Genomic DNA, 57,671 nt, shown 5'->3' on the forward strand with positions numbered 1-57,671 from the left:
GATAACGCCTTGTCAACAACAATAACTGGTTCGTTCTCTCGTGACATAACGATATTTTCGTTCGGCAACGGCACATTAAACAACGTCATGCCGCTATTTTTCTGTTTTTCTACGTTTTCGGCAGCCGCTGCATTGCTTAACGACGAAGCAAAGCTTTTACTGAAAACGGATGGAGATGAAGGCAAAAACCGATTTTGCAACATCCGCTTTTCTGTTTTATTACTGTTGCTAGAAATTTCTGTGCTTTTTTCTTGTTCATTCAATCTCGCCAACGTTTCTCGCAAAATCGTTTGGATATCAATCTGTTCTTTGCTTTCTTTCATTATACCTTTTTGCAATAAAGGATGTATATCAGCATCAAGAAAAGAATATAAACGAGATGATGCATTGTTTATTTGTTCTATGAGCACGTCTTTGTCTATTTGCGTGATAAACTGGATAAACGCGTCGTTAGCAAAAAGGGAAAGCAAGCGTGACGACGATTCGCCGTTGATTGCATTGCTTATTTGTTCTATGAACATATCTTTGTCTATTTGCTTGATGAACCGTGCAATCGCTTCATTATTTGCAACAGCTTTCCCTATTGAATGGTTAGGAAAAATAGAAGAATCATCCATCTGATTCGCATCTTTCACGTTGTTCCATATGAAAAAGAGAAAAGGAAGCCATTCCTCTATCGCTATTTGACCGGTCGCATCTTTCTGCTGTTTCGCTGGCGCGGAAGAACTCTCATGAGAAACGAGAACGTTTCCTTCTTCATTTTTTGTATTCGTTCCTATGATTGCTAGCAGCTGTTGGAACGGGCTTGTTTCTCCGTTTCCCGCCGCTGATTTCGCGGCCGCTTCCTTTGGCGGCCCTACTATTTGTGGAACAAACGGTTGATAGCTAGTCCCTATTTTCACCTTGCCGCCTCCTCAACGGATGAATTTTCTCTAGCGCGTTGTGCGAGCATCGATGTGTATTTTGCCGCATCATCAGGTGACATATTTTCTAAAATCGCCGCCGCTTTATCGCTGTTTAATGAAGATAAGATCGCCAACACTTCATCTTCAGGCATTTTGGCCAAAATCATTGCGGCGTTTTTCTCCGACATCGTTTCATACATGCGCGCAACGTCTTCCATCGTTGGCGTTTGTGCTTGCGCATTTGCTTCTCCTGCCGTTTCAGCAGCTGATAATTCCTCGCGTAAGCTGTTGACTTCTGTTTGTAGATCATTGACTTCCTGCTGCTTTGTGGCTAGTTCGTTTTCTAGTTTTTTGATTTCTTTCTGTTGCTTCTTAATAATTTCATTTTTCTTTTCGATCGTTTTTTCTAATTCTTTTTTCAATTCGTTTTTCGCTTCCTGCACGTCTATATATTGCGAGACAATCGGAATGTCTTTGCTATGCTTTTCCACCGCGTCAAAAACGTTGATCCCGGCAATTGCCATAATGACAAGGGCTAACGTTGCCGCAAACAACGTTGGAATGACGATAATAAACAAAAACCATTGGAGTCTGCTTCCTTTCTCTTCTCTCTCCATTTCTTGATTTTCTGCCATCTTTCTAATCTCCCCGATGCACAAAACGTTGAATCGAAATTTCGTCCATCCATTTGTTTTCCGCCATTCTTTCCGCTTCGACAACAGCTTGCATATATTTTTCTTTTATTTTTTCAAATTTTTTCACTTCTATATTAAGTTCGGTTAATTTTATTTGCTTGCGCTGCATTTGTTCCCTTGCTTGCATCACTAGAAGCTGATAATGGTGGATCGTCCGTTCGAGATTGGAAATAAACTGCTGGAAATGGCGAATTTCTTGAATCGGCAATCCTGCTTGAAGCTTTTGTTTATGCATTTCTTCATATTGTTCCTTTTGCTTAAGAAAGTGGTATAATTTTTCCGCCACTTCCTGAAAACGCTGCACAGCTTCGTTATATTCTCCCACTGCTTGCTTTTTCTCGTTTTCTTTCATTGTTAAAACTTTTTGCAGCTTAAACACGTATCCCATCGTTTTTCACCCTGTATGCATTAAATGAAGTAACATCTCAATGCTTTCGTCTTTTGTCACTTTCTCATCAATATCTTGTTTGCAAAAAGAAATGATTTCTGGATAATAGCGGATCGCTTCATCAATTTCTTTTGACGATCCTCGCTTGTACGCCCCGATATTGATTAAGTCTTCCGAATTGATGTAAGTGGATAGAAGCTGGCGCAGCTTATCCGCCGCTTGCCGGTGCTCTGGAGAAATAATGTGATTCATCACGCGGCTGACGCTTTTTAATACGTTAATCGCCGGATACTGCCCTCTATTGGCTAAGCTGCGTTCAAGGACGAAATGCCCGTCCAAAATGCCGCGCACCGTATCGGCGATCGGCTCGTTCATGTCGTCGCCGTCGACAAGCACCGTATAAAACGCGGTGATCGTACCGTAAGCGTTCGTTCCTGTGCGTTCCAGCAATTTTGGCAGTATTGCGAATACGGACGGTGTATATCCTTTTGTTGTCGGCGGCTCGCCGATCGCCAGCCCAATTTCCCGCTGTGCCATCGCGACGCGTGTGACAGAGTCCATCATAAACATGACATCCATTCCTTGATCGCGGAAATACTCAGCAATCGCCGTAGCAGTGTACGCTCCTTTTACCCGCATGAGCGCTGGCTGATCGGAAGTCGCAACGACAACGACGGAACGCGCCAAACCTTCCGGACCGAGGTCTCGTTCGATAAATTCACGGACTTCGCGCCCGCGCTCGCCGATCAATGCGATAACGTTGATATCCGCGTTCGTATGGCGGGCGATCATTCCCATCAATGTGCTTTTTCCGACACCCGAGCCGGCAAAAATTCCGACACGTTGCCCTTTGCCAACCGTCAACAAGCTATCAATGACGCGAACGCCAACTTCGATCGGCTCGCTGATCGGCGGTCTTGCGAGCGGATTGGGCGGATTGCGCTCAATCGAAATTGGCCGTAATCCTTTCGGCAACGGGCTGCCATCGAGAGGATAGCCGAGCGAATCAAGCACTTTTCCGATCAATGGAGAACCAACGCGAATTTGTAACGGTTTTCCGGTCGCTTCAACGATGCAGCCCGGTGAAATGTGCTGAACGGTAGAAAACGGCATTAACAATACGTGCTGCTCTTTAAATCCAACGACTTCCGCCGCAATCATTTGCTTTTGTTTGCCGCTTCCGGTATGAATATAGCAAATATCGCCGACCGAGCTTTCCGGTCCCTTCGCTTCAATCATTAAGCCAATGACCCGCGAAACTTTGCCAAACCGTTTATATGAATCAATCATGTCAATTTCGTCCAGAAGAGTTTGCCAATTCAGCGGACATCCCCTCCTTCATCCGTTCGAACAGCTTCTCTTTTATTTGCTCTAGCTGCGTATCAACACTTGCGTCGATGCGACCGAACGGAGTTTCAATGATGCAGCCATTTTCTTCCAGCTGTTCATCAGGATGAATAAACACATCCGCTTCATGATGAAATAACGCTTTTAACTCTTCTTTTCTCCGCGCGATCGTTTCATAAGAAAGCGGATGGACGTAAACCGTCACTTCCGTTTGCTCGCGAACTTCTTTTATCGCCCGTTTTACTAGTGATAAAAAATTATCATGATTTTCTCCTAATTTTTCCCCAATAATACGTTCCGCAACTTTTATTCCAATGCGGAGAATCGTCTCAGCTGATGCGTTGATTTGTTCGTAAAATTGAACATTCGCGGTCTCCGTAATTTTCCGGGCCTGTTCAATCAACTCGCGGTAACGATGTAGCGCTTCTTCTTTTCCTTGCTGAAATCCGTCTTTATATCCTTCTTCGCGCGCAGATTGAATGAGCTGCTCCTTTTCGATTTGCCACGCTTCCTGTTCTTTTGAGAGTTGCCGTCGAATCGATTCATAATATTGTTCCGCTTCCCGCTTGATTTGTTCTGCCTCATGTTTGGCACGTTCAAGCGCCGCTTCGTGGTTTTCTTGCTGCTCGTCCGATGCGGTTGGCTGCTCCAAAACAAAGCGTTTAATTTCGATTATTTTTTTGTCAGCGCGATTGGTTTTCGTAAATGGCGCTTTAATAACGTTAGACAATAATATCATCTCCCCCGCCGCGAGCAATCACAATTTCTCCCGCTTCTTCTAAGCGGCGAATCACTGAGACGATCCGCGACTGCGCTTCTTCCACATCACGCAGCCGAACAGGTCCGGTAAATTCCATCTCTTCTTTCAACGTCTCTGCCATGCGTGTTGACATGTTGCGGAACACAACTTCTTTTACTTCGTCGCTTGCTACTTTGAGCGCCAATACTAAATCGTTGTTGTTGACTTCGCGAATCACGCGCTGAATCGCGCGATTATCAAGAGTGACAATATCTTCGAAAACAAACATCCGTTTTTTGATTTCTTCCGCAAGCTCAGGATCTTGAATTTCAAGGGCATCGAGAATCGTACGTTCTGTGCTGCGGTCAACTTGGTTTAACACTTCCACAACGGTTTCAATTCCGCCAGTTTGCGTATAATCTTGCACAACCGTCGCCGACAGTTTACGCTCTAAAACCTGCTCGACTTCATTGATAATGTCAGGGGATGTGCTATCCATTAACGCAATGCGTCTGGCGATATCCGCCTGCATTTCTTGCGGCAAAGCCGATAAAATTTGCCCCGCTTGCGCCGGTTCAAGATACGAAAGAATAAGGGCGATCGTCTGCGGATGTTCGTTTTGAATAAAGTTTAATATTTGCGCAGGATCCGCTTTACGGGCGAAATCAAACGGTCGCACCATCAAGGCGGACGTTAACCGGTTGATAATATTCATCGCTTTCTCCGGACCGAGCGCTTTTTCAAGCACTTCCTTTGCGTAGGCGATTCCACCTTGTTCGATATAATCTTGCGCCAGTGCGATTTGATGAAATTCTTCCATCACTTCTTCTTTTTCATCTGCTCCCACTTGACGCATTCGCGAAATTTCTAAAGTTAGCTTTTCAATTTCCTCTTCCGATAAATGTTTATAAACGGAGGCGGATACGTCTGGGCCAAGGGAAATAAGAAGGATCGCCGCTTTCTGTCTTCCCGTTAGCCCACCTTGTTTTCCTTGTCTTTCCATTTTCCGTTCCTCCTAATCTTCCGATAACCATGTTCGCAACAGCTTTGCAAATTCATCCGGTTTTTCTCTCGCTAATTTTTCTAGCTGTTTGCGACGCATAGTCGATTCTGTTTCTTGCTCTTCGTGAATATCCGGAATTTCTTGAACGATTGGCTGTTCGAAAATTTCTTCCTCTTCTTCCTCATCATCCTTACGTCCGCGCCACCATAAGATAAACAGCGTGATAAGAAGAGCGAGACCGATTCCGCCAACGATGTATACCCACATTGGAATCGCTGGTTTTGGCTCTTCAAATGTTGCTTTTCCGTTAAACTTCTGCACAGAAACGACGACGCGATTTTGAATATCCTGATCAGTTAATGTTTGACCATATTGTTTGTCAATCGACGTTCTGACGATCGTTCCTAATATTCTTTGAATATCGTCGATCGTTTGCTGCGGCAGCGAGTTAGGATCTTTCGGATCCGGTGGCTCAACCATCACTTGAATGCCTAAATCACGAATTTTATATGGGCTTTCAACGATATGTTTTTTAATCCGGTTCACTTCGTTATTGATCGTTTCTTCGGTTCGCTCATAATTTCCATTTGTCCCGTTCGCACCAGCCTGATAGCTTGGTACTTGGTTTGTCCCCGTTCCGGGTATGCCGCCTGGCTGCGCGCCGTTGCCGGAGTAAGTTTCTCTAATGCGCTGCACGCTGATGGCGATGCCTTCGTTATTTTTCTCATCAACTGGAGCAACAAGATTTTCTTCTCGTTTTTCTTGCGTAAAGTCAATGTCAGCTGTCACCGAAACAGCCACTTTATCTTGTCCCATCATCGTTCCCAACATTCGCTGCACTTGCTGTTGGATGTCGCGTTCAATTTGTTTTTTCATTTCCTGCTGTGCAGCAAACGTTGTACCTGTCGAATTTTTTTCGTCATTTTTTAGGTCAAAATACTCAAAAAACTGGTTCATAATGACGATATTATCTGTAGGAAGGTTAGGAACACTTTTGGAAACGAGATGATATAACGCTTTAATTTGCTCGTCGCTAAATTGGTATCCCGGTTTCGTTTTCAGCACGATCGATGCTGAAGCTTCTCCTTGATTATCAGAGGCAAACACGCTTGGCTGCGGAAGATTAATCATTACTTTGGCGTCTTCCACGCCGTCAATGCTTTTCATTAAATTTGCCAGTTCGTTTTGCATCGCCTCGAGTTTGACGACGTTAAACTCATTATCTGTCATTCCGAAGCTTGCGTTTTTTCCAAAGAAAGAATAGTCGATCATGCCGCTGTTTGGGATTCCTTCCGCCGCCAACTCAACTTTTAATGAATCTGCTAACTCTTTCGGTACTTTAATCGTCGTGCCGTTATCGGCAACTTCCGATTTAACTCCCCGCTGATCAAGCGTTGCTTTAATTTGCCCCGCTTCCTGCGGCGTTAAGTTGCTATATAGCGGCACCATTTCCGTTCTTGTCGCAAAAAATACAATAGCGCCGACCCCTAACAAGAGAAGCGCGAGGCTAGCGATAGCAATCCATTTTTGTTTTTTCGTTCGTTCTTTCCAAAATGAAGTCAATCGATTCAGCCATTCTTTCAGTTTGTCGTTCATACTATTCCCCCGATTATTTCACAGTCGATATGCTATATTTGCATTCGCATCATTTCTTGATACGCTTCAATCACTTTGTTGCGCACTTCTATTGCAAGCTGCAAAGAAATGCTCGCTTTTTGTGCTGCGATCATCACTTGGTGCAAATCGACATTTTCACCTTTCACCAATTTTTCTGTCAGCTGGTCAGCCTGTACTTGTTGCTCGTTTACTTTATTTAACGCGTCTTTTAAAAAGTCGGAGAACGCCCTTTGCACGTCAGCCGGTTTTGCCGCTTGTGAAGCAGCATTTGTCGTTCCCGAAAACAATGAACGATCAATTCCTTGTACCATTGTTCAATATCTCCTTTATTTTCCAATTTCTAATGCTTTCATTAACATTCCTTTTGTCGCGTTAAAAACGGTGACATTTGCTTCATATGACCGCGTAGCGCTCATTAAATCGACCATTTCCTTCAACGGATCGACGTTAGGAAGGCGAACATATCCGTTAGGGTCCGCGTCAGGATGAGAAGGATCGTAAACAAGTTTAAACGGAGTTGGATCCTCTACAATTTCTGTCACTTTGACTCCATCGCCAACGGAAGCGCGACCGTTCATCGCCGCCTGCAAATATGTAGAAAACCCTTCTTGCCGTGGCTCCATCACGACCAATTTGCGCCGGTACGGCTCCCATTGCCCATTGACGAACCGTGCGCGCGTCGTATCAACGTTCGCCATATTGGAGGAAACCACATCCATGCGCAACCGCTGCGCTGTAAGCGCAGATGCCGTTATATTTAAACTTTGAAAAATAGACATACGTTATTTTCCTCCCTTAATGACCGTCTTTAATGTTGTGAATTTTCCGTTAAGTCGTTCGATTAAAGCGTTATAATAAATTTGATTTTCTGCTAAATCTGCCATTTCCTTATCAATATCGACATTATTTCCATTATGATTGTATACTACATTCTCCTTTGTCGTCACGAGAAATTTATTTGGCATTTGATGGCGAAACGGCAAATGCTTTGGATGCGTTCGCTTTGCTTCCAACGGTTGAAGCGCGCGCTCCAATTCCGTCTTAAACTGAACGTCTTTCGCCTTGTAATTAGGTGTATCTACGTTGGCGATATTGTCGGCGATCACTTTTTCTCTTAATGACGCATAATCAAGACCTTGCTCAAGCATCGCAATCGTACGTGAGAACAATGACAAAGGTATCCCCTCTTTTATCCCATTTTTCGACAATATATTGCTATTACCATTTTACGAGAATGAAAAAATGTTGTATAGACGGAAGATTGTACTATTTTTTATTACTAAATAGAGAAAAAAGGCGGAACTTGTTTATATTTGTCACTTTTACGCGCATGCCGTCAAACGATCATACAAAAACCGGCCTAAAAGCGAGTCTGCTTTTAGGCCGGTTTCTTTTATGAATGATAATTAGCTGGATTTTAATTTTTCTAATTCCGTCAAAAACTTATCATTTAACACTTTAATATACGTTCCTTTCATACCGAGAGAGCGAGATTCAATCACGCCAGCGCTCTCTAGCTTACGAAGAGCGTTTACGATAACGGAACGAGTAATGCCGACACGGTCGGCAATTTTGCTTGCGACAAGCAACCCTTCTGTGCCGTCGAGCTCTTCAAAAATATGTTCAATCGCTTCTAGTTCGCTATAAGAAAGAGAGCTAATCGCCATTTGCACGACCGCTTTGTTGCGCGCTTCCTCTTCAATTTCCTCCGCTTTTTCGCGCAAAATTTCCATCCCAACAACGGTCGCACCATATTCCGCTAAAATAAGATCATCATCGTTAAACTCGCGGTCTAAGCGCGACAAAATCAGCGTACCAAGCCGTTCGCCGCCGCCGTTGATCGGCACGATCGTCGTCAAGCCAGTTTTAAACAAGTCACGATTTTCCACTGGAAATGCAGTATATTCGCTATTAATATCAATATTAGGGGACGTTTCTGTAATGTTAAACAAATTTTTCGTATACTCTTCAGGAAATTGTCTCTCTTCCAACATTTTTTTCATTCGCTCATTTTCAATCGATTGCTTAATCGCAAAACCGAGCAATTTGCCGCGGCGACTCAAGACGAATACATTCGCCTCGATCACTTCACAAAGCGTCTCCGCCATTTCTTTAAAGTTTACCGGTTTTCCTGCTGCTTTTTGCAGCATTGCGTTAATCGTTCTAGTCTTTTGTAATAAATTCATATGTTCATTCTCCTCCTCGTTTAATTTGTTACAAAATGAATTCGCTCAAGTTTTTGTTTTTGACAATGTCGCCCAATTTTTGTTCGACATACTGCGGTGTAATGACGACTTTGTCTAACGTAATATCGGGAGCTTCAAACAGTAAATCTTCCAAGAGTTTTTCCATGATCGTATGAAGCCGTCTTGCCCCGATATTATCAGTCGTCTGATTGACTTCAAAAGCGACTTCGGCAATCTTACGAATAGCATCGTCAGAAAATTCAAGATTTATACCTTCCGTCGCCAAAAGTGCCTGATATTGTTTAATCAGCGCATTATTAGGCTCTACTAATATTTTTACGAAATCGTCGACCGAAAGTTTCGTTAATTCGACGCGAATCGGAAAACGTCCTTGAAGTTCTGGAATTAAGTCAGACGGCTTCGCCATATGAAATGCGCCAGCGGCGATAAACAATATATGATCTGTCTTCACAGGACCGTATTTCGTCATCACCGTCGATCCCTCGACAATTGGCAAAATATCGCGCTGCACCCCTTCTCGCGATACGTCTGCCGAAGAAGCGACTTGCCCGCTGCGCGCGATTTTATCGATTTCATCGATAAAAATGATGCCGGATTGTTCAGCAAGACGAATTGCTTCTTGCGTTACCTCGTCCATGTCAATCAACTTTTGCGCTTCCTCATTCGTCAGCACTTTGCGCGCTTCGCTTACTTTCAATTTGCGCTTTTTGCGGCGCTTCGGAATGAGGCTGCTTAACGCGTCTTGCACGTTCATCCCCATTTGCTCAATGCCGGCGCCTTGTAAAAAATCAAAAAACATCGGCTGTTGTTCTTCCACTTCGATCGTGACAATTTCATCTTCGAGCTGGCCGTTGGCGAGCTGCCAAGCAACTTGTCTTCGTTTTTGTTCAATGTGCTCGTCCTCGTATGCTTGATTTGCGTCTTGCTGCGACGTTTGCATTCCGCCAAATAATAGTTCAAGAGGGTTTTTCATTGTTTGTTTTTGCTTTCCCGGCACTAACAGTTCGACAAGCCGTTTATTTGCCTGCTGTTCAGCGCGATCTCTTACTTCATTCATCTTCCGCTCTTTTACCATTCGAACGGACGTCTCAACAAGATCGCGCACCATCGATTCGACATCGCGGCCAACATATCCGACTTCCGTAAACTTTGTCGCCTCCACTTTTACAAACGGAGCGCCGACCAATTTTGCCAACCGTCTGGCAATTTCCGTTTTCCCAACCCCTGTTGGGCCGATCATCAAAATGTTTTTCGGAACTACTTCATCCCGCAGTTTTTCATCAAGCAAACTGCGGCGATAACGGTTTCTTAACGCAATCGCAACCGCTTTCTTCGCTTCCTTTTGCCCGACGATAAATTGGTCAAGCTTTTCAACGATTTGCCGAGGTGTTAAAGCATCAGACACCGCTGTCCCCTCCTCTCTTTTACAATTCTTCCACAATAATATGGCCATTCGTATACACACAAATGTTCGCGGCTATTTCTAACGCCGCTTTCGCGATTTCTTTCGCCGATAGCCGGTCTCCCGCGTACTGTTTTAACGCACGCCCTGCCGCCAGCGCGTAATTCCCGCCGGAACCGATCGCTAACATCCCGTCATCCGGCTCAATCACTTCTCCCGTCCCTGAAATGAGAAGCAAATGACGTTCATCCATCACGATCAGCATCGCCTCTAGGCGGCGCAACACTTTATCGCTGCGCCATTCCTTTGCCAATTCGACAGCAGCGCGCGGCAAGTTTCCGTTAAATTCTTCGAGTTTGCCTTCAAACATTTCAAACAATGTAAACGCATCTGCGACCGACCCAGCAAAGCCCGCTAGCACTTTTCCTTGAAACAATCTCCGCACTTTTTTTGCCGTATGTTTCATCACAACGGCATTTCCAAATGTCACTTGACCGTCCCCTGCCATCGCCGCTTTTCCATTATGATGAATCGCAAAAATCGTCGTCGCATGGAACTGTTCCATCGCTACCTGCCCTCCTTTCGACTCGCGCGACTTACGCTCGCGGATGCGTATGCAAATAAATATGGCGCAATCGGTCTTTCGTTACATGCGTATACACTTGCGTAGACGAAAGATGCGCATGCCCGAGCAGTTCTTGGACTGCGCGCATATCGGCTCCTTCATTTAGCAAATGTGTCGCAAATGTGTGTCTTAGCACGTGCGGGCTAACATGTTGCGTAAGCGCCGCTTTTTTTACTATTTCATCCAAAATATAACGCATCCCTCGAGGCGTTAACGGATTGCCGCGGGCGTTGACAAACAAATAAGCATGGGCGACTTTTGCGTTTTGCAAAAGCTCGCGCCGCCCATGATGAATATAGCGCTCCAACGCTTCTTTGGCAAAGCGGCCAAACGGAACATAGCGTTGTTTATTTCCTTTGCCATGAATTAAAATGGTGGAACTTGAAAAATCAATGTCGGAAAGTTGAATGTGACAACATTCACTAACACGGACACCCGTCGCGTAAAGAAGCTCGAGAATCGCTTGGTTGCGCTGTCCGATCGCTGTATTCACATCATTGACATGAAAAAGGCTTTCTAATTCCTGTTCATATAAAAAATTAGGAATTTTTTGTTCTTTTTTCGGAAGCGCCGCAAGCGCAAACGGATTTTCCGATACTTTCTTTTCCCGCAGCAAAAACTTATAGAAGCTTCGCAAACTGGAAATTTTTCGTGAAACGGAACGGCTTGACTGTTTTTGCTCATACAGCTTCGTCAAATAAAGGCGAACATCGCTATACGTTACTTCATCCAAATCGTGAATCCCTTGTTCGTTCAAAAACTCAAAAAATTGTTCGATATCTCGTTGGTAACACACAATAGTATATTGTGAATAATTTTTTTCGATTTGTAAATATTCTATGAACGATTGTAACGCAATTTTCGAATTTTCCATTTTTCACACCTCACAAGGGCTACTAAATAGTAACATATAATTAGCAGCCCTTGCAATCACTTTTTATAAAATTCTGAATTGTATCCAACGCGCGCTGAGCGTAACGTTCATTACGCCGTTGTTTATCTTTAATTTTTTCCTCAAGCGGCGCAAACAAACCGAAATTGGCGTTCATCGGCTGAAAATGATTCGGATTTGCCGACGTAATATAATGCGCCATGCTGCCAATCGCCGTTTCACGAGGAAAAACAACGAGGTCTTGCCCCAATACGAGCCGCGCCGCATTGATGCCGGCGACAAGCCCCGATGCCGCCGATTCGACATAACCTTCAACCCCGGTCATTTGTCCAGCGAAAAATAAATCGTCGCGTTCTTTATATTGATACGTCGGACGTAATAATTTTGGGGAGTTGATAAACGTATTGCGATGCATCACCCCGTAGCGGACAATTTCCGCGTTTTCGAGCCCCGGAATCAAGCGAATTACTTCCTTTTGCGGCCCCCATTTCAAATGGGTTTGGAATCCGACAATGTTGTAAAGCGTGCCTGCTGCGTTGTCCTGACGAAGCTGGACGACCGCGTATGGCCGTTTTCCTGTGCGCGGGTCTTCCAAACCGACCGGCTTCATCGGCCCAAAAAGAAGCGTCTGTTTTCCGCGCCGCGCCATTACTTCAATCGGCATGCAACCTTCAAAATAAATTTCCTTTTCAAATTCTTTTAACGGCACTGTTTCCGCCGAAATAAGCGCTTCGTAAAAACGGTCGAATTCTTCTTCAGTCATCGGGCAGTTGATATAGGCGGCTTCCCCTTTATCATAGCGCGATTTCACATACACTTTTTCCATATTAATGCTGTCTTTTTCAACAATCGGAGCGGCGGCGTCGTAAAAGTACAAATATTCTTCTCCTGTCAGTTCCTTGAGCCGCTCCGACAGTGACGGCGACGTCAGCGGTCCTGTCGCGATAATGGTCGGGCCGTCAGGGATGTCGGTAACCTCTTCGCGAATGACGGTTACGTTCGGGTGGTTTTGCACCAAATTAGTGACGCGTGCGGCAAACTCATGCCGATCTACAGCAAGCGCGCTCCCTGCCGGAACCGAGCATTCATCTGCCGCTTTCATAATGACGGAATTCAAGCGCCGCATTTCTTCTTTTAATACCCCAACTGCGTTCGTCAACGAATTCGCGCGCAGCGAGTTGCTGCAAACAAGCTCAGCAAATTTATCGGTATGGTGGGCAGGCGTTTGCTTTATCGGTCGCATTTCATAAAGACGAACATGGATGCCGCGGTTTGCAAGCTGCCATGCCGCCTCGCTGCCTGCTAAGCCAGCGCCAACAACATTTACCGTTCGTTCATTCACCATATATTCCTCCTTGTATTCATTAAGATTGTGGTTCTTCTTCATAGTCGCATGATATGCATTGCACTTGTACGCCTTTTTTCAATTTCTTTTCCACTAACACCCCTTCGCATTTCGGGCAGCGACGGGCAAGCGGCTTATCCCATGAGACGAAATCACATTGCGGGAAACGGTCGCATCCGTAAAAGATCCGCTTTTTCTTGCTGCTGCGTTCGACAATATTGCCTTCATGGCATTTCGGACATTTGACACCGATTTCCTTGACGATCGGCTTTGTGTTGCGGCATTCTGGAAAATTCGAGCAAGCGACAAATTTGCCGAAGCGTCCCATTTTATACACCATTGGGCTGCCGCATATCTCGCAATCGATTCCTGCCGGCTCGTCTTTAATCTCGACTTCTTTCATTTCTTTTTCCGCAAGTTGCAACCGTTTTTCAAATTCGCGGTAAAATTCGTCGACTACTTTGACCCATTGCACTTTTCCTTCTTCAATTTCGTCTAAATTCTTTTCCATTTTTGCCGTAAATTCCACATCAATTATTTCCGGGAAAAACTCTAAAATAAGTTCCACTACGATTTCTCCAAGTTCTGTCGGAACAAAGCGTTTATTTTCTAGCACGACATAGTTTCGCTTTTGAATCGTATCAATCGTCGGCGCGTATGTAGACGGTCTGCCGATGCCAAGTTCTTCTAGCGTTTTCACAAGCCGCGCTTCCGTGTAGCGAGGAGGCGGCTGAGTGAAATGCTGTTTCGGTTCAATATCTTTGCTAACGACGGTTTCTCCTTCCTGCAAATCTGGAAGAAGGCGGTCCTGTTCATCCGTTTGATCATCCGTTCCTTCCACATATACTTTCATAAAGCCAGGAAATTTTACTTTCGAACCGCTTGCCCGAAAGATCACCCCTTCGTTTTCCAGCTCCACGCTCATCGTATCGAGCAGCGCCGCCGCCATTTGGCTTGCGATAAAACGTTCCCAAATTAGCTTGTACAAACGAAACTGGTCGCGGGTTAAATACGGCTTTACCTTCTCTGGATCGCGAAACACAGACGTCGGACGAATCGCTTCATGCGCGTCTTGCGCATTCGCGCTTTTCTTTTCTTTTCGCTTTTCTTGCGCGACAAACTCTTTTCCAAACGTCGCTTCTATATAAGAGAACGCCTCTTGTTGCGCGCTTTCCGATACTCTTGTCGAGTCGGTGCGCATATAAGTAATCAACCCAACCGTTCCTTCGCTACCAAGATCAATTCCTTCGTATAGCTGCTGGGCGATCATCATCGTTTTTTTCGTGCGAAAATTGAGTTTGCGCGCTGCTTCTTGCTGCAAGGATGAAGTCGTAAACGGCGGCACCGGGTTTCGTTTCCGTTCCTTTTTTGTCACCGATTTCACCGTAAACTGACTGCCGCTTATGCGCTGTAAAACCGCGGAAACGTCCGCTTCGTTTTTTAAGTCAAGCTTTTGCCCGTCCACTCCATAGAAAGATGCGGTAAACGTTTCGCTTCCTTTCACAAATTCCGCTTGAATCGTCCAATACTCTTCCGGCTGAAATTGTTTAATCTCTTTTTCACGGTCGATGATCAAACGCAGCGCTACGGACTGAACGCGCCCTGCGCTTAAGCCTTTCTTCACCTTTTTCCAAAGCAGCGGGCTAATGTTGTAGCCGACGAGACGATCCAACACGCGGCGCGCTTGCTGTGCGTCCACTAAATTCATATCGATCGCACGCGGATGTTGAAATGACTCTTTAATCGCGTCTTTCGTAATTTCGTTAAAGACAACACGACAGTTGGAGTGAATATCAAGGTCAAGCATGTTAGCTAAATGCCAAGCAATCGCTTCCCCTTCGCGGTCCGGGTCTGCGGCAAGAAACACTTTTTTTGCTTTTTTCGCTGCTGTTTTCAACTCTTTAATGATCTGTCCTTTTCCACGAATCGTGATATACTTTGGCTCATAGCCGTTATTTATATCAACGCCCATTTGGCTTTTTGGCAGATCGCGAACGTGTCCCATCGAAGCTTTTACTTTATATTTTTTTCCTAAATATCGTTCGATCGTTTTCGCTTTCGCCGGCGATTCCACGATGACAAGATAGTCAGACATCAAACTTCCTCCCTTAAGAGGTAAATTTAAAATCTTCATTATATGTTTTTATCATACTTTGAATATGAAGGGAATGTAAATCTTGGAAGAAGAGTGTATATTGTTGTGAGGAGAATGGAAGATATGTTTGCAATACAGAAGGCGAAAGGGTAAAGATAGAGGAAAAGGTAGGGTCGATTTGAAACAACCGATGAATCGTTTTCCAGCTTGCTCCGCGACAATGATGAAGATGAATGAGACGCTCGCGAACCGATGAGTACATCGTATCTCCCTTTCCGTTTTTATTTTAAAAAATTTTTTACGAAAACATTCGCGGCACGGCTGAATCAGCAGACGGATTCGGCGGAAAAACAGAAAAGAAAATCGCCCCGCATGAAAAACGGTGCGGGACGACGTCTATTAATGCGTTTTGCATTTTTCGTATAGTCCTCGTTCTTTCAGAACAGAAATTAACGTTTCGCCGATGACCGCCGGCGTTTCGGCAACTTTAATGCCGCATTCGTTCATTTTCTTAATTTTTTCCGCTGCCGTTCCTTTGCCGCCGGAAATAATCGCGCCAGCATGTCCCATCCGTTTTCCTGGAGGTGCCGTTTGGCCGCCGATAAAGCCGACAACCGGTTTTTTCATGTTGGCTTTTACCCATTCCGCCGCTTCTTCTTCCGCCGTGCCGCCAATCTCGCCAATCATAATGACGGCATACGTTTCTTCGTCTTCGTTAAACGCCTTCAATACATCAATGAAATTCGTGCCATTTACAGGGTCGCCGCCGATTCCGACCGCCGTCGACTGGCCGATGCCCGCTTGCGTCAATTGATGAACGGCTTCATACGTTAACGTGCCGGAGCGGGAAACGATGCCAACGTGACCTTTTTTATGAATGTAGCCTGGCATAATGCCGATTTTACATTCTTCCGGCGTAATGACACCAGGGCAGTTCGGCCCGATGAGGCGAGTTTTCTTACCTTCCATGTAGCGTTTCACTTTCACCATATCCAAAACCGGGATGCCTTCTGTAATGCAAACGACAAGGTCCAATTGTGCATCGACCGCTTCCATAATCGCGTCAGCGGCAAACGCCGGCGGAACATAAATGACAGAAGCGTTCGCTCCCGTTTTTTCCACCGCTTCGGAAACGGTGTTAAACACCGGCACTCCTTCGACTTCCGTACCGCCTTTTCCCGGCGTTACACCGCCGACAATTTTCGTGCCGTACTCGATCATTTGTTTTGTATGGAATAATCCTTGTGAACCTGTAATCCCTTGGACGATCACTTTTGTATCTTTATTAATAAAAACGCTCACGTTTCTCCCTCACCTTCTTAACGTACTAATTCGACGATTTTTTGCGCGCCGTCTGCCATCGATTCAGCGGCAATAATATTTAAGCCAGATTCTTGCAAAATCTTTTTCCCTAATTCTACGTTCGTTCCTTCGAGGCGAACGACAAGCGGAAGGTTTAAGCCGACTTGCTTCGTCGCTTCGACGATTCCGTTGGCGATGACGTCGCATTTCATAATGCCGCCGAAAATGTTGACGAAAATTCCTTTTACTTTCGGATCGGAAAGAATGATTTTAAACGCTTCCGTCACTTTTTCCGTCGTCGCGCCGCCGCCGACATCCAAGAAGTTGGCCGGTTCGCCGCCGTAATATTTGATGATGTCCATCGTCGCCATCGCAAGGCCGGCGCCGTTTACCATGCAGCCGATGTTTCCGTCAAGCGCGATATAGTTTAAATCATATTTCGACGCTTCCACTTCCTTCGGATCTTCTTCATCTAAATCGCGATATTCTAAAATGTCTTTATGACGGTACAGCGCATTCGAATCAAAGTTTAATTTCGCGTCCAACGCCATTACTTTGCCGGCGCCCGTCACGACAAGCGGATTGATTTCCGCGATCGAGCAGTCTTTTTCGACAAACACTTGATAAAGCCCCATCATAAATTTGGCGGCCTGATTGACAAGCTCTTTCGGAATGTTGATGTTAAACGCTAAACGGCGCGCTTGGAACGCTTGCAAACCTACCGCCGGATCAATATACTCTTTAAAAATTTTCTCCGGCGTTTTCGCCGCCACTTCTTCGATTTCGGTACCACCTTCTTCCGATCCCATCAATACGACGCGCGAAGTAGCGCGATCAACAACAAAGCCGATGTAATATTCTTTTTTAATGTCGCAACCTTCTTCAATGAGCAAGCGTTTTACTTCTTTTCCTTCCGGGCCCGTTTGATGCGTAACAAGCACTTTCCCTAACAGTTCGCTCGCATATGTACGAACTTCATCCAAACTTTTCGCTACCTTTACCCCTCCGGCTTTTCCGCGCCCGCCGGCGTGGATTTGCGCTTTCACAACACAAACAGGGCTTCCTAATTCTTTTGCCGCCTCCACCGCTTCCTCAACGGTAAACGCTACGCGGCCATTCGGCACGCTAACGCCGTAGTTTCTGAGGATTTCTTTTGCTTGATATTCATGAATATTCATGCGCCAACCTCCTAGTACAAAACTAAAAAAGTTCTAGCGTTTTCATTTTATAATGATAATTTCCACATTGTCCACCATTTCGACATAAAATTGAAAAATTTCAAAAGGGAAAACCTTTTCAGTTACCGTCATTCATTTTTACATGTTTGTCCAAACGATAAATAAATGCAAACACCTCGGCGACGAGACGATACAAATCTTCAGGGATGGCTTCGTTTATTTCCAATTCGCTCAATAATTGGACGAGCGACGGATCTTCTTGTATCGGAATCCCATGTTGTTTAGCGGCATCGATGATCGCCTCCGCCACATACCCTTTACCTTTGGCGACTACCACTGGGGCTTCATGAATGTTCGCATCATAGGAAAGCGCGACCGCTTGTTTTTTGTCGTTTTTCATATGCGGTAATCCACCCCGCTATAACGTTGTGCAAACACGAAATCGACAGGCTTCTTTTTTTGTTTAGGCGCTTCGATTTTCAACGCGGATAACGTATACCCGTGCTCTTCAAGCCGTTCTTTCAGCATCGGTTGAAAAGCGTTGGCGATATCGGACAAATGCGGAGTGTCGTTGATGACGGAAACATGGACAATGCGTTGTTGTACACGCACGTCCACTACCGTTTCTTTCAATTTGTCTAGATGTAAATAAAAAACGATGCGACAATAATCTGGGTCGATTTTCCCATTTTTTTGCCGTTTTCCTTGCCAGTGAATCGCAACATCTGTCCGTTGTTCTCCAATCTGAAGCGGAATTTGCATAAATATATGCTGAAGCGGCCCTTCGACTTGGGATAATAGTTGCTGGCCGGTTACGTGATGCAGAAGCGTCCGCAACGTTTCTTTTAACTCCGGTTCATGCGCGTTTTCTAACGCTCGCAAAAGAAGCGATTTTAACGATGTCAACTTCTCTTCCGCAATCGTTTTTGTTTCTATCGCTAGGCGTATATTTGCCTCGTGCTGAAGCCCAAGCTTCGGAAGCGTTTCTTTTAACATATGAAAAACCGATGAAGCAACATGATGGTCGGATTTTGCTAAAATAGCGGAAAAAAGCCGTTGTTCTTCATCCGCAAGAGAGCCGTTGACATATGATGTGTAAATAGTTTGAAAACGTTCCAAAAATTTCTGTTCTTCCAAGTTTGGAAAGAACGGCTGTAAATATTGCTTGATTTGCTGTAAATTCCCGTTTTTCACGGCATCTTGCAATTTCACTAGCTGTTCAGAGCTTATACCGCTTTGGGCGGCAGGCAGCCCGAGCCTGTTCAGCAGCTGCTGGGCTATCTTTCGTTCGGGCTGCCACAATGATTCCAGCAATTTTACGAGAACCTCATACGCGTTTCTCGGGCTGTTCGTTATATCTTGCAAATAGCGGTGCAACGTTTGCAACGATTCCGTTTGCCGTTCCGGCGGCAAAGACGCTAACAGTTTTTCGGCATGTTGCAATTGCCGAAAAAGCGGTGCATCGTTTTGCACTGCCAACAATGAGGCGAAAATATCCTTCGTAAGCGGAAAATGCCGGGCAACCATGTAGCGAAAGGTTTCCCAGCCTTTTTGCTTATCTTCTAATGGCCTGATCCATTGAACCGCTTTTCCTATATCTTCTTTAGCGATCGGTATTTTTTCTTGTAACACAAAACGGAGAAAAGAATGCGCATCGCTTGGCAATTTCCATTTTCGCATCAAATATTGCACCGCTTCATCGACATCGAAGGGAGGTGATGGATGATTTCCTCCCTCTTTATCAATGATTTTCCAATAAATTGTATCGTTTTCGGCCACGACTTCGAATAAATAATGCTTCCCTACTTGCAACGGAGTTCGCAGCCGTGCTGTTACGACTTCATTTCCGACGCGAACAAGAGCAAGTTTTTCCTTTTCGGTTTCCCCTTGTATACTTTCGATTTTTCCATAGACGACTTGTCCGTGGCGGAACCGCTCGCGTGCCGCATCGCCGGCCGGAAAGATCGGCAGCGTTCTGTCAATGCGGTTCATCATATTGCTCTCCTTCTTTCTTCGCTTTTATCATTTCTTTAATCGGGGCAAAAGAACGGCGGTGTTCATCGATCGTGCCGTACGTGCGAATCGCTTCTAAATGTTGGGCGGTGCCATATCCCATATTTTTTTCAAACCCATATTGCGGATAGCGCTTTGCTAGCTGTTTCATAAAATGGTCGCGCGTCACTTTGGCGATAACGGAACTTGCCGCAATCGAAACGCTGTTGGCATCTCCTTTGACGATGCTTTGTTGCGGCGTTGGGATAGGAAGCGTCATCGCGTCAATTAATAAATAATCCGGTTTTGGCGAAAGCTGCTCAACCGCTTTGATCATCGCTTTTTTCGTCGCTTCGTAAATGTTGATTTCATCGATTTCCGCAGCGGTAACGACACCAATGCCGATCGAAACCGCGCACGATTGAATCATGTGAAATAACGTTTCCCGCTTTGCTTCCGACAGCTTTTTCGAGTCGTTTAACCCTGGTATATACGCGTCTTTCGGCAAGATGACCGCCGCGGCAACGACCGGGCCAGCAAGCGGCCCGCGCCCCGCTTCATCGATGCCGGCTATGTACTCGATTCCTTGTGCAAACAACTGCCGCTCATAGCGCGACATTTCTTGCCATTGTCTTTTCGCTTCTTCTTCTTGCCGCTTTTGCTTATGCCAGCGCGCAACAAGCCGCTGCACGCTTTTTCGCTCATCTTGCGCAATCTCTTTCAACAGCGGATCATGTTCGTCATTTATTTGCTGCAATAATGCCTGTATCTCCTTGACGGTATATTGGTTCACTTCTCCTGTCCCTCTCTTTAATATTTATATCGGCATCTCGGCAAAAAAATAAAGCCCGATTCATTTCGCGGGCTTTTATGGCGTTTCAAAACTAATTCTCCCCAATTTTTCCGTGCGAATATCGTGAAGCACGATTTCTGCGACTTTATCATAGTCAATTGCCCCTCCGCTGACGAGACAGCCGCGCCGTTTGCCAATCGCGGCAAACAGTTCTGCGATTTCTTCGGGAATGCCATCAAGCGAATAGCGTTCCTTTAATCGTTCTGGATAATGCTGTTTCAAAAAATTTAGCGCATATACGGCAACATCTTGCAAATTTAAAATCGTATCTTTAATGGCGCCGGTGGTGGCAAGCTTCAGCCCGACTTCTTCATCTTCAAACTTCGGCCATAAAATTCCCGGCGTATCAAGAAGTTCCATTTCTTTGCCAACTTTAATCCACTGCTGCGCTTTTGTGACCCCCGGTTTATCGCCCGTTTTCGCAATATTCCTTCCGGCAAGGCGATTAATGAGCGTCGATTTTCCGACATTCGGAATCCCAACAATGAGCGCGCGCATCGGACGTGGATTTTTGATTCCTTTCGCCGCCATTTTCGCAAATTTATCTTTCAACATTTCTTTTGACGCCGCGACAATTTGTTTGATGCCTGTGCCGGTTTGCGCATCGATCGCTAATGCGCGCAACTGCTGCTGTTGGAAGTAGGTAATCCATTGCTGCGTGATCGCTTCATCGGCCATATCCGCTTTGTTTAATAAAACGATGCGCGGTTTATTGCCGAGAATTTCATTAATCATTGGGTTTCTTGACGACATAGGAATGCGCGCATCGAGCAATTCAAAAACGATATCGATCAGTTTCAGTTTTTCCTGCACTTCTCGCTTCGCCTTTGCCATATGGCCTGGAAACCATTGAATCGTCATATGCATCACCTGTTGCGATTATTTCACAATGCGTGCGTCAGAAAGCGGCCAATATACGATACTGGCTTTTCCGACGACTTTTTCCATCGGGATAAATCCAATGTGGCGGCTGTCTTTGCTAAAGCGGCGATTGTCACCCAACACAAACAAATAACCTTTTGGCACCGTTTTTCGCCCAGTAATCTCCTCTAAAGTAAACGGTTCCGTCAGCGGGCCATCCACCACTTGTTTTTTATATTCGTCCAAGTACGGTTCGTCGTACGGTTTGCCGTTTACATACAGCGTGTCGTTTTTATATTCAATATGGTCACCCGGCAAACCGATGACCCGCTTAATATAGTCTTTTCCTTCTTCGGCGTGAAAGACGATAATATCAAATCGCTGCGGTGTGCCGATTTTATAAGAAAGCTTGTTGACGATCATCCGGTCGTGATTATGAAGAGTCGGCATCATCGACAGCCCGTCGACAATAATCGGCGCAAAAATAAAATAACGAATGCCGCCCGCAAGCAAAATCGCGATGATGATTGCTTTTATCCATTCCCGCAGTTCGCTTTTTTTCTTTTCCATCATTCTCCCACCTAATTTTTTAGTATGGCATAGCGACAGGGATGTGAAAAAAGGAGCTTGCCATCAAGCTCCTTTTCCCCGACTCGCTATGTTCATTATTGAACGTTTTCTTTAATGCGCGCTGCTTTACCGCGAAGTTGGCGCAAATAATACAATTTCGCGCGACGTACTTTACCGCGGCGAACCACTTCTAATTTCGCAATTTTCGGTGTATGCACTGGGAAAGTGCGCTCTACGCCAACACCGTAAGACACTTTGCGGACTGTGAATGTTTCGCTAATACCTGCGCCACGTCGTTTAATGACGACGCCTTCAAACACTTGGATGCGCTCACGGTTTCCTTCGATGACTTTCACATGAACACGCACTGTGTCACCAGGACGGAAATCCGGTAAATCTGTCCGCAATTGCTCTTTCGTAATTTCTTGAATTAAATGATGCATCATTTTCCACTCCTTCCAACAGATGTTCATGACAATGCTTCTTTATCATTGCAGCGGAACATCGTTTTCCTCGCTTAAGCAAACCGCTTAAGTTACACAAGGAATATAGTAGCATAAACTTGTATCATGCGCAATAGCTACTGTTCTTCTTTTTTCCATTCTTCGATCCATCGTTTTTGCTTTTCTGTTAGCGGGTAGTTTTCTAGCAAGTCCGGGCGGCGCAAAAACGTTCGTTTCAGCGATTGTTTTTCGCGCCATTCTTCGATGAGGCGATGATTTCCTGATAAAAGCACATCAGGAACTTTCATGCCGCGGAAATCGGCGGGACGCGTGTAATGCGGGTGTTCGAGCAAACCGGAACTAAACGAGTCATGCACGGGGGAAGCTTCGTTGCCAAGCACGCCGGGAAGCAGCCGGACGACGCTATCGACGATGACCATCGCTCCTAATTCCCCGCCTGTTAATACGTAATCGCCAATCGAGATTTCATCGGTTACTAAGTATTCGCGAATCCGTTCATCATAGCCTTCATAATGTCCGCAAATCAGCACCAAATGGTCCTCTTTCGCCAGCTCTTCCGCTTTTTTTTGCGTGTACCGCTCCCCTTGCGGACAAAGCAAAATGATGCGCGGACGTTCGGAATCTTTTGTCACATGGGCAACCGCGTCAAAAATCGGCTGCGGTTTTAGCACCATCCCCGCCCCGCCGCCGTACGGATAATCGTCGACTGTTTTATGCTTGTTATCGGCAAAATCGCGAAAATTGATCACATTTAGCGAAACGGCTTTCTTCTCTTGAGCTTTTTTCAAAATCGACTCATTGAACACACCTGTAAACATATTTGGAAATAATGTCAATATATCGATTCTCATCATTCCAGCAGCCCTTCCATCGGGCGAATGGTAATCGTTTTTCTTTCGACATCGACGTTTTTCACAACGTCTTCTATATACGGAATAAGCACTTCTTTGCCGTTATTCCGTTTTACCACCCATACGTCGTTGGCGCCCGGCGTTAAAATTTCGCTCACCGTTCCGACCGTTTCTCCTTCTTCGGTAACGACCGTACAGCCAATAATTTCATGAAAATAATATTCTCCTTCGTTTAACTCGCCAAGTTGGCTTTCCGGAACTTTCAGCATCGCGCCTTTAAACTTTTCGACAAGGTTGATGTTGTCATATCCTTCAAATGAAAGTAAATCGAATGACTTATGAACACGGTGGCTTTTGACGATGACTTCGATTGGCTCTTTCGATTTCTCCATAAAAATATATAACGTATTTCCTTTTTTATAACGTTCCTCCGGAAAATCAGTGCGGGAAATGACGCGCACTTCGCCGCGAATGCCGTGCGTATTCACAATTTTGCCGACATTAAACCACTTTTCCATTCTCTTTATGTTCACCCCTTCTTAGCGAATTTCTTTGACGATGCCGTCTTCAATAATAATGGCGCGTTTGGAAATGACATTTTCCCATTTGTCACCGACCTGTACGTCAATGAGCGCTTGCACTTCCCGCTCTTTTAACTCACTGCCTAACGGTAAAATATGTAGTTGTTCGAGCTGGAAGTCAAGCAGTTTTATTTTCTCTAATCTTGTATCCATTTCTTTAGAAAAATATTGCTTAAGAAGGGAAGAAGAATATTTTCCGGTCTTTTCGAGACGCTTTTGCTCGAAACGAAGCTGCTCGCATTCCCGCATCAGCTGTTGTTTTTGCGCCAAAAATGCCTCGCGCAGCGCTTGTTTGCTTTTTTCGGTGACGATTTGCCGCACTTCGATCGTTTGAATGATTTTCATAACGCCACTCCTAACGAGAACGAATATAGAAAAAGGGAGAGGAAAACCGCCCTCACCCTTCTTCATTCACTTGCACGATCACGCGTTTCGGCTGGCGCGCCGCCGCAGCATATACGACCGTGCGAATCGCGTGAATCGTGCGACCTTGTTTGCCAATCACCTTGCCGATGTCCTCTTTGTGCACAGACAATTTGTAGGTGATCGTCTGTTCATCTTCGACGCTTGTCACCAAAACCGCTTCAGGATGATCGACAAGCGCTTGTACAATCGTTTCGATTAATGGTTTCATGCGCACCACAGACATTATTTGCCGTATTTTAAGTTATGAAACTTCTCTAAAATGCCTTGTTTCGACAAAAGGTTGCGGACCGTATCCGACGGTTTCGCGCCGTTTTGTAGCCATTTCAGCGCAAGTTCCTCATCGATTTTGATTTCCGCTGGATCCGCAAGAGGATTATACGTACCGATCGTTTCGATGAAACGTCCGTCGCGCGGAGAACGAGAGTCCGCCACCACGATGCGATAGAAAGGTTTTTTCTTCGCGCCCATGCGTTTTAAACGAATTCTTACTGCCATGTTATTTTAGCACCTCCGTAAATAGTTCACACAAGATAGTATATTAACAATAATCGTGTAGTTTGTAAAGTGTTTTGTCTTAACACGCTATTCTCTACATAAATGGAAATTTCAATCCTCTTTTCTTTCCTTTCGGCATATTTGTCATCATTTTCATCATCTTTTTCATTTCGTCAAACTGCTTTAACAGCCGGTTGACTTCTTGGACAGACGTTCCGCTTCCTTTCGCAATCCGCTTTTTCCGGCTGCCATTAATAATTTCCGGATGCATTTTTTCTTCTTTCGTCATCGAGCGAATAATCGCTTCTACGCGGCTAATTTGCTTTTCATCAATTTGCAGATTGTTCAAGCCTTTTATTTTATTGAAGCCCGGAAGCATTTTTAAAATTTCGTCAAGCGGCCCGAGCTTGCGCACTTGCCCAAGCTGCTCTAAAAAATCATCGAGCGTAAACGTGGCGGTGCGTATTTTTTGCTCAAGTTCTTTCGCTTTTTCTTCATCGACGGCGGCTTGCGCTTTTTCAATAAGCGTGAGCACATCGCCCATTCCTAAAATGCGCGAAGCCATGCGCTCCGGATGAAACGGCTCGAGCGCGTCAAGCTTTTCGCCCATTCCGACGAATTTAATCGGCGTGTTTGTCACCGCCCGAATCGAAAGCGCCGCCCCGCCGCGCGTATCGCCATCGAGTTTTGTTAAAATAACGCCGGTAATGCCAAGCTGTTCGTGAAAGCTTTGCGCGACGTTCACCGCGTCTTGCCCTGTCATCGCGTCGACAACGAGAAAAATTTCATCCGGTTTCGCGACCTCTTTCATTTGCTTTAATTCATCCATTAACGCCTCGTCAATGTGAAGGCGGCCGGCCGTATCGATAAGCACATAGTCATGATGTTCTTCCTTTGCTTTTTCGATTGCCTGCTTGGCAATTTCCACAGGGCTGACTTGATCGCCTAGGGAGAAAACCGGCATATTCAGCTGTTTTCCGAGCGTTTCAAGCTGCTTAATCGCCGCCGGACGATAAATGTCGGCAGCAACTAACAGCGGCTTGCGGTTGTACCGTTTGCGCAGCAAGTTTGCTAATTTCCCCGTCGTCGTCGTCTTTCCAGCACCTTGCAGACCAACCATCATAATGACGGTCGGCGGGCGGCTGGCAACGGCTATTTTGCTTTGTTCTCCGCCCATCAGCTCGGTCAGCTCTTCCTTCACCACTTTAATGACTTGCTGCCCCGGCGTTAAGCTTTTTAGCACTTCCTGCCCGACCGCACGTTCGCTGACCCGTTTGACAAAATCTTTGACCACCTTAAAATTGACGTCCGCCTCAAGAAGCGCAAGGCGAACTTCGCGCATCATTTCTTTCACGTCCGCTTCCGTCACTTTTCCTTTGCCGCGGATTTTGCTCATGACGCGTTGCAAATGTTCCGATAATCCTTCAAACGCCATCTGTTTTCACCTCCTTATTCTAACTCTTCTAGTTCTTTAATAATATGAAAAATTTGTTGGTCGTTCCCATATTTTTGCAAAACATAGTCTTTCAGTTCGTTCATCAGCTGTTTTCGCTTTTGAAACTTCTGAAAGAGCGATAATTTTTTTTCATATTCCTCCAGCATCGCCTCAGTTCGTTTTATATTATCATAAACAGCCTGGCGGCTGACATCATACTGCTGTGCAATTTCGCCGAGGGAGTAATCGTCTAAATAGTAAAGCGACATATAGCTGCGCTGTTTTGGCGTCAGCAGCGCTTGGTAAAAATCGTACAAATAGTTCATTCTCATCGTTTTTTCGAGCATGAAACTCCCTCCTCTCTTGTTAAGTGAAACACCTTTACAGATGACTAGTGTATCTTTTTTTATGATGGATGTCAAGATTTTAACTTTACAAAAAAACGGGTAGCTGCGTACTACCCGATGTTATTGCTCGTTTTTGTCTTCCAATAAATCGGCAAACAAACCGTATACATATCGTTCCGGATCGAACGGTTGCAAATCGTCCACTTTTTCACCAAGCCCGACGAATTTCACCGGGATGCGAAGTTCGTTGCGGATTGCCAGCACGATTCCACCTTTCGCCGTGCCGTCGAGCTTCGTCAATACGATGCCGGTAACGTCTGTCGCTTCTTTAAACGTTTTCGCTTGGCTCATCGCGTTTTGCCCTGTTGTCGCATCAAGCACGAGCAGCACTTCATGCGGCGCGCCCGGAATTTCCCGTTCGATGACGCGCTTTACTTTTTCAAGCTCTTTCATTAAATTGACTTTATTTTGTAAGCGTCCTGCCGTATCGCATAAAAGCACGTCGACACCGCGCGCTTTTGCCGCTTGGATCGCATCATAGATCACCGCCGCCGGGTCGGAACCAGCCGTTTGTTTAATGACTTCCGCACCGACGCGTTCCCCCCATACTTCCAACTGCTCAATCGCTCCGGCGCGGAACGTGTCGCCCGCCGCCAGCATCACCGTCTTTCCTTCCGACTTCAACTTATGGGCGAGCTTGCCGATTGTCGTCGTTTTTCCGACTCCGTTCACACCGACAAATAAGATAACGGTTAATCCGTTTTCTTGGATATTTAATTCGGCCGGCTTGTCATCATCGCCGCGGTAAATCTCAACAAGCTTTTCGGAAATGACGGCCTGCATTTCTTGCGGGTCTTGAATGTTGCGGCGTTTCACCTCCATTTTCAGCTCATCGACGAGCTCCATGACGGTAGTCACGCCGACATCGGCGCTAATTAAAATTTCTTCGAGTTCTTCAAAAAATTCCTCATCGACTTTTCGATAGCGGGCGATTAAATCATTGACGCGCCCAGCGAACGAATCGCGCGTTTTCGCAAGCCCTTGCTTAAATTTTTCGGTAACCGAATCCGCTTGTTTTGTAATTTTTTCTTTCAGCTTTTTGAAAAAGTTCATATCGACGCCATCCTTTCTCCATTACGACTTTACGAGTTGCTTTGAATCTTCTAAGCGTACGGAAACGAGTTTCGATACGCCAGATTCCTGCATCGTGACGCCATATAGCACGTCCGCTTCTTCCATCGTTCCTTTTCGATGAGTAATGACGATAAATTGCGTCTGGTCGCTGAATTGTTTCAAATATTGGGCATAGCGGTGCACGTTCGCTTCATCTAGCGCCGCTTCGACCTCGTCAAGCACGCAAAACGGAACAGGGCGCACTTTTAAAATCGCAAACAATAGGGCAATCGCCGTTAGCGCCCGTTCCCCGCCGGAAAGCAAGCTTAACTGCTGCAGCTTTTTCCCCGGCGGCTGGGCGACGATCTCAATGCCTGTTTCGAGCAAATCGTCCGGGTTCGTCAGGCGCAAATCGGCGCTGCCGCCGCCAAACAGCTGGCGGAACACCTCGCGAAAGTGGGAACGAATATGCTCAAACGTCGATAAAAACCGTCGTTTCATTTCTTGGTCCATCTCATCAATCACTTGATGAAGCGTTTCTTTTGCTTGTTGAAGATCCGCTTTTTGCTCCGTTAAAAATTGATATCTCTCCGATACCCGCTCATATTCGTCAATCGCGCCTAAGTTTACCGTTCCAAGCTCATCGATTTCCCGTTTCATGAGCTTTACTTTTTTTCGCGCTTCTTGCACATCGACTGTTAATGGATACGCTTTTTTCGCCGCTTCAAATGAAAGCGCATATTCTTCGCGAAGGCGGTTCAGCAAGTTTTCAAGCTCAACGTCAAGGCGGTTCAATTTTACTTCTTCATCTTTCACGATATCGGCAAGCTGTTTATGCCGCCGCTTTTTCTCTTTCCATTCCCGCTCCAAATGCTCGAGCTTCGTTTGATATTGCAGGCGCTGTTCGCGGCGGCTTGTGATCAGTTCAATTGTTTTTTGTTTGTCTTGCGCTTTTTTTTGCCGCATCTTTTCTAATTCTTCTTCTCCGGAATGGCTAGCGTTCATTTCTTCGATCAGAGCGGCGAGTTCCTGTTCGGCCGCCTGCAGCTGTCTTTCTGCATCCGCTCGCTCGGCATGGAGCTGTTCTACTTTTTCTTGCGCGTTTTTTAAACGCTGCTTTGTCTCAGCAAGGGTGATTTTTTGTTCGGTCATCGCTGCTTGTAGCGCTTCTTTGGATGTCTGCTCCGTTTGCTTTTGCGCTTGCAGCGTTTCGATCGCCCGGTCGATTTCCTGCAATTTTTCATCTAAACCGCGAAGCTGCTGTTCAATTGCTGTTAGCTTTTCTTCCATTTGCTTTGCTTCTTGTTCGTCATGCGCTTTTTCATGATCATAAAGCGCAAGGCGTTCATTCATATTTTGTTCTTGCAATTGTACTTCACGCAATTCGCTTTTTATTTCTTGTAGGGCAAAACGCTCCTCTTCTATTTGCTGGCGCAGCGCAAGCGATGCCGCTTCTTCCTTTTGGATCTCCTTCTTTTTCGTTTGCACAAAACGTTCGAGCTGCTCCGTTTTTTGTTCCATTTCACGGAGCTTTTCCGTAATCGTTTCTAATTCGCGGCTTCTGCTTAACAGCGAATTCGTTTTTTTCGCAATTCCGCCGCCAGTCATCGCGCCGCCTGGACTAACGACGTCGCCATCAAGCGTTACAAGACGGTAGCGATAATGAAGCAAACGCGCCAGCTCATTCGCCCCTTTTAAATCAGTCGTGATAATCACATTTCCAAGCAAATGGGCAATGACAGAACGATAGGCACTGTCATATTGAATAAGCTCGCTGGCAATTCCGACAAACGACGGATGGTCTTTCACAAGGGAAAGTTGTTCGGGAGAAATCGCTTTCGGCTGCATGACGTTCAGCGGCAAAAAAGTAGCACGTCCGTACGCATGCGCTTTTAAGTAACGGATCGCTTCCCGCGCGACTTCCTCATTGTCTACAACGATGTGCTGCATCGCGCCGCCAAGCGCGATTTCCAGCGCCGTTTCGTAGCGGTCAGGCACTTGAATCAATTCGACGATCGCCCCATGAATGCCCGGAAACTGCGCGCGCGCTTTTAATATCTCTTTTACTCCTTGGAAAAACCCCGCATAGTCTTGCTGCATTTCCTCAAGCATTTCTTTGCGCGATTTCGTTTGCTGCAAATATTGGTACGCTTGATAAAGCAGCGATTCTTTCTTTTCCAAATCGGCTTTCATCGCCGCAACTTTGTCCGCTTTTTGCCGCAAGAGCGCTTCTTTTTGCTGCAGCACTTTTTCTATTTGCTTACGCTTTTCATCTAGTTTCGCGTATTGCTCTTTCAGATATTTGCGTTCGTCTAAATATTTGCGGTTTTCCGCAGCAAGCGCACTTTGTTTTGCCTGCAGCTTCTCTAGCATCGCTCGCAAATGGGAGCGTTCGTTTTTTAACGACGCTTGTTCGTGAACTAGTTCAATATAATCGCTTTTTAACTGTTCGATTTTTTCTTCCACATTTGCGTCATAGGCAGAAAGGGAAGCTTGCTTTTCGCTCAATTCCGCTTGAATCGCAGAAACCGCCTGTTTTAGCGCGGAAAGCTGTTCGTTCTCGCGCGCTAACGCTTGTTCAATGCGTTCTTTTTTTTCGGAAAGAACGGCGATCGTATCTTCGAGCTGCTTTTTATATTGAGCAGCGTTTTTCTTGCGCTCTTTTAATACTTCTTTTTTTCCTTCCAATTTTTCTAATTCTTCGCTGGCAACGAGCAACACTTGCTGCAGGCCGTCAATCGACTCATCCAGCGCTGTAATGTGGTCGCGAAGCTGTTCGATTTCTGCTTCCTCTTTTTGGATTGCGGCAGAAAGCTGTATTTCATCGTTTTGGTGCTGCGCGAGCAGTTGCTTTAACGACGTCCATTGCTGATGCAATTGTTCAATGTCATGCACCATTAGCGCTACTTCGAATCTTTCCAGTTCATCGCGCTTTTCCAAATATTCTTTGGCGATTGATGCTTGCATTTTTAGCGGCTCTAGTTGCTGCTCCAACTCATGTAAAATGTCGTTCACGCGCTGCAAATTTTCTTGCGTTTCGGCGAGTTTATTTTCCGCTTTTTTCTTGCGGATTTTATACTTTAACACACCGGCTGCCTCTTCAAAAATGGTGCGTCTTTCTTCCGGTTTACTGCTTAAAATTTCCTCGACGCGCCCTTGTCCGATAATAGAAAACGCTTCTTTTCCAAGGCCGGAATCCATGAACAAATCAACAATGTCTTTTAAGCGGCACGGTTGTTTATTAATGAAAAATTCGCTTTCTCCCGAGCGGTAAACGCGCCGCGTAATGCTGACTTCCTGATAATCGAGCGGCAAAAATTGATCTTCGTTATCGAGGGTAATCGTCACTTCTGCGACATTCAGCGGTTTGCGAGAATCACTGCCGGCAAAAATAATATCTTCCATTTTTGCGCCGCGCAGCGATTTCGCCGACTGCTCGCCAAGCACCCAGCGAATCGCGTCGGTAATATTGCTTTTTCCGCTCCCGTTTGGACCGACGACCGCCGTCACTCCGGGAACAAATTCAATCGATACTCGATCAGCGAACGATTTAAATCCGATAATATCTAATCGTTTGAGGAACATTCGTACCCCGCCTCACAATCTTCCAGTTGTTGTACCACCACTATAGGATAAAAGCCGAAAGAAGGGCTGACTATATTCGGAGAGCCAGCCCCCTTACTCTTTCTCCACCGTTTTTAGCTTTTGCAATGCCATTTGCGCCGCGTGTTGTTCCGCCTCTTTTTTTGATTTTCCGACGCCGATGCCGAGCTCTTGTCCGTTTAACGAAACGCGCGAGACAAATTCTTTATTGTGCGCCGGCCCTTTCTCCTCTAAAATGCTATATTCGAGCACGCCGATGCCATCGCGTTGGACAAGTTCTTGCAATTGGCTTTTAAAATCCATCACATGAGAAAAAGCACCTTCATCAATTTTTGGAAAAATCGTTTGTCCCAAAAATTGCATGACCGCATCCATTCCTTGATCCAAGTAAAGTGCGCCGATGAACGCTTCAAATACGTCTGCTAAGAGCGCCGGTCTCGTTCGCCCTCCCGTCAATTCTTCCCCTTTTCCTAAAAGCACGAGTTCGCCGAACGATAAGGCGTTGGCAAACTTGACAAGCGACGGTTCACAGACAATCGCCGCGCGCAGTTTCGTCAATTCGCCTTCGCTCATATGGGGGAATTTTTTAAACAAATATTGCGAAACGGTAAGTTCCAGCACCGCATCGCCTAAAAACTCAAGCCGTTCATTATCTTCATGCGGCCGTCTCCGATGCTCATTCACATACGATGAATGGGTAAAAGCTTGAATGAGAAGTTTTTCATTCGTAAAAAAAATGCCGATTTTTTTTTGCAATTCCTTAAATCTGGCTCGCCTTTTTTCATTGATACGTTCCTTATCTTTTTGCTTCGACATATATAAGGCCCTCCGACTTCATCCACGCGAAATATATGTAAAAAGCAACGCTTCTATACTTCCTTATTATATCCGTTCATCCGTGCGTTACACCGATAAAAAGCATAGAAAGCCCCGCTTTTGAACGGGACTTTTCTAAAGATATTACATGTGGCTTTTTATGTAGTTCACAGCGTCTCCTACTGTGACAATTTTTTCAGCCTCTTCATCGGAAATTTCCATATTAAATTCATCTTCCAATTCCATCACAAGCTCTACGATATCTAGAGAATCAGCCCCTAGATCATCTTTGAAAGAAGCATCCAATGTTACTTGGGATTCTTCGACGCCTAAACGGTCGACGATGATTTTCGTAACACGCTCTAATACGTCTGCCATTGCATTCACCTCCCTTCATGATTATAGTAGATTCAGCTAGAAAATACTAGCTATTTCAAAAACCTATTTTACATGACCATTCCACCGTCCACATGAAGCGTTTGCCCCGTCATATAGCTAGCAGCATCCGATACGAGGAAAGAAACGACTTTCGCGACATCTTCCGGTTCGCCGAAGCGGGCAAGCGGAATTTGTTTTAACATTTCCGTCTTTATTTCTTCGCTAAGGCGCTCGGTCATATCAGTCGTAATAAATCCAGGGGCAACCGCATTGACGGTGATGTTGCGGCTTGCCAGCTCCCGAGCTGCCGTTTTTGTCAACCCGATCACACCCGCTTTCGCGGCGACATAGTTTGCTTGTCCCGGATTCCCCATGACGCCGACGATGGAAGCGATGTTCACGATGCGGCCGTACCGTTGTTTCATCATCGGACGCGTCACAGCTTTCGTACAGTTAAATACCCCTTTTAAATTAATGTTAATCACATCATCCCATTCTTCTTCTTTCATGCGCATTAGTAAATTGTCGCGGGTAATGCCGGCGTTGTTGACTAAAATATCGATTCGTTCAAATCGTTCCAATACCGCTTTGACCATTTGCTCAACGGCTTTAGCGTCGGATACGTCCGCTTGAATAGCAAACGCTTCCCCACCCATGTTTTTAATTTCTTCGACGACTTCGTTCGCTTTCGCTTCGCTGCCGGCGTAATTGACCGCTACTTTTGCTCCTTGGCGCGCCAGTTCCAATGCAATCGCCCGGCCGATGCCGCGCGACGCTCCCGTGACAAGCGCAACTTTCCCTTGCAACATCGTTTACTCCCCTTTCAATGCCGCAACGGTCGCTTGCAAAGACGCAAGATCGTTCACGGCGTACACGCTCACGCTGCGGCTAATTTTTTTCACAAGTCCTGACAACACTTTTCCCGGACCGATTTCAACAAACGTATCTACTCCTAAACGGATCATTGTTTCTACCGACTGCTCCCAGCGGACAGGAGAATATAATTGCTCGATCAATAAACGCAAAATTTCTTCTTTTTTCACCACCGGCTGTGCGGTGACATTGGCAATGACAGGGATTTCCGCATCGCGAATCGCAATCGTGTTTAGCACCTCTTGCAAATGGCTTGCAGCCGGTTTCATAAGCAAAGAGTGAAACGGACCGCTCACTTCAAGCGGAATCACCCGTTTTGCCCCGCGCTCTTTCGCAAGGTTCCCCGCCTTTTCCACTCCTGCTTTGGAACCGGAAATCACGATTTGCCCCGGGCAGTTTAAATTTGCCAGCTGCACAGGATCGCCTTGTTCAGAAATTTCCTTTGTGACGGCTTCAAGCGCAGCTGCATCCATTCCTAACACGGCCGCCATCGTTCCTTCTCCCGCTGGCACCGCTTCTTCCATAAACTCTCCGCGCTTTCTTACCGCATACACCGCATCGGTAAACGAAAGCGCTCCCGCCGCTACAAGCGCCGTATATTCTCCTAGGCTATGGCCGGCAACATAATCAGCCGCAATACCGGCTTCTTTTACTTTTTCAAGAAGCGCAACGCTTGTTGTCAATAAAGCGGGCTGCGCGTTGTACGTTAATGTCAGCGTTTCTTGCGGCCCTTCGAAAATCAGCGAGGAAAGCGCAAAACCAAGGCGTTCGTCCGCTGATTGAAACACCGCGGCAATATTAGCATCGCTTTGTGCGATGTCTTTTCCCATCCCTACTGTTTGCGATCCTTGGCCTGGAAAAATAAAGGCGATTTTCCCCATACGTTTCCCTTCCTTTTATGAATGATTTTGCTCAAGCGCCTCTTTTATGGTAGTGATGATATCGTTCATTACCATTTCCCGCGCCTGACGAACAGCGTGAAAGATCGCATTCGCGTCAGACGAACCGTGCGCTTTGATGACAGGCGCATTTAATCCGAACAGCGCCGCTCCTCCGTATTCGGCGTAGTCCATCGTTTTTTTCAAATGGATTAACTTCGGTTTCAAGACGGCTGCCGCTAGTTTGCTTGAAAAACTGCTTGTTAGCGTTTGTTTCAACATCGAAAAAACGGAAATAGCCGTGCCTTCAATCGTTTTTAACGCGACGTTTCCAGTAAATCCATCTGTGACAACGACATCGGCGACACCTTGCAATAAATCGCGCGCTTCTACGTTGCCGATGAAATGGAGATTCGTCTCTTTCAAAAGCTGAAAAGTCCGCTTTGCGACATCATTCCCCTTTTGGTCTTCCGTTCCGACGTTTAACAAGCCGATGCGCGGCCGCGGTATTCCGCGCACTTTTTCCGCGTACACCGCCCCCATTAAAGCATATTGCAACAAATGTTCCGGCCGGGCATCAACGTTGGCGCCGACGTCCAAAAACAAAAATCCTTCGCCGCCAACCGTCGGAAGCGTCGGTGCCAATGCCGGCCGATCGATCCCGGCGATTCGCCCAACGACAAATAGCCCTGCCGCCATCAGCGCACCTGTATTTCCCGCCGATATGCAAGCATCGGCGCGGCCTTCTTTCACTTCTTCGGCCATCAGCACCATGGACGAGCGCTTTTTTCTTCTCACTGCCCGCACTGGTTCATCTGTTGCTTCGATCACTTCATCAGTATGAATGACGGTGATGCGATCTTCCGATGAAAGATATGGACGAATTTTGCTTTCGTCACCTAATAGCGTAATATGTACATCTGAGAAGTGTCGGGCAGCTTTTATTGCGCCAAGGACGATTTCTTTCGGCGCATGGTCGCCGCCCATCGCATCAATTGCTACTTTCATTGCTGTCTCCATCCTTTTTTTCGTTATTTGATCGATACATTTCAAACGTTCCGGAAAAAACAAGCTCTTGTCCGACGTAGCTGTTTACTTCCACAATCGTTCGTCCGTTCTCATTTTCACCGATCACTTTTGCTTTCGCTACGACTCGCTCGTTTTCTTTCACTTGTCTTGTGAAGCGAATGTTCGCTTTCGCAGTCAGTGCAAGTTCGTCGTTAATGACGGCGACGGCAAGCGAATTGGCTTGGGCGAACAAATGATGGCCGCGCGCAATGCGGTTTCGTTTAAACACGTGTTCCGCTCTCACATCGAAAATAGAAATGGCGCTATGGTCTGGCTCGATATCAATAATTTCCCCGATCACTTCCTCAATCGGAAGCGCTCTTACTTTATCAGCCAGCGACTGTTGTGCGACATGTTTAATTCGCTCACGCAACTCAGGTATCGACAACTCTAAACGATCCAAGCGGATCGTTTGAACGCTGACAGAAAATTTTTCTGCCAATTCTTCATCGGTAATAAACGGATTTTTTTGAATCGTCTCTTGCAAAAGCCTTTGTCGTTCCCGTTTGCTTTTCCGCATGTTTCTTACACCGTCCGTTTTTATGACTAGGTACTAACAGTAGTATATAATCTCAAAAAAAAGATTGCAAGTAAAAAACAAAAGGGATTCTTCAGTCAAATTAATCTAATTTTTCTCCATCTAGCACACCGGACTCATGCAAATAAAGGCGCAACCATTGATACGACTCATCGCGCCAAAACGCGGTAGACTGAACCAATTTCGCCGCATCGTTGCGCGCCACTTCCAAAATGCGATAATCGTGCACGACGTCGCCAAATTTAAATTCAGGCATGCCGCTTTGCTTTGTGCCAAAAAAATCACCCGGGCCACGCAATTGCAAATCTTTTTCGGAAAGTACGAAGCCGTCCGTCGTTTCCGTCATAATGCGCATCCGCTCTTTCCCTGTTTCCGATTTTGGATCGGCGATTAAAATACAATACGACTGCTCATCGCCGCGGCCGACCCGTCCGCGCAATTGATGCAGCTGCGCCAGCCCAAACCGCTCCGCATCGTAAATCACCATAACCGTGGCGTTCGGCACATTGACACCGACTTCGACGACCGTAGTCGAAACTAATACTTGCACACGATTTTCGCTGAACGCCTTCATCACTTCTTCTTTTTCCTCCGAAGAAAGCCGCCCATGCATCAACCCGATGTTGTATTTTCCTCTGTAATAATGCGTCAACATGCTGTGGACATCAATCGCATTTTGCACATCCAATTTTTCCGATTCCTCGATAAGCGGGCATATGACATATGCTTGCCGTCCTTTTTGAATTTCTTTTTCCATAAAGTCAAGGACGCGTTCAAACATATGATGTTTTACCCAATACGTCTGCACCTTTTTTCTCCCAGCCGGCATTTCGTCAATCACCGATACGTCCATTTCGCCGAACGCGGTGATCGCAAGCGTTCGCGGAATCGGCGTTGCCGTCATCATCAACACGTCAGGCGCTTGCCCTTTTTCGCGCAAAATCCGGCGCTGTTCCACGCCAAAGCGATGCTGTTCGTCTGTGATCACTAAGCCAAGCTTTTGGAAATTTACTTCTTCCTGAATAAGCGCGTGCGTTCCAACAACAATATCAATCGTTCCACAAGCGAGTTGTTCTAAAATTTCCTTTCTTTTCTTTCCCTTTACAGAGCTTGTTAACAACGCCACTGTTACATCGGTCGACGCGAATAATGCTTGCAATGACTGTGCGTGCTGCTCTGCTAAAATTTCCGTCGGCACCATGAGCGCTCCTTGATAACCGGACAAAACGGCGGCGTATAATACAATCGCGGCAACGACCGTTTTCCCTGAACCAACATCTCCTTGAAGAAGACGGTTCATGCGGTACGGCGATTGCATATCTGTTAATATTTCGCGAACGACGCGCTGTTGCGCTTTTGTTAGCGAAAATGGCAGCCGCGCGATAAAATCATGCAATTTTTCCGGCGCAAACGAGTGGGCGATTCCTTTCGAATGTTCCCGCTGCACTTTGCGAAGCGCATGTATTTTTAATTGAAAAAGCAAAAATTCCTCGTATACAAGCCGGCGTCTCGCCTGTTTCAATTCTTCGTGGGAACGCGGGAAATGGATTGCCCGAATCGCTTCTTGCTTTGAAATAAGCCGGTACGTCCGCCGCATTGACAGCGGAAGCGGATCGATAATTGCTTCACCGTATTGCGCTAAAGCCAACTGGATAAAACGCCGCATTCCTTTCACGGTGACGGATCCGCGAACCGAGTAAACCGGTTCCAACTCGCGCTTTTGCGGCAACGGCCCTAATTTCAATTCATTTGCTGTAATCGCTTGACGACGCCGGTCCCATTTTCCGATGACCGTAACCGTATCATTCATGGATAATTTTTGCTTTAAATAAGGGCGGTTGAAACAAACGACGGTGATTAAATACCGCCCAACAAGCAAGCGAAACGTTAGGCGCGATTTTTTTTTCGCGTAATAGGTAAGAGAAGGCTCGCTATACACCTTCCCTTCGACCGTTACTTTTTCGTCATGTTTCACTTCCGCCAAATCTTTTACCTCATAATCTTCATAACGATACGGAATGTGCATGAGCAATTCCTCAATGGTTGTAATCCCCATTTCCCGGAGCGCTTCGCTCGTTTCTTCGCCAATTCCCTTTATTGCTGTAACGGGTTGTTGCAACTCACGATTCACGGCTATTAGCTGAAACGCCGAACGGCGTTTCCTGCTAAACCTCCTTGTGCAGTTTCTTTTCATTTCAACGACTCGGTTTTTCGTGCCAGAAAGCGCCAATCTGCCGCTAGCCGCTTGGCGCCAGATGGACCATCATCGTAAAAACGCTTTTTATTTCATGTTTCTCTTGCCGTTGCCATACAATAAAATAGAAGGGGGAGCCCCCTTCTACTATTCTAACATATTCATTCAACAGAAAAGATAAAAGGATATAGCGGCTGTCCTCCATTGTGCACTTCCACTTCCACATCCGCATATGTTTCCTCAATATAAGAAACGATTGCTTCCACTTCTTCTTCTGTCGCATCTTTTCCATATATCATTGTCACGATTTCACTTTCTTCGTCCATTAACGCAGCAAGCAATTGCTTCGTCACCGAAAGCTTATCCTGTTCAGCCGCAACGATTTTGCTGTCAGCAAGCCCCATGTAATCATCTTTTTTAATTTCTACTCCGTCGATCGTCGTGTCGCGTACGGCAAACGTAACTTGCCCGGTTTTGACGCGAGATAAGGCAGCGGTCATTGCTTTTTCGTTTTGTTCCTCAGAAAGTGACGGGTTAAACGCTAGCAATGCCGACATGCCTTGCGGGATCGTTTTCGTTGGAATGACGATCACTTTTTGATTGACGACAGAGGCGGCTTGTTGCGCAGTCATAATAATGTTTTTATTGTTTGGCAGCACGAATACCGTTTCGGCGTTACTGCTTTCAATCGCCTTTACGATATCTTCCGTGCTAGGGTTCATCGTTTGGCCGCCTTCAATCACCACATGTGCGCCGATGCTTTTGAACAATTTGGCAACGCCATCCCCCATCGCGATCGTCACAATTCCGTATTTTTCTTTTCGTTTTGCATTTGCCGTGCTTACAGCAACAGGACGTTCTTTATTGACGATGTTTGCATGTTGCTCGCGCATATTTTCGATTTTAATGTTGATTAAACTCCCGTACTTTTGCCCGTACGTCAATACTTCTCCCGGCTGCTCCGAATGTATATGCACTTTGACAAGTTCATCATCGGCAATTACTAACAGCGAATCGCCGAATCGGCTTAAATCTTGGCGAAACGTTTCTTCGGAAAATGGATGCTTTTCTAGTTTATCTCGTTCAAACCGCACCATAAATTCGGTACAATAGCCGAACTCGATTTCATCGGTATGAATGTGGCTTTGCGCACTTTTATGGTGTTCCGCCTTGATTAATTCTTGCATAGAAACTTCCGCTGGCTTCCGATCAACGACGCTTTCTCCTTTCAATCCGCTCAAAAAACCTTCATATACGTAGACAAGTCCTTGACCGCCGCTATCGACAACACCGACTTCTTTTAACACCGGCAATAATTGGGGAGTGCGTTGTAAAGATGCCTTCGCTTCTTTCACTACTTCTTCCATTACAACGACAATATCTTGTTCTTTTTTTGCAACTTCTACAGCTCGTTTCGCCGCATCTTTCGCTACGGTTAATATCGTGCCTTCCACCGGCTTCATGACCGCTTTATAAGCGGTGGTAACTCCTGCTTCAAGCGCAGCGGCAAATTCGACACTATTAATTTCTTGTTTCGTTTCAATCGCTTTCGCAAAACCACGGAACAATTGCGATAAAATCACTCCCGAATTTCCACGCGCCCCCATCAACAATCCTTTTGCCAATGCGCTGCTGACTTTTCCAATATGATCGGAAACGTTATTTTTTACTTCCTTTGCACCAGAAGTCATGGACAAATTCATATTCGTGCCTGTATCGCCATCCGGGACCGGAAAGACGTTCAGCGCGTCGACGGCTTTTGCGTTGTTCGATAAATGCGCTGCACCTTGGAAGACCATTTCGGCAAAACGTCTTCCGTCAAGTGTCCTAATTGTCACCGACTAACTCCTCCTTACTACGGATTCGTCACGCGAACCCCTTGAACGTAAATATTAATCGACTGTACAGAAAGCCCTAACGTTTGATCAAGCGTATATTTCACTTTTGTTTGCACGTTATGGGCAACTTCGGAAATTTTTGTTCCATAGCTAACGATAATGTACATATCGATATGTACTTCGCCGTTTTCTTCGCGGACAATCACGCCTTTGGAAAAGTTTTCTCTCCGCAAAATTTCCGAAATCCCATCTTTAATTTGATTTTTCGACGCCATTCCGACGATTCCGTAACAATCGACCGCGGCACCGCCTGCAATCATCGCAATAACGTCATTCGAGATTTCGATTCGCCCGTATTTCGTTTGCAATTCAATCGACATGCTCGCTCCCCCTTCGGAATTATTCGCATAGCTACCGCCATTGTACTATAACATTTTCCTTTTTAAAAGTTGTCCCATCGCCCACTAGTATTATTTAGCCGAAAATAAAAATATATGTCAAGGATATTTTCTTGAAAGATAAAACATCATATATTGAAATTTCACCGTTTGTATGATAAATTATAATAGTGTTTTTTAGACTCACATGGAAGCGGTGCTAGTAAGGAGGGAAAAAAGATGGCAAAATGCTTTGTGACAGGGAAGAAAAAATCTTTCGGCAACTCACGTTCGCATGCGATGAACGCCAATAAACGCACATGGAAAGCAAATCTGCAAAAAGTTCGTATTTTAGTGGACGGTAAGCCAAAACGTGTATGGGTGTCCGCCCGCGCGTTAAAATCTGGAAAAGTGCAACGCGTGTAATAACGGTTTGCTCATCATAAAAAAAGCACCAAAATTTGGTGCTTTTTTCTTATCCTTTTTTAAAGGAATTTAGCATGGCACGCACAATCCCGCCGAGAAATTTCGGCAATTTAATGGTATAAAATTTCATTCCGATTCCCTCCTCACAACGATCGTAACGCTCCTTCGCCTCATCTCTTTATCAGTATATTCGTTTGATTTTAAATCGTACCTGCATCGCTGCTTCTTATCATCATTAATATGCCTTCAGAAAAGGAAAAAGTACCGGAAGCTTGGATCAGTTCATTACTAATACATAGTGTCGAACCGCGAAAAATATGACAATTTGTTAGCGGATATTTAAATCCTTCCAACATCATTCCTTTTATATCATCGGAAATCGGAATGTAAGAAACATAGCGGTATCGTTGATCATAAGAAACGGTGTGCGTGCCTGGAAGATGAATTGTCACAATATTTTGCTTGTCTATCATCTCGATCGGCTTTTCTGCATATTTGATCAGCAATTGGACATTGCCGAATAAATGATCTAAGCGGCCGCCGGTTGCCCCGAAAATCCGGATTTTCTCGGCTTTTTGCCGCACCGCCCAATCAAGCGCAATTTCCATATCCGTTTTATCTTTTTCTGCCGGCCATATGTCAAGGTCATTAAGCATTTTTTGCAATGACAGGATCTCTTCTGTCGTCAACGAGTCGAAATCGCCAAACGCCTTGATCGGCCGAATCCCTGCTTCAAGCAGCGTCTTTGTCCCGCGGTCTACCCCGATCCATTGCACATGTTCCCCATCATAACTAGAAAGAGAAGGAAGATGCTCATTCGGTCCTCCGCCGACAATATGAATAAACATACGGTTTTCTCCCTTCCTTTTCCACTTTAATAAAAGCGGAAGGTCGAATGCCTTCCGCTCAGCTTTCGCCGCGAATGGCGCGAATCGCCGCGGCGCGGTCGCGTTCATTATAAATGGCAGAACCAGCAACAAGCACGTTTGCCCCCGCCTCGATGCAAAGGCGGGCCGTTTCGGCATTGATCCCGCCATCCACTTCAATTTCTACGAACCGTCCTTTTTCTTTTACTAATTGCGCGACTTGCCGAATTTTTGGCAGTACAGATGGAATAAATTTCTGCCCTCCAAATCCTGGGTTAACTGTCATCAATAATACTAAATCCACATCATCGAGCATATGTTGAATCATTTCGACCGGCGTATGTGGATTTAAGACAACCCCAGCCTTTACTCCATGCTCTTTGATTAAATGAATCGTGCGATGCAAATGCGGGCACGCTTCGACATGGACCGATAAATAATCGGCTCCTGCTTTCGCAAAAACAGGAATGTAGCGATCAGGTTCCTCAATCATTAAATGGACGTCTAAAGGCAGCTTTGTCACAGGACGAATCGCTTCGACAATGAGCGGACCGATAGTAATGTTCGGAACAAAGTGCCCGTCCATCACATCGACATGAATGTAATCGGCTCCGCCTCTCTCCACATCGCGAATTTCCTCAGCAAGCCGTGCAAAATTTGCAGATAAAATCGATGGCGCAATTTTTACCATAGTCAATACCTCGACTTTCGTTCTTTCATTTCTTCAACAAAACTGATGTAATTCTCATACCGATAAGAAGCAATTTCCCCCGCTTCGACCGCTTCTCTTACAGCGCATTTCGGCTCCGCGATATGCAAGCAGCCGCGAAATTTGCACGCATCGCTTCGCTCGCGAAACTCTGGAAAATAAAGCGGCAGATCGTCTATTTCCAATTCATCCAGCTCTAGCGCACTAAACCCCGGCGTATCGGCAACGAGACCACCGCCAACTTCCAGCAATTCTACATGGCGGGTCGTATGTTTTCCGCGCCCTAAATGCGTAGAAATATCATTCGTTTTTAACTGCAAATCCGGGCGGAGCGCATTTAAAAGCGAAGACTTCCCAACGCCCGATTGCCCAGCAAAAACGGAAACACGGCCTTCTAAATAGGAAAGCAGCTGTTCTACTCCCAATTTTGCAACTGTTGACGTCTCAATGACATCATATCCTATTTGCCGATAGTCGCGAATATATTGCTCGATTGTCGGTTTTGTCTGATCGTCGACTAAATCCATTTTATTCACGACAACAATCGGGCGAATCTGTTTCGATTCAACAAGAACGAGAAAGCGGTCGAGAAGCTTTGCGCTAAAATCCGGCTCCACTGCCGAAAACACTAAAATCGCTTGTTCTACATTAGCGATTGGCGGGCGAACGAGCCAGTTTTTTCGTTCGCGTATCTCCATAATATATCCTTCTGTCTCACCTGTCGCCTGAAATACAACATCATCGCCGACAAGAGGAGTAATTTTCTGCTTGCGAAATACTCCTCTTCCCCGGCATTGAAACACCTTTCCTTCCGATAATACATAATAAAATCCACTTAACGCTTTAATAATCTTTCCTTCTGCCATAGCCTCACTCCTTTTGACGATTATTCTGGATATGGAATGGTTCCCTCATCTTTTATTACATTGTTGACAATGACGCGATAATACGCTGTTTGCTTATATGGGATTTCAAACGTCACCGTCTCCTTTACCGGCTCAGTCAGACGATATGTTTTATACGGTATCGTCATATTGTGATTGGCATCTTGAATATATAATTGTGCTTCGACGACTTGGCCTTCTTCTTCCGGTTCATACGGAATTTCAATATCTTTGATCACCGTTTTCGTAGGAAGCGGCTCCCTGCCACGCGAAATAATAACAGTAATCGTATCGCCTTTGTCTACTTTTTCATTTGCTTTCGGCGTTTGCGAAATAACGAGTCCTTCCGGAACTTTATCGGAATATTCGTATTTCATTTTTACATGCAGCTGCTGGTCATTGGCATAATCACGCACGCTTTTTTCCGTATACCCGGTCAAATCTTTTAACGTAATTTTTTCCGGACCAAGGCTGACGGTGAAAATCACTTCCGTTTCTTCGGGAACAACTTCGTCACCTGCATAAGGAAATTGGTCGATAATCGTGCCAAGCGGCTTATCGCTATATCGTTCATTGCGCGTAATCTTCATAAAATTTTCGCTTTTCAGCTGTTCTTCCGCTATTCCGATATCTTCGCCGATAAAATCGCCGAACTCTACTTTCTTTTTGCCGATGCTTTTATAAATAATAACAGCCGACCCTTGTTTTACCGTCATTCCCGCTTCCGGTTTTGTGCGCACTACTTTTCCTTCCGCGATTTCGTCATTCTCGACGTCAATGGTGTCTTTAATCTCTAACCCTAGCGCCGACAACTGTTCAACCGCTTTGTCATAATCTTTGTTGATGACATTCGGCATCGTCACTTCCTTTGGAAAAATCAAATCGGGAATCCATGTGACCGCGCTCACTCCGGTCGCGACTAGAAACAAAAATAATGCGGTAAGCCAAACGAGCCATTTTCGCTTTTTTTTCGGTTTTACCTCTTTTTTCTCTTCTTCCTGCTTTTCTTCATAAATGATGGTTTGCTGCTCTCTTCCGGCGCTAATATCGTTTTCTTTAATAATCGGAATCGCCTTTGTCGGCTCCTCGTCATCGGCAGGAATCACGAATTTTTGCTCGTTGACACGTTCCGGATCTAAAGCCGTGCGAATATCTTCATTCATTTCCCTCGCTGAACGGTAACGATAAAACGGATCTTTCGCCGTCGCTTTCAAAATAATGTTCTCAACGCTTTGCGGAATGTTAGGATTCCACGCTTTTGGAGAAGGAGTTTCCGTCTGCAAGTGTTTGAGCACAATCGATACAGCAGATTCACCGGAAAAAGGGAGCTGCCCTGTTACTAATTCAAACATGACAATTCCTAAGGAGTAAATGTCCGACTTTTCTGTCGCAATTCCGCCGCGTCCTTGTTCTGGCGACAAATAATGAACAGAACCGAGCACCGAGTTGGCTTGCGTAATCGTAGTGGAACTAAGGGCAACGGCGATCCCAAAATCAGTCACTTTCACGTTTTCGCGCTCGTCGATTAAAATGTTTTGCGGCTTAATATCGCGGTGAATAATCCCGTTTTCATGGGCGTGCGCGATCGCGGATGTTAATTGCTCCATAATATGAAGCGCCTTCGGAACCGGAAGGGGGGCATGTTTATGAATATATTGTTTTAACGTACACCCACGCACATATTCCATGACAATATAATAGATGCCTTCATCTTCCCCAACATCGTAAATGGTGACGATATTTTCGTGATTCAAGCTCGTTGCCGCTTGCGCTTCACGGCGAAATCGCCGAATAAACTGTTCATCATTGGCAAAATCCAAGCGCAGCACTTTTACGGCGACGTCACGGTCTAAAATGATATCTCTCGCCAAATAAACGTTTGCCATCCCTCCGCCGCCAATTAAACGAATGATTTTATAGCGGTCGTTTAACCGTTTGCCGATGAGCATGCGGATCACCTACTTTCACGTTCCAATGAAAAATCGATAATCGCCAATGTAATATTGTCTTCTCCCCCATGTTCATTCGCTAAGTCAATTAACGTTTGCGCCTTGTGCTCGAGCGTGCCGGCGGATGTTAAAATATGTATCATCATCTGTTCCGATACTTTGTTTGATAAGCCGTCCGAACATAAAAGCAACATATCATGCTCATCGATGCTGATCGTTTTCACATCCAATTTCACTTCTTGTTCTGTGCCGAGCGCACGCAGCAATATATTTTTACGCGGATGATGTTCTGCATCCTCTTTAGAAATTTGCCCAGTTTTCACTAATTCATTGACAAGCGAATGATCTTCCGTAATTTGCTGAAACCCGCTTTTATTTAACAAGTAGCAGCGGCTGTCGCCAATATGCCCGACCGTCGCAAACTGGTCGGTGCAAATCGCGCTGACGATCGTTGTCCCCATTCCTTGACATTCCGCATGATTCAAAGAATGCTCAAATAAAATTCGGTTCACGGCCGCGACATGGTCTTTCAACCATTGCTCCGCGATATCCGGGGAAGAGATGTGTTCTGATTGTTCCCATTCTGTTTTTAAATACGAAATCGTCATTTCACTCGCGACATCGCCGGCGCGATGCCCTCCCATTCCATCGGCGACAACCGCCAAATAATGTCCGTCTTTATTTTGAAAAACTCCGCCGCTATCTTCGTTGTGAGTACGAATTTTGCCAATGTCGGTTTGAAAAACGGCTTTCATTATTTCACCTCGTCTCTTCTTTTCGCTCCTTCGCGCGAAGCTGCCCACATGCTGCGTCAATATCATGTCCTTGTTCGCGGCGAATCGTAACATTAATTCCGTGTTTTTTTAACGCGCGTTCAAACGCGAAAATTTGATCGCGCGGCGTTCGCACGTAATTTCGTTCCGGTACGTAATTCACCGGAATTAAGTTAACATGGCATTTCAACCCTTTAATAAGTTCGGCCAGCTGTTCCGCGTGTTCGATTTGATCGTTCACTCCGCCGAACAGTCCGTATTCAAACGTGACGCGTCTCCCCGTTTTTTCGATGTAATAGCGGACAGCTTCCATCAATTTTGGCAGCGGATACGCTTTATTGATCGGCATTAACTTCGTGCGCAGTTCCGTCGTCGGCGCGTGTAGCGAAACAGCGAAATTCACTTGCATCCCTTCATCCGCAAACTGATAAATTTTCGGAATAATCCCGCTTGTCGAAACGGTGATATGTCGGGCACCGATGTTTATCCCTTTTGCATGGTTCACGATTTTCAAAAATTTGATCAGTTCATCGTAATTGTCAAACGGCTCGCCGATTCCCATGACAACGATGCTACTTATGCGTTCTCCCTGCTCATCAAGCTCTTTTTGTACTTTTACAACTTGTGCTACAATTTCTCCTGCTTCCAAATGACGCTTCAGGCCGCCAAGCGTCGAAGCGCAAAACGTGCAGCCGATGCGGCAGCCGACTTGCGTCGTGACACAAATGGAATTTCCGTAATTGTGGCGCATCAGCACCGTTTCAATCGAATATCCGTCGTGAAGCTCAAACAAAAATTTCATCGTGCCGTCTTTTGCTGTTTGTTTCACTAATGTTTTTAACGTTGTGATATCGAAATGCCCGCTTAATTTTTCGCGCAACGTTTTTGGAAGGTTCGTCATCTCCGCGAAATTGGTGACCCGTTTTTGATATAGCCATTCATATATTTGCGTGGCGCGAAACGGTTTTTCTCCTTGCTCGATGATCCAGTTTTTTAACTGTTCAAACGTAAGGGAATAAATCGACGGCAAATGTGATCTTGTTTGTTCGTTTTTCCGTTTTGTAACGCTTGTTTGTTCCAATGAAACTACACCTTCTTTCGTAATGATGCGATAAAAAATCCGTCCGAGCCAAAATAGTGAGGAAGGAGATGTAGCTGCCCGTTGTGGACGTATGGCTGTACTTTTTCCGGCAACCGCTGTTTCATCGTTTCATCTGGCGAAAATTCCGGATGATCTTCTAAAAACTGAGCAATGACCGCTTCATTTTCCTCACAGTCAATCGTGCATGTGCTATATACAAGCGTGCCACCCTTTTTTAACAATGGCGCGACTGCATGCAAAATTTCAAGCTGCAGCTTGGCAAGGGAAGGAATATCTGCTTCCGTTTTCGCATATTTAATATCCGGTTTGCGGCGGATGACGCCAAACCCCGAGCACGGAGCATCGACTAAAATTTTATCGAACATCTCCCGTTCAAACACTTCGCCTAAGCGCCTGCTGTCAAGTGCGCGCGCGGAAATATTCGTAAGCCGCAGACGCTTCGCATTCTCCTCGATTAAATTCACTTTATGTTCATGAATATCCGTGCATATCACTTGTCCAGTGTTGTTCATTAATTCCGCGATATGGGTCGATTTTCCGCCCGGCGCAGCGCAGCTGTCAAGCACACGTTCGTGTTCTTTTGGTCCGAGCGCCCGCGCCACTAACATGGAGCTTTCGTCTTGAATCGTAATCCAGCCGCGGCGAAACGCCTCCGTATGCGCAAGATTTCCTTTTTTCGCTTGAATCGCTTCCGCGGCGACCTCGCCGCGCACCACTTCCATTCCTTCTTGTTTGAGCTTGTCCATTGCTTCCTCAACGGTTATTCTTGCGATATTCACCCTTGCCGTTTGCTTTGGCGGAAGCAAGTTCGTTTCACACATCCGTTTTGTTTCCATCAGCCCGTATTGTTCAACCCAACGCTTCACGAGCCAGCGCGGATGGCTTGTCGCAACCGCTAGCCGCTCCACTTCATCGGCAATTTTCTCGAGCGGCGGCACCCCTTGACGTAAAATGGCGCGCATCACCCCGTTAACGAGCGAGGCGATCCCTCGATGCCCGCGTTTCTTCGCGATTTCCACCGCCTCGAAAATCGCGGCGCGGTTAGGGATGCGATTTAAATATAATACTTGATAAAGGGTCAAACGAAGAAGCACGCGAACCCACCGCTCTAGTTTGCGCGCCTTTTTCAAAAACGGCGCCAAATAATAATCGAGCGTGTCGCGGCGCTGAATCGTCCCATATACGATTTCCGTCAGAAGCCGTACGTCTCTTTCGGAAAGCCGGTGCGTCTCAATCATTTTATTTAATAACAAATTGCTGTACGCCTCTTTTTCTTCGACAGCCAACAATGTTTCCAAAGCGACTTCTCTTACGTTTTTAGCTTTCATGTTCATCTCCTAGCTTCATTCCAATGGTGAGATGGGCGCCGGCGCCGCGCAAAAATTGCGCCGCATCCATTCGTTTTTTCCCCGCCGGCTGCAATTCGGTAATTTTAATGGCCGTTTCATTGCCGGTCGCAACGACAATTCCGTCATGTACGATATCAACAATCGTGCCAGGTTCCGCTTTTTTCGGGGCCAGAACTTTTTCTCCCCACCAAACCTTCCATATATTTCCTTGGTGCGTTGTGTACGCAACCGGCCATGGATTGAGGCCGCGGATATGGTTATAGACGTCTTCTCCCGATTTCGTCCAATCAATTTTTTCTTGTTCACGCTGAATATTGTACGCATATGTTGCTTTTTCTTCGTCTTGCTTAATCGGCGTTAATTTTCCCGCCACTAATGGCGGAATTGTTTCTGATAACAGTTTTGCCCCGGCAGCGCTTAATTTATCATGAAGGGTGCCAACTGTATCCGTTTCGGTAATCGGCACTTCCACTTGGGTTAAAATATCGCCAGCATCCAATTTTTCCACCATGTACATGATCGTGACGCCTGTTTTTGTTTTTCCTTGCAAAATCGCATAGTGAATCGGAGCGCCGCCCCGCAATTCCGGAAGCAATGAAGCATGGACGTTAATGCAACCGTATTTCGGCGCCTCAAGCAACGCTTTTGGCAAAATTTGCCCAAACGCCGCTGTTACGATTAAATCAGGTTCAAACGCCAGCACCTGCTCATATTGTTCTTTTTCGCGAATTTTAGTCGGCTGCAATACCGGAATTCCGTATTTTTCCGCTTCGACTTTCACCGGCGGCGGCGTCAACTCCCGCTTTCTCCCTTTCGGCTTATCCGGCTGTGTGACGACGGCGGCGATATGATAGCCGTCTTCGATTAGCTGCTTTAATATAGGAACAGAAAAATCCGGCGTTCCCATAAATACAATGTTGATCATCTTTCCTCATCTACCCTTCTAATTCTTCCGGTTCGTAATAGCGAATCACTTTCGAAGTAAACAATATTCCGTTTAAATGGTCGATTTCGTGCTGAAGCGCGCGCGCTAAAAATCCGGTTGCTTTCAGCGTAAACAGCCTCCCGTGTCGGTCCTGGGCACGGACTTTGACATAGTTGGCGCGCTTTACTTCGCCAAACAGCCCCGGGAAGCTGAGGCAGCCTTCCGGACCGACTTGCTCCCCGCGCGCTTCGATAATGCGCGGATTGATCAGTTCAATCCGGCCGTGCTCATCGCCGACATCGACGACAGCGATTTGCTTGGCGACGCCGACTTGCGGGGCGGCTAATCCGACCCCGTCGGCGTCGATCATCGTATCATACATATCGTTCAACAGCTTAATAAGCTGGTGGTCAAACCGCTTTACCGGCTCGCACTGTTTTTCTAAAATATCTGCTGGATATGTGACAATCGGTAAAATCGCCAATGATATTTCCTCCATTTACATCATCGTATATGGGTTCGTATCGATCGTAATCGATAAATCCCCTTGGGAAACGTCGTGCTGATAGCGATCGATGACCGCTCTTAACGCACGCGCCATGTTCGGCTCCCGTTTGTATTTTATCATGCATTGGTAGCGATATCTATCATGAAGGCGAGCAATCGGCGAAGCGACAGGACCGAGAATGATCGCTTCATCTGACAGCTGTGCCCGCAAATATGCCGCAATTTTATCCGTTACGGCCACCGCTTTTGTTATTTCTGGGTGAGATACGGTGATTAATGTCAAATAGTAAAACGGCGGGTAGCCATTCATTTTGCGAAGCACCATTTCTCTTTGATAAAACGTGTCATAATCGTGTTTCGCGGCAAGCGCGATGCTGTAATGCTCCGGCGTATACGTTTGGATGACGACCTCCCCGGGAAGCTCGTGGCGCCCGGCGCGCCCGCTTACTTGCGTCAACAGCTGAAACGTTTTTTCGGAAGCGCGAAAATCAGGAAGATGGAGCGTCGTATCGGCAGCAAGCACGCCGACAAGCGTTATTTTTGGAAAATCAAGGCCTTTCGCAATCATTTGCGTGCCAAGCAAAATATCGGCCTTTCCTTCACCAAACTCAGCAAGTAGACGTTCGTGAGCGCCTTTGCGGCTCGTCGTGTCGACATCCATGCGGATCACGCGCGCTTCAGGAAGCAGTTTCGTCAATTCTTCTTCCACTTTTTGCGTCCCTGTGCCGAAAAAGCGAATATGCTCGCTTCCACATGATGGGCAGCGGTACGTAATCGGTTCTTCGTATCCGCAATAATGGCATTTTAGCCGCTGTTCGGTACGATGGTACGTTAATGAAATATCGCAATGCGGGCAACGAATCACATAGCCGCAACTGCGGCACATGACAAACGTCGAATAGCCGCGCCGATTTAAAAACAATACAGACTGTTCCCCTTTATGAAGGCGGTCTTTCAATTTTTCAAATAATGCGCGCGAAAACATCGAACGGTTTCCACTCCGCAGTTCTTCCCGCATATCGACAATATGAACGTTCGGCATCCCATTGTCGCTTACCCGTTTTTGCAATGTCAGTAACTGATATACCCCTTTTTTCGCACGGGCAAACGATTCAAGCGAAGGAGTGGCGCTGCCGAGCACGACCGGACAGCCGTGAACGCGAGCGCGGTAAATCGCCACATCGCGGGCGTGATAGCGCGGATTTTCCTCTTGCTTATAACTTGTCTCATGTTCTTCATCAATGATAATCATGCCGAGATTTTCAAACGGAGCGAAAATCGCTGAACGGGCGCCGACGACAAGCTGCACTTCTTTTCGATGGATTTTTCGCCATTCATCGTATTTTTCTCCGACAGATAAACCGCTATGAAGCACTGCCACTCGCGAACCGAAGCGCCCTTTAAACCGTTTGACCATCTGCGGTGTCAGCGAAATTTCCGGAACGAGAACAATCGCTTCTTTTCCTTGCCGCAGTACCTCTTCGATCGCTTGCATATACACTTCCGTTTTCCCGCTGCCCGTCACACCGTATAGCAAAAACACTTCATGTTCATTGGCGCGCACGCGCTCAACAATGGCGGAAAGCGCTTTTTCCTGTTCATCAGTAAGCGGAAGTGGCGCTGTTTTTGCAAACGAACGGTGCTCGTACGGGTCGCGATATACTTCGATCTCTTTTTCGGCAACAAGTCCTTTGGTAATTAACGATTTAAGCGAAGCATAGGAAGCTCCCGTCTGTTCGAGCAGCTCCTTCAATGGCATCGCTTCATTTGCTGACAGAAGAACGGTTAGCAGCTGTTTTTGCTTGGCGGCATTCGCTGGCAATGCGTTCATCGCCCGCTCGACTTCTTCATGCGGTTGCGCCAATTCTACGTATTTCACCGTTTTCGCTGCCGCTTTTTCTTTTACATGGTACACGACTTCCAAATAGCCTTGTTGAATCGCCTTTTGTAGCGGCCGCAGCCAATCGCTATGCTCTACTTCTTTCCAATCGAGCGTAGAACGGCCCTTAAAAAGCGCTTGAATCGCTTCGGGCAGCAAAGAACGGTTTTCTTCGCGGACGAGCCGAATTTCCTTCTCGTATTTTGCTTTCAACGCCGCCGGCAGCATCGCCTGATAAGCGGAAATCGCAAAACAGAGCGTCGTTTCCGTTAAATATTTTCCGAGCTCAAGCAGCTCTTCGTTTAATACAGGAGTTACGTCTAAAATCGCTTCGATCGGTTTCAACGTTTTTACGTCTGAATGCGACTTAATATGAATAACAAATCCTTGCAATCGCCGCGGACCGAACGGAACGGTGACGCGCATGCCTGGCTGCAATATGTCTTCCCATTTTTCCGGGATCGCATAATCAAAAGGGTGGTCCGTCTGGCGCGCAGGAACATCAACAATTACCTCTGCAATTTTCATCGAATCGCCTCGATATATTGATGAATTTCTTTTAAAATTTCTTCCGCTACTTGCTTTTTCGGTAAAAGCGGTAACGAACGCACCGAGCCGTCGCGTTTGAAAATCGTCACAATATTCGTGTCTCCGGCAAATCCCGCTCCTTCTTCGGATATGTTGTTAGCAACAACCATATCAAGCTGTTTGCTCTCCAATTTTTGTTTCGCATACTCCTCGACATGATCCGTTTCCGCTGCAAATCCGACTAAAATTTGCGATGTTTTTTGTTCCCCTAGCGTTTTTAAAATATCTGTCGTTCTTTCCATTTCGATCACATAGTCGCCCGGCTGTTTTTTCATCTTTTTCGCAAACACATGCTTTGGCCGGTAATCGGCCACCGCCGCCGCTTTAATGACAATGTCAACATGCGGGAAGCGTTCCATCACTGCTTCGTACATTTCTTGCGCTGACTCTATGCGGACGATTTCTACGTTCGCTGGCGCTTCCAATTCGGTCGGCCCGGAAATCAGCGTCACCTCCGCGCCAAAGCGCGCCGCTGCTTCCGCAATCGCATAGCCCATTTTCCCTGTGGAACGATTGGAAAAAAAGCGGACCGGATCCAATTTTTCGCGCGTCGGCCCTGCGGTAACAAGCACTTTTTTCCCTTTTAAGAAAGGATTGTGGGTGGCAAAATACGCTTCGATATTTTCAATAATTTTGTCTGGTTCCTCGAGTCTCCCTTTTCCGACATATCCGCACGCTAAATATCCTTCCGACGGCTCAATAAAGCGATAGCCAAAGCGATATAGCGTTTCGATATTCGCTTGCACCGCCGGATGTTCGTACATATGAACATTCATTGCCGGCGCGATCCATACTGGCGCTTTTGTCGCCAAAAGCGTTGTCGTAATCATGTTGTCGGCGATGCCGTGCGCCAATTTTCCAATTGTATTGGCGGTGGCAGGCGCAACAAGAACAAGATCCGCCCAATCTGCTACGTTAATATGGGCAATGACCGCCGGGTTTTTTTCATCAAATGTATCGACATATACTTCGTTGCGCGATAGCGCCTGGAATGTGAGCGGAGTAATGAATTTGCAGGCAGACTCGCTCATTATGACTTTCACATTGGCGCCGCGTTGCGTTAGCTGGCTCGTTAAGGCGGCAGCTTTGTAGGCGGCGATTCCTCCCGTTACACATAATAAAATGTTTTTTCCTTTCACCATGTTTGAAACACCTCTGCTCTACTTTTGTAAAAAAATAACAACCTAACAGCTAGGTTGTTATTTTTCTTCTTCTACTAATTCGATATGGTCCGCAGCAATTTCCTCTAACGCCTGCCCGACAAATTTTTTCGAAACAGGGTTTTTAATCGTTAATTCAGCATTATCTTGAAGCTGACGCGCACGTTTGGCAACAACAGTCACCAATTTATATTTCGAATCCACTTTTTGCATTAATAAGTCGATGGAAGGATATAACATCTTTCATTCCACCCCCAGCATTTTTTTATAACGTTTTGCCACGCGTTCCCGCCGGCAATGTTCAGCCATCACGATCGCTTTAATCCGCTCGCACGCGAGCTCGACTTTATCGTTTTCGACGACATAATCATACGCATCCATCATTTCCAGTTCTTCTTTCGCCGTTTTCAAGCGATTTTGAATGAGCTCTTCCGATTCAGTGCCGCGCGCTATAATTCGCTTTTTCAGCTCGCTTAAACTTGGAGGGGCTAGAAAAATGAAGAGACCTTCCGGAAACACTTTGCGCACTTGCATCGCGCCTTGCACTTCGATTTCCAAAAACACATCTTTTCCTTCCTGCAATGTTTTTTCTACATAGTCGATCGGCGTTCCATAGTAATTGCCGACGTATTCCGCCCACTCCAGCAATTTGTTTTCACGAATCATTTGCTCAAATTCTTCGCGCGTTTTAAAGAAATAATCGACGCCATCGACTTCGCCTTCTCGCGGTTTCCGCGTCGTGACGGAAACGGAATAATGCAAATTAATATCCGGCTGCGAAAACAACGCTTTTCTTACCGTTCCTTTGCCGACACCAGACGGTCCAGATAGCACAATCAACAATCCTCTTTCGCTCATCAACGTATAAAACCTACCCTTCCTCCGTGAAATCATCGTTTCCATATAAACGGTTGGCTACCGTTTCCGGTTGAACGGAAGATAGTATGACATGATCGCTGTCCATAATAATGACAGCGCGCGTTCTCCTTCCATGAGTGGCATCCACTAATTTTCCGCTCTCTTTTGCGTCTTGAATCATCCGTTTAATCGGCGCGGAATCGGGGTTGACAATTGTAATAATCCGAGCGGCAGATACCATATTTCCATAGCCGATGTTAATGAATTTTACTGTCACGAAACGCCCACCTGCCATAAACATTATTGTTGCCGCAATCAAGTTGTTCTAAAACGATCACTCGATATTTTGCACTTGTTCTTTTATTTTTTCGAGCGCGCTTTTTATCTCTACGACTTGCATGGCGATGAGACTGTCATTCGCTTTTGCCCCGATCGTGTTCGCTTCGCGGTTCAGCTCTTGCACTAAAAAATCAAGCTTTCGCCCGATCGGTTCATCTTTCTCCAACGTTGCGACAACTTGCTGAAGATGGCTGCGAATCCGTTTCAGTTCTTCGTTAATATCTGATTTTTCCGCGAAAATCGCCACTTCTGTTAAAATGCGCGACTCATCGGCAGGAAGCGGACTAAGTTCATGGATGCGCTTTGTTAGCCGCTCGCGATAATATTCAATGACGAAAGGCGCCTGTTTTTCAATCACTTGCACGCTTTTTTCAATAGAAGAGAGCTGTGTTTGTATATCCGCAAGAAGCGTCTCTCCTTCCTGTTTGCGCATAAACGCGAGTTGCTCTGCCGCTTCTTTCACCGCAGCAAGCAAAAGCTGCTCCAATTCTTCATTTTCCGTTTCTTCTTCAACAATTTCTGTCACACCTTCGAGCTGAAATAAATGGGAAAGCGTCACTTGGTCACGCAAAGAAAATTGTTCATTCGCTCTTTGCAAACTATGATAATATTCCTTCATTAAATCCCAATCAATATGCAGCTTTCGCTTTACTAAGCCATCGCCTTCGATATTGACAAAAACCTCGACTTTTCCACGTTTTACGTGCTGTAAAATTACTTTTTTTATTTTATCCTCAAAAGCAACCCATTGTCTAGGGATGCGAACAGAAATTTCACAAAAGCGGTGGTTCACCGATTTCATTTCCACCGTAATGCTTAGCTGTTCATTTTTTTTCGTGCTGCGTCCAAAGCCTGTCATGCTATAAACCATGTCATCACATCCGTTTATGTGAAATGCCAAAAAGAAAAGGTCATAGAGTCATCCTCTATCACCTCGAATATTATAGCATATCTCCGTTTTATTTTCTCGCAAAAAACGAACCGGAAAACAAAAATGTCGGAAGCGCCGCTAACCCAATAATGAGCAGCCAGTCAAACAGAGCGATCGTTGCCGTATGAAAAATTTCTTGCAGCGGTGGATAGTAAATAACGACAAGCATCAACAATACGGATATCATCACAGCGCCGACAAGATAAATATTTTCGAACGGATTGCGGTCAAAAATGGAGCGCTCGCAGCGGCAGTCGAACACATGAATAAGCTGGGCCATCACTAACGTCGCGAACGCCACCGTCTGTGCATAGACAAGTTCGTACCCGCTTCGTTCATACGCGGTCATAAACGCCGCCAGCGTCACCATCCCAATGACAAAGCCGCGGCTAATGATTTTCCAGCCAAGTCCGCGCGCAAATACTCCTTCTTTCGGATGGCGCGGCGGACGCTTCATGACGTTCTCTTCCGCACGGTCAAGCCCGAGCGCCATCGCCGGAAGGCCGTCGGTGACAAGGTTCACCCATAAAATTTGGATCGGCACAAGCGGAAGCGGCAAAGCCAGCAGCATCGCAAACAACATGACGAAAATCTCACCGACATTCGATGCTAACAAATAGCGGATAAATTTGCGAATGTTTTCGTAAATATTTCTTCCTTCTTGAATTGCCGCTTGAATCGTCGCAAAGTTATCGTCAAGCAGCACAAGCGCCGCCGCTTCTTTCGCGACATCCGTGCCCGACCGCCCCATCGCCACGCCGATGTCAGCAGCTTTTATTGCCGGAGCATCGTTGACGCCATCTCCCGTCATCGCGACAATATGTCCCCGCCGTTGCAATGCTTTGACAATTTTTAATTTATGCTCTGGCGAAACGCGGGCAAATACGTAAATATCATCGACTACTCCTTCGAGTTCATCGATCGAAAGCCGCGATAACGTCGGACCGTCGATGACTTTTCCGTTCGGCGGCAGCACCCCGAGCTGCTTGGCAATCGCTTTGGCGGTAAGTACATGATCACCGGTAATCATGACGGTTTTAATGCCTGCTTCTTTACATTGCTGCACCGCTTTTTTCACTTCCGGCCGCGGCGGGTCGATCATCGCTTGGATTCCGATAAACACGAGATTTTTCTCCGCCTCTTTTTCCGACGTGATTCGCTCTTGGGCTTGTAGCGGGCGATAGGCGATGGCAATCGTGCGAAGGGCTTCGTTTGCCATTTTGCGAATGACATCTTGCACCGTTTTTCTCCACGCCATTGTCATCGTTTGTTCACGGCCGTTCCAGCAAATTTGCCCGCACACTTGCAACAACACATCCGGTGCTCCTTTTGTCACAATGAATCGTCTCCCTGCTTTATCTTTCACAATGACCGTCATCATCTTCCGTTCAGAATCAAAAGGAAATTCTTGTTCTATAATAAACTCGGCTTCGATGCGTTTTTTCGTCAACCCCGCCTTCATCGCAGCGACAAGCAAAGCGCCTTCGGTCGGATCGCCGTCGATGTAGCGCCGTCCCTTTTTTTCTTTCAGCTGTGAGCTATTGCAAAGCGCACCAAACATCAGCAACTGCTGTAAGACTGCCTCTTTTTTGCTGTCGATCGGGCGCCCGTTTTCATAAAATTGCCCCGATGTCTCTAATCCGGCGCCGCTTACCGTCCACGTTTTTCCGCTTGCCCAAATATGCGTCACCGTCATCATATTTTCCGTCATTGTTCCCGTTTTGTCGGAGCAAATGACAGAAGCGCAACCTAGCGTTTCCACCGCCGGAAGCTTGCGGACGATCGCGTTTTTCTTAATCATCCGCTGCACGCCAAGCGCGAGCGCAATGGTGACAATCGCCGGCAGCCCTTCCGGAATCGCGGCAACTGCCAGCGAAACGCCGGCTAAAAACATTTCATACAAACGGTGCCCGCGAATGACTCCAAATGCGACAACGAGAACCGTAAGCAATAACGCAACGACAATTAAAATTTTGCCGAGTTGCTCGAGCCTTCGCTGCAGCGGCGTCATGACTGTATCGGCTTCTTGAAGAAGGTTGGCAATTTGCCCCATTGCCGTTTTCATTCCTGTTGCAATCACGATGCCGACACCGTTTCCTCTTGTTACAAGCGTTCCCATAAAAGCCATATTGCGC

At 46.1% G+C, this 57,671-nt stretch carries 60 protein-coding genes (2 of these 60 running past the window's edge); 1 reads left to right on the forward strand and 59 read right to left on the reverse strand.

Annotation, left to right across the window (positions count from 1 at the left end; all coding sequences use genetic code 11):
- From BM278_RS03760 to BM278_RS03970, 42 genes are all read right to left on the reverse strand, one after another.
- Positions 1-902 carry the 5' portion of a flagellar hook-length control protein FliK gene (locus tag BM278_RS03760; protein WP_090948025.1) on the reverse strand. The gene continues 424 nt to the left of window position 1, outside the view, so the window shows 902 of its 1,326 coding nt (coding positions 1-902); it begins with the start codon at positions 900-902; the stop codon falls past the left edge of the window.
- Positions 899-1,540, reverse strand: a complete 642-nt coding sequence (locus tag BM278_RS03765; protein ID WP_090948026.1) for a MotE family protein — start codon at positions 1,538-1,540, stop codon at positions 899-901. The genes BM278_RS03760 and BM278_RS03765 overlap by 4 nt, the downstream gene beginning before the upstream one ends.
- Before the next feature lie 4 nt (positions 1,541-1,544).
- Complete coding sequence (gene fliJ, locus BM278_RS03770; RefSeq protein WP_090948027.1) at positions 1,545-1,988, reverse strand: flagellar export protein FliJ; 444 nt, start codon at positions 1,986-1,988, stop codon at positions 1,545-1,547.
- A gap of 6 nt (positions 1,989-1,994) precedes the next feature.
- Positions 1,995-3,278: a flagellar protein export ATPase FliI gene (gene fliI, locus BM278_RS03775; protein WP_244151084.1), complete on the reverse strand. Its 1,284-nt coding sequence runs from the start codon at positions 3,276-3,278 to the stop codon at positions 1,995-1,997.
- Position 3,279: 1 nt separating this feature from the next.
- Entirely contained in the window at positions 3,280-4,074 is a 795-nt protein-coding gene (gene fliH / locus BM278_RS03780) for a flagellar assembly protein FliH (protein ID WP_090948082.1), read from the reverse strand.
- A complete protein-coding gene (gene fliG / locus BM278_RS03785) occupies positions 4,058-5,077 on the reverse strand; it encodes a flagellar motor switch protein FliG (protein WP_090948029.1) in 1,020 nt (339 codons plus the stop codon). Before fliG ends, fliH begins: the two co-directional genes overlap by 17 nt.
- 12 nt (positions 5,078-5,089) lie before the next feature.
- Positions 5,090-6,673: a flagellar basal-body MS-ring/collar protein FliF gene (fliF, locus tag BM278_RS03790; RefSeq protein WP_090948030.1), complete on the reverse strand. Its 1,584-nt coding sequence runs from the start codon at positions 6,671-6,673 to the stop codon at positions 5,090-5,092.
- Between the two features lie 32 nt (positions 6,674-6,705).
- Positions 6,706-7,005 (reverse strand): flagellar hook-basal body complex protein FliE, encoded by a 300-nt coding sequence (fliE, locus tag BM278_RS03795; RefSeq protein ID WP_090948031.1) that lies wholly within the window; start codon positions 7,003-7,005, stop codon positions 6,706-6,708.
- A 15-nt stretch (positions 7,006-7,020) separates the two neighbouring features.
- On the reverse strand, positions 7,021-7,473 hold the full coding sequence (gene flgC / locus BM278_RS03800; RefSeq protein ID WP_090948032.1) for a flagellar basal body rod protein FlgC: 453 nt from the start codon (positions 7,471-7,473) through the stop codon (positions 7,021-7,023).
- 3 nt (positions 7,474-7,476) lie between these two features.
- Complete coding sequence (flgB, locus tag BM278_RS03805; protein WP_090948033.1) at positions 7,477-7,869, reverse strand: flagellar basal body rod protein FlgB; 393 nt, start codon at positions 7,867-7,869, stop codon at positions 7,477-7,479.
- Between the two features lie 231 nt (positions 7,870-8,100).
- Positions 8,101-8,880, reverse strand: coding sequence for a GTP-sensing pleiotropic transcriptional regulator CodY (gene codY, locus BM278_RS03810; RefSeq protein ID WP_090948034.1), 780 nt, complete (start codon positions 8,878-8,880; stop codon positions 8,101-8,103).
- Positions 8,881-8,908: 28 nt separating this feature from the next.
- Entirely contained in the window at positions 8,909-10,306 is a 1,398-nt protein-coding gene (gene hslU / locus BM278_RS03815) for an HslU--HslV peptidase ATPase subunit (RefSeq protein WP_090948035.1), read from the reverse strand.
- A gap of 19 nt (positions 10,307-10,325) precedes the next feature.
- Positions 10,326-10,868 carry an ATP-dependent protease subunit HslV gene (hslV, locus tag BM278_RS03820; RefSeq protein ID WP_090948036.1) on the reverse strand — a complete coding sequence of 181 codons (543 nt, stop codon included), beginning with the start codon at positions 10,866-10,868 and terminating at the stop codon, positions 10,326-10,328.
- Between the two features lie 31 nt (positions 10,869-10,899).
- Entirely contained in the window at positions 10,900-11,802 is a 903-nt protein-coding gene (xerC, locus tag BM278_RS03825; protein WP_090948037.1) for a tyrosine recombinase XerC, read from the reverse strand.
- 40 nt (positions 11,803-11,842) lie between these two features.
- On the reverse strand, positions 11,843-13,165 hold the full coding sequence (gene trmFO, locus BM278_RS03830) for an FADH(2)-oxidizing methylenetetrahydrofolate--tRNA-(uracil(54)-C(5))-methyltransferase TrmFO (protein WP_425272958.1): 1,323 nt from the start codon (positions 13,163-13,165) through the stop codon (positions 11,843-11,845).
- Positions 13,166-13,184: 19 nt separating this feature from the next.
- The gene (topA, locus tag BM278_RS03835) at positions 13,185-15,260 is read right to left on the reverse strand and encodes a type I DNA topoisomerase (protein WP_090948038.1); all 2,076 of its coding nucleotides are present in this window, start codon (positions 15,258-15,260) and stop codon (positions 13,185-13,187) included.
- Positions 15,261-15,659: 399 nt separating this feature from the next.
- Positions 15,660-16,562, reverse strand: a complete 903-nt coding sequence (gene sucD, locus BM278_RS03845) for a succinate--CoA ligase subunit alpha (protein WP_090948039.1) — start codon at positions 16,560-16,562, stop codon at positions 15,660-15,662.
- Between the two features lie 17 nt (positions 16,563-16,579).
- Positions 16,580-17,740 (reverse strand): ADP-forming succinate--CoA ligase subunit beta, encoded by a 1,161-nt coding sequence (gene sucC, locus BM278_RS03850; protein WP_090948040.1) that lies wholly within the window; start codon positions 17,738-17,740, stop codon positions 16,580-16,582.
- Positions 17,741-17,858: 118 nt separating this feature from the next.
- A complete protein-coding gene (locus BM278_RS03855; RefSeq protein WP_090948041.1) occupies positions 17,859-18,140 on the reverse strand; it encodes an EscU/YscU/HrcU family type III secretion system export apparatus switch protein in 282 nt (93 codons plus the stop codon).
- The gene (locus BM278_RS03860; protein WP_090948042.1) at positions 18,137-19,732 is read right to left on the reverse strand and encodes a hypothetical protein; all 1,596 of its coding nucleotides are present in this window, start codon (positions 19,730-19,732) and stop codon (positions 18,137-18,139) included. Before BM278_RS03860 ends, BM278_RS03855 begins: the two co-directional genes overlap by 4 nt.
- The gene (locus tag BM278_RS03865) at positions 19,719-20,525 is read right to left on the reverse strand and encodes a ribonuclease HII (protein WP_090948043.1); all 807 of its coding nucleotides are present in this window, start codon (positions 20,523-20,525) and stop codon (positions 19,719-19,721) included. The genes BM278_RS03860 and BM278_RS03865 overlap by 14 nt, the downstream gene beginning before the upstream one ends.
- Positions 20,526-20,600: 75 nt before the next feature.
- A complete protein-coding gene (gene ylqF, locus BM278_RS03870) occupies positions 20,601-21,452 on the reverse strand; it encodes a ribosome biogenesis GTPase YlqF (RefSeq protein WP_425272959.1) in 852 nt (283 codons plus the stop codon).
- 12 nt (positions 21,453-21,464) lie between these two features.
- Positions 21,465-22,016, reverse strand: a complete 552-nt coding sequence (gene lepB / locus BM278_RS03875) for a signal peptidase I (protein ID WP_090948045.1) — start codon at positions 22,014-22,016, stop codon at positions 21,465-21,467.
- 95 nt (positions 22,017-22,111) lie between these two features.
- Positions 22,112-22,459 (reverse strand): 50S ribosomal protein L19, encoded by a 348-nt coding sequence (rplS, locus tag BM278_RS03880; RefSeq protein WP_003251786.1) that lies wholly within the window; start codon positions 22,457-22,459, stop codon positions 22,112-22,114.
- Between the two features lie 137 nt (positions 22,460-22,596).
- Complete coding sequence (gene trmD / locus BM278_RS03885; protein WP_167359573.1) at positions 22,597-23,331, reverse strand: tRNA (guanosine(37)-N1)-methyltransferase TrmD; 735 nt, start codon at positions 23,329-23,331, stop codon at positions 22,597-22,599.
- A complete protein-coding gene (gene rimM, locus BM278_RS03890; RefSeq protein ID WP_090948046.1) occupies positions 23,331-23,849 on the reverse strand; it encodes a ribosome maturation factor RimM in 519 nt (172 codons plus the stop codon). The genes trmD and rimM overlap by 1 nt, the downstream gene beginning before the upstream one ends.
- 21 nt (positions 23,850-23,870) lie before the next feature.
- Positions 23,871-24,257: a YlqD family protein gene (locus tag BM278_RS03895; protein ID WP_090948047.1), complete on the reverse strand. Its 387-nt coding sequence runs from the start codon at positions 24,255-24,257 to the stop codon at positions 23,871-23,873.
- A 52-nt stretch (positions 24,258-24,309) separates the two neighbouring features.
- Complete coding sequence (locus BM278_RS03900; protein WP_090948084.1) at positions 24,310-24,546, reverse strand: KH domain-containing protein; 237 nt, start codon at positions 24,544-24,546, stop codon at positions 24,310-24,312.
- Between the two features lie 14 nt (positions 24,547-24,560).
- Positions 24,561-24,833 (reverse strand): 30S ribosomal protein S16, encoded by a 273-nt coding sequence (rpsP, locus tag BM278_RS03905; RefSeq protein ID WP_064551058.1) that lies wholly within the window; start codon positions 24,831-24,833, stop codon positions 24,561-24,563.
- A gap of 94 nt (positions 24,834-24,927) precedes the next feature.
- Positions 24,928-26,268, reverse strand: a complete 1,341-nt coding sequence (gene ffh / locus BM278_RS03910) for a signal recognition particle protein (RefSeq protein ID WP_090948048.1) — start codon at positions 26,266-26,268, stop codon at positions 24,928-24,930.
- Positions 26,269-26,282: 14 nt separating this feature from the next.
- Positions 26,283-26,615, reverse strand: a complete 333-nt coding sequence (locus BM278_RS03915; protein WP_090948049.1) for a putative DNA-binding protein — start codon at positions 26,613-26,615, stop codon at positions 26,283-26,285.
- A 120-nt stretch (positions 26,616-26,735) separates the two neighbouring features.
- Positions 26,736-27,728: a signal recognition particle-docking protein FtsY gene (gene ftsY, locus BM278_RS03920; protein ID WP_090948050.1), complete on the reverse strand. Its 993-nt coding sequence runs from the start codon at positions 27,726-27,728 to the stop codon at positions 26,736-26,738.
- Positions 27,729-27,749: 21 nt separating this feature from the next.
- Complete coding sequence (gene smc / locus BM278_RS03925) at positions 27,750-31,313, reverse strand: chromosome segregation protein SMC (protein WP_090948051.1); 3,564 nt, start codon at positions 31,311-31,313, stop codon at positions 27,750-27,752.
- 93 nt (positions 31,314-31,406) lie between these two features.
- A complete protein-coding gene (gene rnc, locus BM278_RS03930; RefSeq protein ID WP_090948052.1) occupies positions 31,407-32,147 on the reverse strand; it encodes a ribonuclease III in 741 nt (246 codons plus the stop codon).
- A gap of 144 nt (positions 32,148-32,291) precedes the next feature.
- On the reverse strand, positions 32,292-32,525 hold the full coding sequence (locus tag BM278_RS03935; protein WP_003251806.1) for an acyl carrier protein: 234 nt from the start codon (positions 32,523-32,525) through the stop codon (positions 32,292-32,294).
- 68 nt (positions 32,526-32,593) lie between these two features.
- Positions 32,594-33,334 (reverse strand): 3-oxoacyl-[acyl-carrier-protein] reductase, encoded by a 741-nt coding sequence (gene fabG / locus BM278_RS03940; protein WP_090948053.1) that lies wholly within the window; start codon positions 33,332-33,334, stop codon positions 32,594-32,596.
- A 3-nt stretch (positions 33,335-33,337) separates the two neighbouring features.
- Entirely contained in the window at positions 33,338-34,279 is a 942-nt protein-coding gene (gene fabD, locus BM278_RS03945; RefSeq protein WP_090948054.1) for an ACP S-malonyltransferase, read from the reverse strand.
- A gap of 15 nt (positions 34,280-34,294) precedes the next feature.
- A complete protein-coding gene (gene plsX, locus BM278_RS03950; RefSeq protein ID WP_090948055.1) occupies positions 34,295-35,284 on the reverse strand; it encodes a phosphate acyltransferase PlsX in 990 nt (329 codons plus the stop codon).
- The gene (fapR, locus tag BM278_RS03955; RefSeq protein ID WP_090948056.1) at positions 35,268-35,864 is read right to left on the reverse strand and encodes a transcription factor FapR; all 597 of its coding nucleotides are present in this window, start codon (positions 35,862-35,864) and stop codon (positions 35,268-35,270) included. The genes plsX and fapR overlap by 17 nt, the downstream gene beginning before the upstream one ends.
- Before the next feature lie 100 nt (positions 35,865-35,964).
- The gene (gene recG / locus BM278_RS03960; protein WP_090948085.1) at positions 35,965-38,076 is read right to left on the reverse strand and encodes an ATP-dependent DNA helicase RecG; all 2,112 of its coding nucleotides are present in this window, start codon (positions 38,074-38,076) and stop codon (positions 35,965-35,967) included.
- A gap of 161 nt (positions 38,077-38,237) precedes the next feature.
- Positions 38,238-39,914, reverse strand: coding sequence for a DAK2 domain-containing protein (locus BM278_RS03965; RefSeq protein ID WP_090948057.1), 1,677 nt, complete (start codon positions 39,912-39,914; stop codon positions 38,238-38,240).
- A gap of 17 nt (positions 39,915-39,931) precedes the next feature.
- The gene (locus BM278_RS03970) at positions 39,932-40,294 is read right to left on the reverse strand and encodes an Asp23/Gls24 family envelope stress response protein (protein WP_003251820.1); all 363 of its coding nucleotides are present in this window, start codon (positions 40,292-40,294) and stop codon (positions 39,932-39,934) included.
- A 237-nt stretch (positions 40,295-40,531) separates the two neighbouring features.
- On the opposite strand from BM278_RS03970, the gene rpmB reads away from it, so the two are divergent.
- On the forward strand, positions 40,532-40,717 hold the full coding sequence (rpmB, locus tag BM278_RS03975) for a 50S ribosomal protein L28 (RefSeq protein ID WP_043904077.1): 186 nt from the start codon (positions 40,532-40,534) through the stop codon (positions 40,715-40,717).
- Positions 40,718-40,766: 49 nt separating this feature from the next.
- Here rpmB and spoVM read toward each other — a convergent pair whose 3' ends face one another.
- The 17 genes from spoVM to BM278_RS04060 all read right to left on the reverse strand — a co-directional run.
- Entirely contained in the window at positions 40,767-40,847 is an 81-nt protein-coding gene (gene spoVM / locus BM278_RS03980) for a stage V sporulation protein SpoVM (protein ID WP_003394991.1), read from the reverse strand.
- 70 nt (positions 40,848-40,917) lie between these two features.
- A complete protein-coding gene (locus BM278_RS03985) occupies positions 40,918-41,565 on the reverse strand; it encodes a thiamine diphosphokinase (RefSeq protein ID WP_090948058.1) in 648 nt (215 codons plus the stop codon).
- A gap of 58 nt (positions 41,566-41,623) precedes the next feature.
- Positions 41,624-42,274: a ribulose-phosphate 3-epimerase gene (rpe, locus tag BM278_RS03990; protein WP_090948059.1), complete on the reverse strand. Its 651-nt coding sequence runs from the start codon at positions 42,272-42,274 to the stop codon at positions 41,624-41,626.
- Between the two features lie 2 nt (positions 42,275-42,276).
- Positions 42,277-43,158: a ribosome small subunit-dependent GTPase A gene (rsgA, locus tag BM278_RS03995; protein WP_090948060.1), complete on the reverse strand. Its 882-nt coding sequence runs from the start codon at positions 43,156-43,158 to the stop codon at positions 42,277-42,279.
- Between the two features lie 20 nt (positions 43,159-43,178).
- Positions 43,179-45,125 carry a Stk1 family PASTA domain-containing Ser/Thr kinase gene (gene pknB, locus BM278_RS04000; RefSeq protein WP_090948061.1) on the reverse strand — a complete coding sequence of 649 codons (1,947 nt, stop codon included), beginning with the start codon at positions 45,123-45,125 and terminating at the stop codon, positions 43,179-43,181.
- A 5-nt stretch (positions 45,126-45,130) separates the two neighbouring features.
- Positions 45,131-45,880, reverse strand: coding sequence for a Stp1/IreP family PP2C-type Ser/Thr phosphatase (locus tag BM278_RS04005; protein WP_090948062.1), 750 nt, complete (start codon positions 45,878-45,880; stop codon positions 45,131-45,133).
- 4 nt (positions 45,881-45,884) lie between these two features.
- Positions 45,885-46,979: a dual-specificity RNA methyltransferase RlmN gene (gene rlmN, locus BM278_RS04010; RefSeq protein ID WP_090948063.1), complete on the reverse strand. Its 1,095-nt coding sequence runs from the start codon at positions 46,977-46,979 to the stop codon at positions 45,885-45,887.
- A gap of 5 nt (positions 46,980-46,984) precedes the next feature.
- Positions 46,985-48,328 carry a 16S rRNA (cytosine(967)-C(5))-methyltransferase RsmB gene (gene rsmB / locus BM278_RS04015; protein ID WP_090948064.1) on the reverse strand — a complete coding sequence of 448 codons (1,344 nt, stop codon included), beginning with the start codon at positions 48,326-48,328 and terminating at the stop codon, positions 46,985-46,987.
- A complete protein-coding gene (gene fmt / locus BM278_RS04020) occupies positions 48,318-49,274 on the reverse strand; it encodes a methionyl-tRNA formyltransferase (protein ID WP_090948065.1) in 957 nt (318 codons plus the stop codon). The genes rsmB and fmt overlap by 11 nt, the downstream gene beginning before the upstream one ends.
- Before the next feature lie 10 nt (positions 49,275-49,284).
- The gene (def, locus tag BM278_RS04025) at positions 49,285-49,758 is read right to left on the reverse strand and encodes a peptide deformylase (protein ID WP_090948066.1); all 474 of its coding nucleotides are present in this window, start codon (positions 49,756-49,758) and stop codon (positions 49,285-49,287) included.
- 15 nt (positions 49,759-49,773) lie between these two features.
- Positions 49,774-52,188: a primosomal protein N' gene (gene priA, locus BM278_RS04030; protein WP_090948067.1), complete on the reverse strand. Its 2,415-nt coding sequence runs from the start codon at positions 52,186-52,188 to the stop codon at positions 49,774-49,776.
- Positions 52,185-53,390 (reverse strand): bifunctional phosphopantothenoylcysteine decarboxylase/phosphopantothenate--cysteine ligase CoaBC, encoded by a 1,206-nt coding sequence (gene coaBC, locus BM278_RS04035; protein WP_090948068.1) that lies wholly within the window; start codon positions 53,388-53,390, stop codon positions 52,185-52,187. The genes priA and coaBC overlap by 4 nt, the downstream gene beginning before the upstream one ends.
- A gap of 57 nt (positions 53,391-53,447) precedes the next feature.
- The gene (rpoZ, locus tag BM278_RS04040; protein ID WP_017437139.1) at positions 53,448-53,648 is read right to left on the reverse strand and encodes a DNA-directed RNA polymerase subunit omega; all 201 of its coding nucleotides are present in this window, start codon (positions 53,646-53,648) and stop codon (positions 53,448-53,450) included.
- Between the two features lie 3 nt (positions 53,649-53,651).
- Positions 53,652-54,269 (reverse strand): guanylate kinase, encoded by a 618-nt coding sequence (gene gmk, locus BM278_RS04045; RefSeq protein ID WP_208601739.1) that lies wholly within the window; start codon positions 54,267-54,269, stop codon positions 53,652-53,654.
- A gap of 10 nt (positions 54,270-54,279) precedes the next feature.
- Positions 54,280-54,543 (reverse strand): extracellular matrix/biofilm regulator RemA, encoded by a 264-nt coding sequence (gene remA, locus BM278_RS04050; RefSeq protein ID WP_090948070.1) that lies wholly within the window; start codon positions 54,541-54,543, stop codon positions 54,280-54,282.
- A gap of 57 nt (positions 54,544-54,600) precedes the next feature.
- On the reverse strand, positions 54,601-55,476 hold the full coding sequence (locus BM278_RS04055; protein WP_090948071.1) for a YicC/YloC family endoribonuclease: 876 nt from the start codon (positions 55,474-55,476) through the stop codon (positions 54,601-54,603).
- An 88-nt stretch (positions 55,477-55,564) separates the two neighbouring features.
- Positions 55,565-57,671 carry the 3' portion of a cation-translocating P-type ATPase gene (locus BM278_RS04060; protein WP_090948072.1) on the reverse strand. The gene runs 566 nt beyond the window's last position, so the window shows 2,107 of its 2,673 coding nt (coding positions 567-2,673); its start codon lies beyond the right edge, outside the window; the stop codon is at positions 55,565-55,567.

The sequence above is a fragment of the Parageobacillus thermantarcticus genome, from assembly GCF_900111865.1.
GTDB classification, from domain to species: domain Bacteria; phylum Bacillota; class Bacilli; order Bacillales; family Anoxybacillaceae; genus Parageobacillus; species Parageobacillus thermantarcticus.

Excerpts from the sequence above, each read along its gene's own strand:
- BM278_RS03765 (WP_090948026.1), bottom strand. The coding sequence starts at position 1,540 with ATGGCAGAAAATCAAGAAATGGAGAGAGAAGAGAAAGGAAGCAGACTC.
- fliJ (WP_090948027.1), bottom strand. The coding sequence starts at position 1,988 with ATGGGATACGTGTTTAAGCTGCAAAAAGTTTTAACAATGAAAGAAAAC.
- fliI (WP_244151084.1), bottom strand. The coding sequence starts at position 3,278 with ATGATTGATTCATATAAACGGTTTGGCAAAGTTTCGCGGGTCATTGGC.
- fliH (WP_090948082.1), bottom strand. The coding sequence starts at position 4,074 with ATGATATTATTGTCTAACGTTATTAAAGCGCCATTTACGAAAACCAAT.
- fliG (WP_090948029.1), bottom strand. The coding sequence starts at position 5,077 with ATGGAAAGACAAGGAAAACAAGGTGGGCTAACGGGAAGACAGAAAGCG.
- fliF (WP_090948030.1), bottom strand. The coding sequence starts at position 6,673 with ATGAACGACAAACTGAAAGAATGGCTGAATCGATTGACTTCATTTTGG.
- fliE (WP_090948031.1), bottom strand. The coding sequence starts at position 7,005 with ATGGTACAAGGAATTGATCGTTCATTGTTTTCGGGAACGACAAATGCT.
- flgC (WP_090948032.1), bottom strand. The coding sequence starts at position 7,473 with ATGTCTATTTTTCAAAGTTTAAATATAACGGCATCTGCGCTTACAGCG.
- codY (WP_090948034.1), bottom strand. The coding sequence starts at position 8,880 with ATGAATTTATTACAAAAGACTAGAACGATTAACGCAATGCTGCAAAAA.
- hslV (WP_090948036.1), bottom strand. The coding sequence starts at position 10,868 with ATGGAACAGTTCCATGCGACGACGATTTTTGCGATTCATCATAATGGA.
- xerC (WP_090948037.1), bottom strand. The coding sequence starts at position 11,802 with ATGGAAAATTCGAAAATTGCGTTACAATCGTTCATAGAATATTTACAA.
- trmFO (WP_425272958.1), bottom strand. The coding sequence starts at position 13,165 with ATGGTGAATGAACGAACGGTAAATGTTGTTGGCGCTGGCTTAGCAGGC.
- topA (WP_090948038.1), bottom strand. The coding sequence starts at position 15,260 with ATGTCTGACTATCTTGTCATCGTGGAATCGCCGGCGAAAGCGAAAACG.
- sucC (WP_090948040.1), bottom strand. The coding sequence starts at position 17,740 with ATGAATATTCATGAATATCAAGCAAAAGAAATCCTCAGAAACTACGGC.
- BM278_RS03855 (WP_090948041.1), bottom strand. The coding sequence starts at position 18,140 with ATGAAAAACGACAAAAAACAAGCGGTCGCGCTTTCCTATGATGCGAAC.
- BM278_RS03860 (WP_090948042.1), bottom strand. The coding sequence starts at position 19,732 with ATGAACCGCATTGACAGAACGCTGCCGATCTTTCCGGCCGGCGATGCG.
- ylqF (WP_425272959.1), bottom strand. The coding sequence starts at position 21,452 with ATGCATATGACGATTCAATGGTTTCCAGGCCATATGGCAAAGGCGAAG.
- lepB (WP_090948045.1), bottom strand. The coding sequence starts at position 22,016 with ATGGAAAAGAAAAAAAGCGAACTGCGGGAATGGATAAAAGCAATCATC.
- rplS (WP_003251786.1), bottom strand. The coding sequence starts at position 22,459 with ATGCATCATTTAATTCAAGAAATTACGAAAGAGCAATTGCGGACAGAT.
- trmD (WP_167359573.1), bottom strand. The coding sequence starts at position 23,331 with ATGAGAATCGATATATTGACATTATTTCCAAATATGTTTACAGGTGTG.
- rimM (WP_090948046.1), bottom strand. The coding sequence starts at position 23,849 with ATGGAAAAGTGGTTTAATGTCGGCAAAATTGTGAATACGCACGGCATT.
- BM278_RS03895 (WP_090948047.1), bottom strand. The coding sequence starts at position 24,257 with ATGAAAATCATTCAAACGATCGAAGTGCGGCAAATCGTCACCGAAAAA.
- BM278_RS03900 (WP_090948084.1), bottom strand. The coding sequence starts at position 24,546 with ATGAAACCATTAATCGAAACGATTGTACAAGCGCTTGTCGATCATCCT.
- rpsP (WP_064551058.1), bottom strand. The coding sequence starts at position 24,833 with ATGGCAGTAAGAATTCGTTTAAAACGCATGGGCGCGAAGAAAAAACCT.
- ffh (WP_090948048.1), bottom strand. The coding sequence starts at position 26,268 with ATGGCGTTTGAAGGATTATCGGAACATTTGCAACGCGTCATGAGCAAA.
- BM278_RS03915 (WP_090948049.1), bottom strand. The coding sequence starts at position 26,615 with ATGCTCGAAAAAACGATGAGAATGAACTATTTGTACGATTTTTACCAA.
- ftsY (WP_090948050.1), bottom strand. The coding sequence starts at position 27,728 with ATGAACTTTTTCAAAAAGCTGAAAGAAAAAATTACAAAACAAGCGGAT.
- smc (WP_090948051.1), bottom strand. The coding sequence starts at position 31,313 with ATGTTCCTCAAACGATTAGATATTATCGGATTTAAATCGTTCGCTGAT.
- rnc (WP_090948052.1), bottom strand. The coding sequence starts at position 32,147 with ATGTCGAAGCAAAAAGATAAGGAACGTATCAATGAAAAAAGGCGAGCC.
- BM278_RS03935 (WP_003251806.1), bottom strand. The coding sequence starts at position 32,525 with ATGGCAGACGTATTAGAGCGTGTTACGAAAATCATCGTCGACCGTTTA.
- fabG (WP_090948053.1), bottom strand. The coding sequence starts at position 33,334 with ATGTTGCAAGGGAAAGTTGCGCTTGTCACGGGAGCGTCGCGCGGCATC.
- fabD (WP_090948054.1), bottom strand. The coding sequence starts at position 34,279 with ATGGGGAAAATCGCCTTTATTTTTCCAGGCCAAGGATCGCAAACAGTA.
- plsX (WP_090948055.1), bottom strand. The coding sequence starts at position 35,284 with ATGAAAGTAGCAATTGATGCGATGGGCGGCGACCATGCGCCGAAAGAA.
- fapR (WP_090948056.1), bottom strand. The coding sequence starts at position 35,864 with ATGCGGAAAAGCAAACGGGAACGACAAAGGCTTTTGCAAGAGACGATT.
- recG (WP_090948085.1), bottom strand. The coding sequence starts at position 38,076 with ATGAAAAGAAACTGCACAAGGAGGTTTAGCAGGAAACGCCGTTCGGCG.
- BM278_RS03970 (WP_003251820.1), bottom strand. The coding sequence starts at position 40,294 with ATGTCGATTGAATTGCAAACGAAATACGGGCGAATCGAAATCTCGAAT.
- rpmB (WP_043904077.1), top strand. The coding sequence starts at position 40,532 with ATGGCAAAATGCTTTGTGACAGGGAAGAAAAAATCTTTCGGCAACTCA.
- spoVM (WP_003394991.1), bottom strand. The coding sequence starts at position 40,847 with ATGAAATTTTATACCATTAAATTGCCGAAATTTCTCGGCGGGATTGTG.
- BM278_RS03985 (WP_090948058.1), bottom strand. The coding sequence starts at position 41,565 with ATGTTTATTCATATTGTCGGCGGAGGACCGAATGAGCATCTTCCTTCT.
- rpe (WP_090948059.1), bottom strand. The coding sequence starts at position 42,274 with ATGGTAAAAATTGCGCCATCGATTTTATCTGCAAATTTTGCACGGCTT.
- rsgA (WP_090948060.1), bottom strand. The coding sequence starts at position 43,158 with ATGGCAGAAGGAAAGATTATTAAAGCGTTAAGTGGATTTTATTATGTA.
- pknB (WP_090948061.1), bottom strand. The coding sequence starts at position 45,125 with ATGCTCATCGGCAAACGGTTAAACGACCGCTATAAAATCATTCGTTTA.
- BM278_RS04005 (WP_090948062.1), bottom strand. The coding sequence starts at position 45,880 with ATGAAAGCCGTTTTTCAAACCGACATTGGCAAAATTCGTACTCACAAC.
- rsmB (WP_090948064.1), bottom strand. The coding sequence starts at position 48,328 with ATGAAAGCTAAAAACGTAAGAGAAGTCGCTTTGGAAACATTGTTGGCT.
- fmt (WP_090948065.1), bottom strand. The coding sequence starts at position 49,274 with ATGATCAACATTGTATTTATGGGAACGCCGGATTTTTCTGTTCCTATA.
- priA (WP_090948067.1), bottom strand. The coding sequence starts at position 52,188 with ATGAAAATTGCAGAGGTAATTGTTGATGTTCCTGCGCGCCAGACGGAC.
- coaBC (WP_090948068.1), bottom strand. The coding sequence starts at position 53,390 with ATGGTGAAAGGAAAAAACATTTTATTATGTGTAACGGGAGGAATCGCC.
- rpoZ (WP_017437139.1), bottom strand. The coding sequence starts at position 53,648 with ATGTTATATCCTTCCATCGACTTATTAATGCAAAAAGTGGATTCGAAA.
- BM278_RS04055 (WP_090948071.1), bottom strand. The coding sequence starts at position 55,476 with ATGGTTTATAGCATGACAGGCTTTGGACGCAGCACGAAAAAAAATGAA.